The sequence below is a fragment of the Psychrobacter sp. HII-4 genome (assembly GCF_904846595.1).
GTDB classification, from domain to species: domain Bacteria; phylum Pseudomonadota; class Gammaproteobacteria; order Pseudomonadales; family Moraxellaceae; genus Psychrobacter; species Psychrobacter celer.
In genome coordinates this window covers 1-57,671 of record NZ_CAJHBJ010000012.1, presented here as the reverse complement: position 1 = coordinate 57,671, position 57,671 = coordinate 1, and the positions used below count along the sequence as shown (strand labels likewise).

General features: G+C 39.2%; 40 protein-coding genes, 4 pseudogenes and 1 other annotated feature (1 of these 45 running past the window's edge). Of the genes and pseudogenes, 19 read left to right on the top strand and 25 right to left on the bottom strand.

The window, feature by feature from the left end:
- The 7 genes from JMX98_RS07700 to JMX98_RS07670 all read right to left on the bottom strand — a co-directional run.
- A protein-coding gene (locus JMX98_RS07700) for an EH signature domain-containing protein (protein ID WP_201585708.1) crosses the window boundary here: on the bottom strand, positions 1 to 334 show its beginning. Its footprint begins 1,088 nt before the window's first position; the window shows 334 of its 1,422 coding nt (coding positions 1-334); its start codon is at positions 332 to 334; the stop codon falls past the left edge of the window.
- A gap of 5 nt (positions 335 to 339) precedes the next feature.
- The gene (gene zorB1, locus JMX98_RS07695) at positions 340 to 1,071 is read right to left on the bottom strand and encodes a type I Zorya anti-phage system protein ZorB1 (protein ID WP_201585706.1); all 732 of its coding nucleotides are present in this window, start codon (positions 1,069 to 1,071) and stop codon (positions 340 to 342) included.
- An 18-nt stretch (positions 1,072 to 1,089) separates the two neighbouring features.
- Positions 1,090 to 3,159, bottom strand: coding sequence for an anti-phage ZorAB system protein ZorA (gene zorA / locus JMX98_RS07690; protein WP_201585704.1), 2,070 nt, complete (start codon positions 3,157 to 3,159; stop codon positions 1,090 to 1,092).
- A 343-nt stretch (positions 3,160 to 3,502) separates the two neighbouring features.
- Positions 3,503 to 6,694: a type I restriction endonuclease subunit R gene (locus tag JMX98_RS07685; protein ID WP_265089358.1), complete on the bottom strand. Its 3,192-nt coding sequence runs from the start codon at positions 6,692 to 6,694 to the stop codon at positions 3,503 to 3,505.
- Between the two features lie 99 nt (positions 6,695 to 6,793).
- The gene (locus JMX98_RS07680; protein ID WP_201585702.1) at positions 6,794 to 7,735 is read right to left on the bottom strand and encodes a hypothetical protein; all 942 of its coding nucleotides are present in this window, start codon (positions 7,733 to 7,735) and stop codon (positions 6,794 to 6,796) included.
- Positions 7,736 to 7,772: 37 nt separating this feature from the next.
- Positions 7,773 to 9,065, bottom strand: a complete 1,293-nt coding sequence (locus JMX98_RS07675; RefSeq protein WP_201585700.1) for a restriction endonuclease subunit S — start codon at positions 9,063 to 9,065, stop codon at positions 7,773 to 7,775.
- Positions 9,055 to 10,638, bottom strand: coding sequence for a type I restriction-modification system subunit M (locus tag JMX98_RS07670; RefSeq protein ID WP_201585698.1), 1,584 nt, complete (start codon positions 10,636 to 10,638; stop codon positions 9,055 to 9,057). Before JMX98_RS07670 ends, JMX98_RS07675 begins: the two co-directional genes overlap by 11 nt.
- A 709-nt stretch (positions 10,639 to 11,347) precedes the next feature.
- On the opposite strand from JMX98_RS07670, the gene JMX98_RS07665 reads away from it, so the two are divergent.
- The 3 genes from JMX98_RS07665 (at position 11,348) to JMX98_RS07655 (ending at position 19,560) form a co-directional block, all read left to right on the top strand.
- On the top strand, positions 11,348 to 13,216 hold the full coding sequence (locus tag JMX98_RS07665; RefSeq protein ID WP_201585696.1) for a DUF262 domain-containing protein: 1,869 nt from the start codon (positions 11,348 to 11,350) through the stop codon (positions 13,214 to 13,216).
- Positions 13,217 to 13,260: 44 nt separating this feature from the next.
- Positions 13,261 to 13,608, top strand: a complete 348-nt coding sequence (locus tag JMX98_RS07660; protein WP_201585694.1) for a hypothetical protein — start codon at positions 13,261 to 13,263, stop codon at positions 13,606 to 13,608.
- Positions 13,609 to 13,854: 246 nt separating this feature from the next.
- Entirely contained in the window at positions 13,855 to 19,560 is a 5,706-nt protein-coding gene (locus JMX98_RS07655; protein ID WP_201585692.1) for a UvrD-helicase domain-containing protein, read from the top strand.
- On the opposite strand, the pseudogene JMX98_RS07650 reads toward JMX98_RS07655, so the two are convergent.
- Positions 19,453 to 19,848, bottom strand: a pseudogene (locus tag JMX98_RS07650) (IS1 family transposase); the annotation flags it as partial. The gene JMX98_RS07655 and the pseudogene JMX98_RS07650 overlap by 108 nt on opposite strands.
- 84 nt (positions 19,849 to 19,932) lie before the next feature.
- On the opposite strand from JMX98_RS07650, the gene JMX98_RS07645 reads away from it, so the two are divergent.
- The 4 genes and pseudogenes from JMX98_RS07645 to JMX98_RS07630 all read left to right on the top strand — a co-directional run bounded on the left by JMX98_RS07645 (position 19,933) and on the right by JMX98_RS07630 (position 22,230).
- A complete protein-coding gene (locus JMX98_RS07645; RefSeq protein WP_201585690.1) occupies positions 19,933 to 20,085 on the top strand; it encodes a transposase in 153 nt (50 codons plus the stop codon).
- A 28-nt stretch (positions 20,086 to 20,113) separates the two neighbouring features.
- Positions 20,114 to 20,204: pseudogene (locus tag JMX98_RS14300) on the top strand (transposase); the annotation flags it as partial.
- Positions 20,205 to 20,340: 136 nt separating this feature from the next.
- Positions 20,341 to 20,811, top strand: coding sequence for an IS3 family transposase (locus JMX98_RS07640; RefSeq protein WP_201585688.1), 471 nt, complete (start codon positions 20,341 to 20,343; stop codon positions 20,809 to 20,811).
- A gap of 132 nt (positions 20,812 to 20,943) precedes the next feature.
- Positions 20,944 to 22,230: pseudogene (locus JMX98_RS07630) on the top strand (IS3 family transposase).
- Positions 22,231 to 22,339: 109 nt separating this feature from the next.
- On the opposite strand, the gene JMX98_RS07625 reads toward JMX98_RS07630, so the two are convergent.
- The 4 genes from JMX98_RS07625 to JMX98_RS07610 all read right to left on the bottom strand — a co-directional run bounded on the left by JMX98_RS07625 (position 22,340) and on the right by JMX98_RS07610 (position 28,444).
- Positions 22,340 to 23,542: a hypothetical protein gene (locus JMX98_RS07625; protein ID WP_201585684.1), complete on the bottom strand. Its 1,203-nt coding sequence runs from the start codon at positions 23,540 to 23,542 to the stop codon at positions 22,340 to 22,342.
- Between the two features lie 23 nt (positions 23,543 to 23,565).
- On the bottom strand, positions 23,566 to 24,723 hold the full coding sequence (locus tag JMX98_RS07620; RefSeq protein ID WP_201585682.1) for an L-tyrosine/L-tryptophan isonitrile synthase family protein: 1,158 nt from the start codon (positions 24,721 to 24,723) through the stop codon (positions 23,566 to 23,568).
- Between the two features lie 298 nt (positions 24,724 to 25,021).
- The gene (locus tag JMX98_RS07615) at positions 25,022 to 27,211 is read right to left on the bottom strand and encodes a malate synthase G (RefSeq protein WP_201585681.1); all 2,190 of its coding nucleotides are present in this window, start codon (positions 27,209 to 27,211) and stop codon (positions 25,022 to 25,024) included.
- Positions 27,212 to 27,280: 69 nt separating this feature from the next.
- On the bottom strand, positions 27,281 to 28,444 hold the full coding sequence (locus JMX98_RS07610; RefSeq protein WP_201585680.1) for an MFS transporter: 1,164 nt from the start codon (positions 28,442 to 28,444) through the stop codon (positions 27,281 to 27,283).
- 439 nt (positions 28,445 to 28,883) lie between these two features.
- Between JMX98_RS07610 and JMX98_RS07605 the strand changes: the two genes are divergently transcribed.
- Positions 28,884 to 29,480 (top strand): CGNR zinc finger domain-containing protein, encoded by a 597-nt coding sequence (locus JMX98_RS07605; protein WP_201585679.1) that lies wholly within the window; start codon positions 28,884 to 28,886, stop codon positions 29,478 to 29,480.
- Between the two features lie 298 nt (positions 29,481 to 29,778).
- Here the strand turns inward: JMX98_RS07605 and JMX98_RS07600 are convergent, their stop codons facing one another.
- Together JMX98_RS07600 and JMX98_RS07595 are read right to left on the bottom strand one after the other, a co-directional pair.
- Entirely contained in the window at positions 29,779 to 30,204 is a 426-nt protein-coding gene (locus JMX98_RS07600) for a hypothetical protein (RefSeq protein ID WP_201585678.1), read from the bottom strand.
- 11 nt (positions 30,205 to 30,215) lie between these two features.
- Positions 30,216 to 30,602 carry a helix-turn-helix domain-containing protein gene (locus JMX98_RS07595; RefSeq protein WP_201585677.1) on the bottom strand — a complete coding sequence of 129 codons (387 nt, stop codon included), beginning with the start codon at positions 30,600 to 30,602 and terminating at the stop codon, positions 30,216 to 30,218.
- 535 nt (positions 30,603 to 31,137) lie between these two features.
- Between JMX98_RS07595 and istA the strand changes: the two genes are divergently transcribed.
- From istA to JMX98_RS07575, 4 genes are all read left to right on the top strand, one after another.
- Positions 31,138 to 32,721 (top strand): IS21 family transposase, encoded by a 1,584-nt coding sequence (istA, locus tag JMX98_RS07590; protein ID WP_201585676.1) that lies wholly within the window; start codon positions 31,138 to 31,140, stop codon positions 32,719 to 32,721.
- Entirely contained in the window at positions 32,714 to 33,457 is a 744-nt protein-coding gene (gene istB / locus JMX98_RS07585; protein WP_201585674.1) for an IS21-like element helper ATPase IstB, read from the top strand. Before istA ends, istB begins: the two co-directional genes overlap by 8 nt.
- A 105-nt stretch (positions 33,458 to 33,562) precedes the next feature.
- The gene (locus JMX98_RS07580) at positions 33,563 to 33,910 is read left to right on the top strand and encodes an integrase core domain-containing protein (protein ID WP_201585672.1); all 348 of its coding nucleotides are present in this window, start codon (positions 33,563 to 33,565) and stop codon (positions 33,908 to 33,910) included.
- A 277-nt stretch (positions 33,911 to 34,187) separates the two neighbouring features.
- Complete coding sequence (locus tag JMX98_RS07575; RefSeq protein ID WP_201585670.1) at positions 34,188 to 35,096, top strand: viperin family antiviral radical SAM protein; 909 nt, start codon at positions 34,188 to 34,190, stop codon at positions 35,094 to 35,096.
- Positions 35,097 to 35,121: 25 nt separating this feature from the next.
- On the opposite strand, the gene JMX98_RS07570 is transcribed toward JMX98_RS07575, so the two are convergent.
- From JMX98_RS07570 to JMX98_RS07545, 7 genes and pseudogenes are all read right to left on the bottom strand, one after another.
- Positions 35,122 to 36,327: a hypothetical protein gene (locus JMX98_RS07570; RefSeq protein ID WP_201585668.1), complete on the bottom strand. Its 1,206-nt coding sequence runs from the start codon at positions 36,325 to 36,327 to the stop codon at positions 35,122 to 35,124.
- Positions 36,328 to 36,484: 157 nt separating this feature from the next.
- Complete coding sequence (locus JMX98_RS07565; RefSeq protein ID WP_227680083.1) at positions 36,485 to 37,354, bottom strand: DEAD/DEAH box helicase; 870 nt, start codon at positions 37,352 to 37,354, stop codon at positions 36,485 to 36,487.
- Between the two features lie 9 nt (positions 37,355 to 37,363).
- The gene (locus JMX98_RS14085; protein WP_227680084.1) at positions 37,364 to 37,510 is read right to left on the bottom strand and encodes a hypothetical protein; all 147 of its coding nucleotides are present in this window, start codon (positions 37,508 to 37,510) and stop codon (positions 37,364 to 37,366) included.
- Positions 37,488 to 38,770, bottom strand: a pseudogene (locus JMX98_RS07560) (IS3 family transposase). The gene JMX98_RS14085 and the pseudogene JMX98_RS07560 overlap by 23 nt, the downstream one beginning before the upstream one ends.
- Positions 38,379 to 38,495: a sequence feature (AL1L pseudoknot), on the bottom strand. Its footprint overlaps the pseudogene before it by 117 nt.
- Before the next feature lie 238 nt (positions 38,771 to 39,008).
- Positions 39,009 to 39,695 carry a hypothetical protein gene (locus JMX98_RS07555; RefSeq protein ID WP_201585666.1) on the bottom strand — a complete coding sequence of 229 codons (687 nt, stop codon included), beginning with the start codon at positions 39,693 to 39,695 and terminating at the stop codon, positions 39,009 to 39,011.
- On the bottom strand, positions 39,607 to 46,038 hold the full coding sequence (locus tag JMX98_RS07550; RefSeq protein WP_201585664.1) for a hypothetical protein: 6,432 nt from the start codon (positions 46,036 to 46,038) through the stop codon (positions 39,607 to 39,609). The genes JMX98_RS07555 and JMX98_RS07550 overlap by 89 nt, the downstream gene beginning before the upstream one ends.
- Before the next feature lie 145 nt (positions 46,039 to 46,183).
- Positions 46,184 to 46,591 carry an ISAs1 family transposase gene (locus JMX98_RS07545; protein WP_201585662.1) on the bottom strand — a complete coding sequence of 136 codons (408 nt, stop codon included), beginning with the start codon at positions 46,589 to 46,591 and terminating at the stop codon, positions 46,184 to 46,186.
- A 494-nt stretch (positions 46,592 to 47,085) separates the two neighbouring features.
- On the opposite strand from JMX98_RS07545, the gene JMX98_RS07540 reads away from it, so the two are divergent.
- From JMX98_RS07540 to JMX98_RS14295, 3 genes are read left to right on the top strand one after another with little or no spacing between them, the layout of a single operon-like run.
- A complete protein-coding gene (locus JMX98_RS07540) occupies positions 47,086 to 47,334 on the top strand; it encodes a transposase (RefSeq protein ID WP_265089356.1) in 249 nt (82 codons plus the stop codon).
- On the top strand, positions 47,306 to 47,746 hold the full coding sequence (locus tag JMX98_RS14230) for a transposase (RefSeq protein ID WP_201585658.1): 441 nt from the start codon (positions 47,306 to 47,308) through the stop codon (positions 47,744 to 47,746). Before JMX98_RS07540 ends, JMX98_RS14230 begins: the two co-directional genes overlap by 29 nt.
- The gene (locus JMX98_RS14295; RefSeq protein ID WP_413786534.1) at positions 47,682 to 47,936 is read left to right on the top strand and encodes a transposase; all 255 of its coding nucleotides are present in this window, start codon (positions 47,682 to 47,684) and stop codon (positions 47,934 to 47,936) included. Before JMX98_RS14230 ends, JMX98_RS14295 begins: the two co-directional genes overlap by 65 nt.
- 125 nt (positions 47,937 to 48,061) lie before the next feature.
- Here the strand turns inward: JMX98_RS14295 and JMX98_RS07525 are convergent, their stop codons facing one another.
- The 4 genes from JMX98_RS07525 to JMX98_RS07510 all read right to left on the bottom strand — a co-directional run bounded on the left by JMX98_RS07525 (position 48,062) and on the right by JMX98_RS07510 (position 55,288).
- Positions 48,062 to 51,295 carry a tyrosine-type recombinase/integrase gene (locus JMX98_RS07525; RefSeq protein WP_201585654.1) on the bottom strand — a complete coding sequence of 1,078 codons (3,234 nt, stop codon included), beginning with the start codon at positions 51,293 to 51,295 and terminating at the stop codon, positions 48,062 to 48,064.
- Positions 51,296 to 53,650 (bottom strand): hypothetical protein, encoded by a 2,355-nt coding sequence (locus JMX98_RS07520; protein ID WP_201585652.1) that lies wholly within the window; start codon positions 53,648 to 53,650, stop codon positions 51,296 to 51,298. It abuts the gene before it with no gap.
- 18 nt (positions 53,651 to 53,668) lie between these two features.
- Positions 53,669 to 54,223 (bottom strand): hypothetical protein, encoded by a 555-nt coding sequence (locus tag JMX98_RS07515; RefSeq protein WP_201585650.1) that lies wholly within the window; start codon positions 54,221 to 54,223, stop codon positions 53,669 to 53,671.
- A gap of 846 nt (positions 54,224 to 55,069) precedes the next feature.
- The gene (locus JMX98_RS07510) at positions 55,070 to 55,288 is read right to left on the bottom strand and encodes a helix-turn-helix domain-containing protein (protein ID WP_201585648.1); all 219 of its coding nucleotides are present in this window, start codon (positions 55,286 to 55,288) and stop codon (positions 55,070 to 55,072) included.
- Between the two features lie 122 nt (positions 55,289 to 55,410).
- Here JMX98_RS07510 and JMX98_RS07505 point away from each other — a divergent pair, with 122 nt between their 5' ends.
- The 4 genes from JMX98_RS07505 to JMX98_RS07490 are packed head-to-tail and all read left to right on the top strand — an operon-like array spanning position 55,411 to position 57,524.
- Complete coding sequence (locus JMX98_RS07505) at positions 55,411 to 55,626, top strand: hypothetical protein (RefSeq protein ID WP_025646831.1); 216 nt, start codon at positions 55,411 to 55,413, stop codon at positions 55,624 to 55,626.
- A 32-nt stretch (positions 55,627 to 55,658) separates the two neighbouring features.
- Positions 55,659 to 56,909 (top strand): Arm DNA-binding domain-containing protein, encoded by a 1,251-nt coding sequence (locus JMX98_RS07500; protein ID WP_201585646.1) that lies wholly within the window; start codon positions 55,659 to 55,661, stop codon positions 56,907 to 56,909.
- Positions 56,906 to 57,196, top strand: coding sequence for a hypothetical protein (locus tag JMX98_RS07495; RefSeq protein WP_201585644.1), 291 nt, complete (start codon positions 56,906 to 56,908; stop codon positions 57,194 to 57,196). Before JMX98_RS07500 ends, JMX98_RS07495 begins: the two co-directional genes overlap by 4 nt.
- A gap of 10 nt (positions 57,197 to 57,206) precedes the next feature.
- The gene (locus JMX98_RS07490) at positions 57,207 to 57,524 is read left to right on the top strand and encodes a hypothetical protein (RefSeq protein WP_201585642.1); all 318 of its coding nucleotides are present in this window, start codon (positions 57,207 to 57,209) and stop codon (positions 57,522 to 57,524) included.
- Positions 57,525 to 57,671 lie beyond the last annotated feature (147 nt).

The window sequence follows — 57,671 nt, the reverse complement described above, 5'->3', positions numbered from 1 at the left end:
GCATGTTCTTAAACTGATTAATTAGTTTACTACCCACAAAAGTAAATAAAATTTTATCCTCATAATGCGGCAATTTTTTGCTCAGTGACCATGCAAGATTCTTCCAGTCACGTTTGGTCAGATAGTCTATGCCAGACTTTTCTAACTTTTTAATAGAATTGATAATCTTTTCTTCAATAGGCTGAGCATTTTCCATATCATCAAACCTACGCTCAATGATATCTAAGGTTTTTATCAACTTATGCGGTCTAGCAAATTTGTTTTGTGCTTGAGCAGGCTCAGAAAACATCTCGACGCTCACGTTTAGTCTTTGCTTTAAATAAGCGATACTCATCACATCTACCTTGACAACTGACAGCTTTCAACAGAAACGGTATCAAAGGTGGGTTGATCCTCGATATCCCCTTGTTCTTTTAAACCGTAAAACTGCATCCGTAGCTCAACGCGGCGCGAGGCTTCTTTACTGTCTTTTGCGGCATTAAATGACACACCGCCTGCTAGAAACAGCTGTTTAATTTGGTTTTTTTGCTCATCAGTCAGATTAAGCTCTGGGTTGAATTTAGGGTCAAGCAAACTGCACATAACCCATTCTGAGCGACGCAAGCTTAAGTTTAGGTTGTATAAATACGAGCCATCCGTATCGGTAAAGCCTTCAATCACAATTTGCTTGAACCACTTTTTGCCATTTTCACTATTGGCAGCATCTAAGACTACAGGTACTAACGCACTTAATGCTTTTACGCCCTCTGAATTTAACCTATAGTCGTTATGATCAAAACGGCCCGCTTCACCAAAATTAATACGGTTCTCTTTACAGTCTACGGTGATCAACTGATTCTTTAAAGTAGGATCATCTTTGATACTAGTACAAATATCTAAAATCTCTGAGCTGCGCTCTTTCTCTGCTTGTGTGGCTTCATTAATCTTTTTGGTTACTACCATTAAAGACACCGCCATCACCACCAAAAACAAAGTCATAAGCGCGGTCATCAAGTCAGCAAATGATATCCAAAAGGGCTTTTCACCCTCATCTTTTGAACGATGCTTCTTAGCGTACCTATTACTAATCATTAGCGATACACTCCCGAATTAGCGTCTGGTTTTTTGCGTAAGATCTTCAAGATCTTCTACCACATTCCCTAAACCTTCGACGCCCGTTGCCAGACGTTTGACAGCTTGGTCAAGTGTGTTATCGAAGGATACCAGTGATTGGTTTAGGCTACTTTCAACAGAGCTGCCAAAACTATCAAAGCTTTTCACCAACACATCGCTGACCTCTGTTAAGTACTCCTGCATCTCTGCCTTCACTTGATTAAGCGCAGTTGTCATGTCTTGCATATCGTTTAGCAGTTGACTGCTCATACCGGCCTCAGATTTTGATTGCTGAATGAGGCCCTCGAGCGTTTCGATGGCAAGATTGACGCTATTTTGAGAGTTCTTATAGTCTCTGACCAACTCAATCAAGTTGCTGCTGGCGTTTGTCATATTGGTTGAGGTGGTATTAACCTGTGCGATAAGTTCTGAGGATTTTTCAGTAACCGTACTCAGCGAGCTACCTGCTGTCGTAAACTGCTCGGACGCTCGGCGCATTTTTTCTGCGCCCTCGTTCATACCAGTGATACTATCGGTGGTGACTTGAGACAGTTTTTGAATATTCTCTTTATGCGTCTGAACGGCATCTTGGCTGTGCGCTATCAGCTCTTTAATCTCGCTACCTAAGTTATCAATGAGTATTGATGACTGCTCATGAAGTTTTTGCTGATTGTCTGATATCATACGATCTTGCTCAACTCGCTGCTCGGCAACATTTTTTAGCAGACCTGACATGGAGGCGCCCAAATCTGAGACGAGCTCTGACATCTTAGTATTTAGCTGTTCTGCAGCTTGTAGTCCTTGCTCACTCATCTTGGCAGAGCCTGCAGATAGGTTTTCTACCATATCGTTCATTTGAGCTGCCATCTCGTTTTGCTTTTGCTGGATATCCTCCATCATGTTTGTCATTTGTGTCTCTAGCGTCTTCGTTGATGTTTCACTATTGACTTGCATGTCTGTGATGAGCTGAGAAAATCCTGATTGCATCTCACGCATAGCGGTGACAGACTGCGTCATCATCTCACTCATACCCGTCATTTGGCTGCCAAATGTCGTTTCAAGCTTACTCATAAAGGCGGTTAACACATCAGTCATCAGCTCTTGCACGGCAGAGCCTTGATCGCCACTCACTTGCTGCACGCTGGAGGCAATCTTGTCTAACGGGCCTTGTAAGTTGTCAGTAATAGAATCGCCTATTTGAGTTGCCATCGACTGACTGGTTTGTGCATAAGACTCACTCAAATGAGTGGCAAAAGCTGTCTGATTCTTTTTATTCTCTTCAACCAGATTGGTCATCATGGCTTTTAAATCATTAACGAGACTGTCTTTGAGCTGGCGGGCATTGGCTTCGTTTGCTTGCGAGGATTTTAATAGTTTGGCTAAATACTCCTCACCGCTGTCATCAGGAATAAAGGCATTATCAATAGCAGTATTTAGCCTTTGTAATTGCGCATAGCACTGTCTGAGCCATGACTTTTCACGCCATGTGATAACCATAGCGACCAAAATCGCTAACCCAGACGCCATGAAGGCTTCAGCAACGCCAGTCAGTAGTAGATTTAGACTGTCTTGAACTGTGTCAGGACTGCCAGCAGGATCAAAGGCTAATAGACCGATGAGCAGACCTGCAAAGGTAACAATAATACCGACGCCCGTAATCATGCCGGGTAAATGCTTATAAAATTCTACTTTTAATGGTACATCTACGACGATGGACTCTGTAAAAAATGCTTCACTTGGTACGGTTGCATGCGAATGAATAACCCTATCTTCCCCATCTACCGTCTCGTGAATATCATGGAAGGTTTTTTTGTAATTCGACCACGCCTGCCTTAATGACGTATTACTACTAAACTTTTCATCTAATAAGTCTTTATTGACACCAGATGTATCATCAACCGCTTCTAGCTCCTTAGTTAACTGCAACAGCTTGTTATTTAACGCTTTAGCCGGTTTGGTATAATTTAAGATGAAGATTATGCTGACGATTACGACAAAAACCAAAATCAATGCTGGGAATACAAAATACTCCTGCGAGACTTGCGCCACTTTTAACCAAAAATCCATCGACACCATCCACCCTATCAATAATTACAGACTGTAACCAATAAAAATACAATGGTAACATAAACAAATGATTAGAAAATGACTGACAAATTATATTTAGGGATTAATAGGTATTTTCGAGAGGTTATGATTATGGTGGATGGAGTAACTAATACCATATTCAATAATATCTACGACATCTAGATGCCTTTATGAAGGTTTTGATATAAAGCTGTCGTAAGAGTCAATCGAGAAAACTGCAGATGCTCCTTTTTTTGTAAAACCAAATAAAAATATCACAACTTCTTCGTTCATATGCCGATTCAGGTGGTATATTCAATATTGCAGCTGACTCCATCATGTACTAACCACAAGCCCTACCCTTCTTAAACTGCTCAGCCTGATCGAATATCTCTGTATATACCTCATCACGATCAATAGGCGGATAACCCCACTCATCAAGCAGCACAATAAGATCAAACTCTAGCTCAGCTTTGATGTCATTACGCTTATTCCAGTCTGTATACTGCGTTTTATCATCAACTAGGTCTTTCACCGCTTTAGACAGTTTAATAAGATTATCTTCTGGGTAGCTAAAGTCGTATTTATTTGCCAGTGCGAGCAAGATGTCGTAAAAGGCTTTTTGCTCAAAGTCGATACCCATATCCTGATATGAGTTCACCTCATCACGCATCTGGTAAATGATATCGATGATTTGGTCAGTGAAGTCTTTCATCACTGTAGAGTGCATGGTATTGCTTTCATCACGCTCATTGTACTTTTGCACGATAGCGTTCATCTTCTTGCTAAAGTCGATACTTTTAACCTTGTTGGTCTTTTTAAACTCACCAATGGCTTTTTTGAGCAGTTGCTGTAACAGCTCCATCTTTGTATTGGGCTGTTTAATCTTATTAATCTTATCTAGATAGTCATCGTCAAAGATACTGATCTCGTGCCCATGCTCAGTGCCCATCTTAAAGATTTCTTCCACGCCATCACTTTGCAGCGCATCTTTCACCAGCTCACGTACCTTCTCATTCATTTGCTCAACATCAGGTGCATTGCCTGAGGTGATTTTAAATATGATGGTGCGTACCGCTAAGTAGTAATGAATCTTATCCTTGTGCGCTTGAGTCAAGTCACTACTACCGACACAGATGTCATAGGCAGACTTGAGACGCTTAACCACATCCATAAAGAAGCGCTTCGATTTTTCAGTCGTCAATACAAAGTTTGCCGACTCATTTAGACAGTCTAGCTGCTCAATAGGCTTACCAGAAAAATAACCTGAGTTATCAAAGTTATGGAACATCGCATCAAGCAGGCTGAGCTGGTCTTTAACGATAACCACAGACTGAGCAATCTCTTCTAGGTTTTGCTCTTTGCCTGCTGTGTACTGAGCCAGCGCTAGATTCATGTGCTTTTTAATGCCGATATAGTCCACGACTAGCCCGCGCTCTTTGCCCTCAAACTTACGGTTGACCCGTGAGATGGTTTGAATCAGGTTGTGCTTTTGCAGGGGCTTATCAATATAAATGGTATCTAAGAACGGTACGTCAAAGCCTGTGAGCCACATATCAACCACGATGGCTATCTTAAAGTTGGATTTGCCATTTTTAAATTGACGGTCCAGCTCTTTACGATACTCCTTAGTGCCCAGTAAGTCCCATAGCTGTTGAGAGTCATCTTTGTTACGCGTCATAATCATCTTGACGCGCTCCATGGGCTTGATGGTCTTTTTCTCGTTTTCAGTAAGCGTACTACCCTCTTCACAGGCCATCACTTCCGCCCACTGAGGTCGCAAGTCGATAATGTCTTTGTATAGCTTAAAGGCGTTCTCACGAGAGCTACAGACAAACATGGCTTTGCCTTTTTGGGTCGTGCCCTCAGCCACTCGTGTCTCGTAATGTTCAACGAAGTCTTCAGCAATGGCACGAATACGATCAGGGTCGCCCAGTACCGTGGACATAGTCGCCATGGTTTGCTTGCTTTTTTCTATCTGATACTCATTAGCGCCTGCGTCCTCAACCTGCTTATAGTACTTCTCTACCTCTTCTAGCTGGCGAGAGTCTAGTAATACCTTAGCCGCCCGCCCTTCATAGACGATGGGTACGGTGATCTCATCATGTACAGACTCGGTCATGGTGTAACTATCGACAATGGTCCCAAACACATCGAGCGTGGCATCGACTGGTGTCCCTGTAAAGCCAACGTAGGTCGCATTAGGTAGTGAATCATGCAGGTATTTAGCAAAGCCGTAAGTCTTCTTCACGCCATCTTCGGTCACGGTAATCTTCTGCTCAAGGTTGAGCTGGCTGCGGTGTGCCTCATCAGACAACACAATGACGTTGGTACGCTCGGTAAGTAGCTCTGTGTCCTCAGTAAATTTATGAATGGTGGTCAGATACACGCCACCACTTTTTATACCTGACAGGCGCTCTCTGAGCTCTGCCCGGCTCTCAACACTAATGATATTCTCATCGCCAATATAAGTCTTGGCGTTGGTAAATTGCCCGGATAACTGATCATCTAAATCTGTGCGGTCAGTAATCAGAATGATCGTTGGACTGCCCAAATCAACATCACGCATTAGAAGACGGGTCAAAAACAGCATGGTAAAGCTCTTACCACAGCCTGTCGCCCCAAAGTACGTACCGCCTTTACCGTCACCCGATATCAGCTCGCCAGCCGAGTCAAACTGCTTGATATGTTGTTTGATATTATGAAATAGCTTGGTGGCCGCATAGTACTGCGGATAGCGGCAAATGATTTTCTCTTTTTTAGTTGAGGTGTCAGGAATGTAGATGAAGTTACGCAGGACATCAAACAGGCGCTGTTGATTAAACAGTCCGCTTATCATGGTCTTAAGCGCACTGATGCCGTCTGTTTCTAACGCCTCCTCACCAGTGACTTTACGCCAAGAGTAGAAGAATTCATAGGGTGCAAACTGTGAGCCCATTTTGGTATTTGCACCATCGCTAATCACGCAGATGGCATTGTATTTGAGTAGCTCAGGAATATCGCGGGTATAGCGGGTCGTGAGCTGTACGTAGGCATCATATAGCGGTGCTTCTTCACGTATGGCGCTCTTAAACTCAAATACCACCAGTGGCAAGCCATTGATATATAAGATGGCATCTGGAATACGCAGCTCATAGCCTTGAATATTTAGCTGAGTGACAACTCGCAATGTGTTGTTGCTTAGGTCATCATAATCAATCAACTGGATAAAGAGGTCTTTTTGGGTATGGTCTTCACGCTTAAGCAAAAAGCCATTAGAGACATCTTTCATAATGGCTTTGTTGCTGTCGTATAGGTCGGAGGCTGGCAGGGTCTTAATGCGGTGAATGATTAAGCCAATCTCATAATCGGTAATGTGTTGATCTTGATATCGGCTGGCAAGAAATTCACGTAAGTCAGACTCGATTAATACCTCTTCTACGTCACGCCCAAGCTGAGTATCGACCACTTCGCCTGACGTGTATGGATATCCCTCGCTGGCAAGTAACTCAATAATGGCTTGTTCAAGTTTGGCTTCGGTGAATTTCACTAGCATGCTCTCTTATATTATTCGTAGCACCTTACGATATTGATCATACGGAAGGCGCTATTTATATTTTTTTCTTACAAGGTTAAGTCGCAGAAAAACCAATCACTATTCTAAAGAGCTATCAAGTTCCTTTGGGCTATTGCTCTTGTATTCTTTCTCTTCTGGATCGAACTGCCAAACAAAATCTCTACCAATAAAATCAGCTTCACTATCAGCAGGTCGCTCCCCCTCATATCTTTTAATAATCGGATAGTACTTAGAGCCGTCTGGTATGACAGTCACAGTAGCATCATAGTTGTAATATAGTGGTGAATCTTCAGGTATTACATCCTCATCAGACGTTCCACCAAATAACCCCTCATTATCTGCGCCACCATCACCTAACAAGTAAGCACCAATAAAGCCATCTTCGGGTAAATGCAATACTGATAACCAACTATCTGTAGAGCCTTGATGCATCTGAGTGGTTTCATAGATAACACCTATCAGATTATTGCCTAGTAGTTGCAAGCCTTTTGGGATATTAGCATCCTGAAGATTGACTCGATATGGTCTACCAGAGTAATGAATACTTTCTAAACTTTTACTAACGAGCTGAAACGGACCATCACTCAACTTTTTAAAACTATATAGATCTGCCTTTGTAGCGGCTGAGCTTACCTTTGAATCAGCCATCCAACTAGGGCCAGAAGGATCTCTGTCCCTAAAAACCATAAACTTTTCAATTACTACTAAATACCGTTGTTCATTCCTTGCATTCTTGTATTGGATAACAGGATGCATTACCGCTAAATCCGTATCCTCTTTATCTTCTGACCGATAAACTTCAATAGCCCCTTCTTTTGGTATTGAATCAATGTATTCATCTGATATATAACTTTGTTTTAGATGTCTTCCATAAAATTGACGCATCACCTGCTTAAAATTTAAATCAGGTAATTTAACCTGAGCAACTTTTTGAGCTGAGAATGCAGGTGTCACCGCCATAGCAGAAGTAGCAGTCAGAGAGCCCAAGCCAATCGCTACACTTAATAGTAATCTCTTCATAAAAAGTCCCTTTTAATACGTTTGAAACTAAATCCCTTTAAATATCAGCCACCAGTTTCTCAGCATCAGGAATACGCAGCTCGCCTGACATAAGTTTGGGAAGTAGCGTGTCACGCAGTTTGGATAGGCAAGAATTTTGTTTTATTAATGCATTTGTATGATTAAAAAAGTCAGTAGCTAATCTGTCAAACTCATAAAGTGCATGATTTGAAGGTATTACAATATTTAAGTCATTCAATACTCTCGTTGTCATACTTGGCACTGCGGAACCAACATTCATTGAAGCTAGATCAAACAAACTTAAGCATTGAAATAAATATTTGACAGTTTTTTCTTGTTTTGGAATTGAATAAAACATAGTGTCAACAGTCCAAAACTCTTCATTAACATACATCAAATTACTTAAAGTACCCTTGCGAGGAATTAATATAGACTCACCGTTATAAAGAGATTTATCAACTAAACGCATCAGACCGCCAGAACCATAGACAGGAATATTTCCTTCTTCTAACTTCTTATGATCTTTACCATACTTAATATCTAATAAATCCCCGAGCTTTTTTGAAGCCCACCCTTTAGGAATCCAGCCCAATTCTTCAGTAAACTCAAACTCACTGGGGAATAAGTCATTAACCTCTGAGTTAGTCTTGGCTTTGCCACTGTCTAACTGAGCTTGACGCATTTCTGCGCGCTCTTTTAATGGTTCAGGAATGGCCTTACCTGCCAGCAACGCATTATCAATCACGGGATCAAAGTCAACGAACCAGCCTTTAAACAAAGCCTGTGCCATGGCTTCAAGGGTTTGGTTCATTTGACGGTTAAGTTCGATTTTATCGTCTAGTGTTCCTAGAATATGGACTATGGCTTTTTGTTCTGGGAGTGGTGGGAGTAAAACTTCAATGAAGTTAAATGTATCTCGTGTGATAGTGTCAAATACAGCACCATGAGTAACTCGCTGGATATTAGAAATAGAGTTCTTTAGAAGATAGTATACAAAATCATTTATTGCATACTCAGGCTTTGCATCAATTCCATAACAAGATTGGTTAAAAGCCATTGGTTTTGTGACTTGAGCAAGCTCACCCACAGTTCCACGAGCTGAAATGATTATTTGACCTTCAGATAGCAATTTTGTACTACTTTTTTGCAAACCTAACTCTGTAATTGTTTCCTCAGATTGAGAAGCCATTCTGTAGTCATTATTAAAATCTTTAACTGACAGCCAAGGGATATTACCTCCCCAATACTCTTCCACACTTCTCTTAGGTGTACCGCCACCAATAATATTAACAACCTCAGCTAACTTCAGATATTGCCAGTTATTCGCCATAACCCAACACCTCCAAGTTCTGACGAATGGTCGCATCTAGCTTTTCAGACGCTTGCATCTGCGCATACAGCGTTTGGCTTAGCTCCAGCATCTTAGTCTCAAACGGGATACCGTCATCCTTGATCGCTGCCGCACCCACATAACGTCCAGGCGTCAGCACATAATCATTGGCTTCGATATCCTCAAAGGTTGCCGATTTACAGTAGCCTGCCTCATCCTCGTACGCTTCATAACCGCCTGCTGCCGCCTCACCACGCCATGCATGATAAGTCTTAGCAATCGCCTCAATATCATCAGTAGAAAACTCTTTATGCGTACGGTCAATCATCGCACCGATATTACGGGCATCAATGAATAGCGTCTCACCGCTACGATTGCGCAACCCACGTGCTTGACTATCAGCTGACTTGGCGGCTTTGTCTTTACTAATGAACCATAAGCACACCGGAATGGTCGTGGTATAAAACAGCTGACCGGGCAGAGCGACCATACAATCCACCAAATCATTCTCTAAGATTTGTTGACGGATTTCACCCTCACCACTGGTCGTGGTAGACATCGAGCCATTGGCCAATACGAAGCCCGCTGTCCCATGTTCAGACAGCTTAGATATCATGTGCAATATCCAAGCATAGTTGGCATTGCCCGTTGGCGGTGTGGGATACCCTGCCCAGCGTGGGTCATTGACCAGCTCATCATCAGCGCGCCACTGCGACTGGTTAAATGGCGGGTTGGCCATGATAAAGTCTGCTTTGAGCTGTGGGTGTTGGTCTTTGAAGAAAGTATCGGCCGCCACTTCGCCCAAGTTACTTGAGATACCACGAATGGCTAAGTTCATCTTCGCCAGCTTATACGTAGTCGTTGTGTACTCTTGACCATAAATAGACACATCCTTGGTGTCGCCTTGATGGTTCTCAATAAACTTAATCGACTGCACAAACATACCGCCCGACCCGCAGCAAGGGTCATATATCTTGCCCTTATACGGCTCAATCATCTCAGTAATCAGGTTCACCACCGACTTAGGCGTGTAGAACTCACCACCGCCCTTACCTTCACTGTCGGCAAACTTACCTAAGAAGTACTCATAGACACGACCGACCACGTCTTTGTGCTCATTGTCGATGGTGTCGATGTTATTAATCACATCAATTAGAGCCGCTAGTTTGCTCGGTGTTAAGCCAAGACGTGAGAAGTAGTTGTCAGGCAGTGCGCCTTTTAATGATTTGTTGGTCTTCTCAATGGTGCTAAGCGCCGTATCAATCTTCAGCGCAATGTCTTCTTGCTTGGCGTTTTGCTGAATGAAATTCCAACGTGAGTCTTCTGGCAAATAAAACACATTCTCTTTGGTATACGCCTGCACCAAGTCAACGTACTTCTCTTGGCCGGCGTCTATCAGCGCTTGCTTACGCTGCTCAAAGGTATCACTGATAAACTTTAAGAAGATAAGGCTGAGCACGATGTGCTTATACTCTGAAGACTCAACGCTACCGCGCAGTTTATTGGCCGCATCCCATAGCGCCTCTTCAAAGCGCACTTCTTTTTTATCACTCTTTTTGGTTGTTTTTGCCATGCTTTAGGGTCTCTATATTTTGATACGTAATTATGCAACGAATAAATAATTAGCCGTACAAGAGATGAATTTACTTAGTGGTAACAATTCTAGCGGTATTATGCGTTTAAGCAAGCTTATCTACCAACTAATTTTCGGGGTACTGCGTTGTTTGGGATGGGTTCCAAATAGAGAATATCAATTAAAGCTGACTTTACAGGGGAATATAGGCAATCTGAGAGATGCTCATGCAAAAACATCCATATTGGATAAACTTCTTACGAATATTTTAAGCAAATAAAAATTCATCATATTGTTCTAAATATCAACTAATGTTAGTATTAGTTGCTAATTATTGCTGTTTTGTAAATAAGATAGAAATTCCGGTAATAAAAGCGGGGTTCATGCTTATACATGCGTAGCCATCAGTAACTTTAAGCATAGTATCGTCCAGTATCATTTTACGGGATCCGCTACTCAGGTAAAGATACCAAAGTTTTCGAGGATGCGTCCTTATCGACCTCACTGTGACAGAAAGTCGATTATTTAATACACCCTACTACTAGAAACTGATAATAAACATCGTCTTATGTTGCCTAACAAGCGTTTTATCGTTCAAAGAAATATTCACTTGGCTAAGGCAGCTTTAGGATTTGATAGAAAAACGGAGCATGGTAGCTCTCCTGAAGCCAATACTTAATTACATTTTTTTTATTGAGAGACGTTATTAATGAAGATGCCATCAAGCTCAGCGAAAGATAGGCCAATTTCTGTCTGGTTTCAAAAGATACAAAGTGGCGAGATCAAACTGCCCCGCTTTCAAAGACACCAGGCTTGGGACAAAAACAGAATTTGTAGCCTACTAGATACTGTCACTAAGAACTTACCGTTGGGTGTTACTTTACTGCTAGATGTCGACAAAGAGCAGTTTGTTTCTCGGTACTTGGTAACGGCACCACAAACGGGCGGACGTGTCACAGAGCACCTATTAGACGGTCAACAGCGTCTGACCTCACTCTGGCGAACATTGCATGATAACTACGAAGACATGAATTACTTCTTATACCTTAATGCCTATGATGAGAGTGTGCCTGATCATGAAAAAACAGATGACTCAGAAGTTTGGTACAAAAGTCGTTGGACTAATAAAGACGGTAAAACCATGCCTTTATGGGTAGACGATCCCAAATCGTGTCTAAAACGCGGGGTTATACCCATGAATCTATTTAGACCTGGTGACATTGCAATCGAAATCGACACTTGGATTGATGATGCTTTGGGAGCATTGAAACCTACCGCAACTGACACTGATTATGAAACGCGATTAATGGAGTGGATGAATAAAAAAGCCAAATTGAAAGATCAGATAAGAGATTTTCGAGAAACTATCACTCACTTCAATCTGCCCTATTTAGCCTTACCGTCACAGACCAGTAAAGAAACCGCCTTACAAGTATTTATAAACATGAATACCAATAGTAAGCCTTTATCTCAGTACGATATCATCCGTGCAGAAATTGAGGGGGTTAGAGGCGTATCTTTAGATGATTATCAACGTGAGCTGGACGAAAATCATCCAGCTATCAAACATTATTTTGAATTACCTTTTTTAATACTGGCCACCTCTGCTCTCATGCAAGGAAAACTGCCTAATCAACGCGGCATGTGGAATATGAGTAAAGAGGACATGGTCGATAACTGGGGTAAAATGACTAAAGGCTTATCTAAAATGGCTACGTTTATGGAAAGCCAAGCTATTTATGATCGCACTCGATTACCGACTAATGCGGTGCTCGCAGTTATAGCCGCCTTATATATTGATATTCCTGACAATTTAGATTCAAGAGGAAATTTTGAGATACTACTAAAAAAATACCTTTGGTCTAGCTTTTTTACTGACCGCTATGAAAACTCAGCGGCTACTCATGCTTTCAGTGATTTTATTATGCTAAAAAATATTATCACCTCAGCCACTAAAGCAGATGGGTCTCACTATACTGAAAATGATGTACCTGTTTTAAATCGTGAGTTATATTCGCTTGCAGCTGATGATGAACTAAAACGTGTGGGTTGGCCTAGACGCGAAAATATTCGCGCTCGTGGCATTATGGCTGTATTTAGTAAATTAGGTGCTTATGATTTTGCTGATGGATCACCGCTCACCCGACAACAACTTATCGATGGGCGCAGACACTATCACCATGTTTTCCCTGACGCTCTGCTAAAAGAAATTGAAGCTGATAGTTATTTTTCATTGAACTGTGCTTTGATCACAGACAAAACCAATTTAAATATCAGTAATAAAGATCCGCTGAAATACCTAAAAGATCGCTACAACTCGACCAGTGAAGACATTGTCAACTCTCGCCTTCAATCTCATCTCATTCCACTAGATGAGTTAAAGTCTGGCGACTACACTGGATTATCGGGCGACGAAAAGACATACAAAGTCAAAAGTGACTTTGCACGATTCATCGCTAAACGAGCCGCTTATGTGGCGAAGGCTGTAGACATCTTAGCTGATGGACGAGATATTAATGCCTCTGAAATTATTAAAGACGTTGAGGAACATGCCAGCTTGATACAGGATGTAGTGTAATGGCCAACCAAGAAATTGACTAGACAACCATCAGATTATCTTTGATGCGACAGCGAATAAGCGTTTACTGCGCTTATGGCTTTATAGCCACGGTGCAGACCATCTTACAAAAGCAGCTAAGTTACCTGTTTGTGCTTATTGAGATGGCGTTAGGTCATACCACTATAAGCCCAAATAGCAACGCTTACGGACGGTTTGAGTACATCGATGATCGTAGTGAGATGATGCAAAAGTGGGCGGATTACTTAGATGCACTACGAGAAGGCAGAGATACGGCAGAGTTTAGAGCGAATGCGAAAGCCAAGACTAATCCTACAGCTCAGCTGCAAAAATTGATTGATGAAATTAGTGAGAATAAAGTATTTGAATTAATTAAAAAAGGCATAGATTAATCTATGCCCTTTACTCAATTAAGATTAACTAATCAATATTGGGAGTTTCCTAAATAACTTAGCTAACTCTTCTATTCGCTAAGTTTTGCGTACAAAAATAGTATTGTCATATGAGAATCAGAAACACATTAAGATTATAGATTAATTTAATAGCTTAGATTACTTTCTAATGCTAATACCCCTGTAAATAAAAGCCAGCTATATACTATCGTCTAGTTTTTTATTCATTATTCAGAAGCTATCAGCATGTCAGACCTACTAGATTTTATTCAGCCTACCACTCCTTTGTCCTCACCATCTAAACCTAGCAGCTTGCCTGAATACTTGCGTCTCAATGCAAAAAAGAACATTGGGCAGTTGCAAGCCGTTGATCACCCTGCACTTTTACTAACAAAATTAGATCAGGTTCAAACTCTTTGGCTAGATCTCGAGATCAATCCTAAAAGCAATGCACTCATTGATGGTGCTTTTTTAGTTGACAACCTCTACTGGCACTTTAACGCTCAAGAATTCCAGCAGTATGCTGATTTTATTTATAATCTATTACAAAAAGCTAAATTTTTAGGGGGTCATCATCTTATTGAATTTGATGTACCGCATTTGTCTGCACTATTAATGGATGCTTTAGCGACTATTGATAATAAGTATGAGCGCTCAACTAATTCGTTCACTACTCCTGTTACTGACTCTGATATTACTCGTCAAACACTACAAAACTGGCAAGCCAAAGCTTGGGATACCTTGATACTAAGTTGCCTGTTTATTCCGCATCAGCCCAGCCATGCTTTAGCCAAAATTTATAAAGCCAATACCGATTATAACAACCCTGTTCTTGACTGCTTAGAGAGTCGCTGTGTATTTGAGCTTTGCGCGCAGGCGTGGCAGATTTTACCTGCTAATATGCAAATACTCTTTCATAAGCTATTACCGCAGCTTCAGCATTTAAACCAGCTTAGCAGTCAAAATCACGATCAAAATGCTAACCAAGGCTACTTTGCTATCGATAAAGACAATATCTTTGATGTAGATACTATCTTTAACGAGCCGTCTGCTAACTTGCCCGCTGGTAATCAGAAACAGCTTATTACCTTGTTAGAGGACTGTATTGCCAATGCTCATTCAGCTCATGAGGGCTATGAGACTCATGATAGTAAGGAGCACTTAATACTATGGCAACATCTGGGTATCGCTACTTTTATAAATTGGCTACGCTATTTTGATAAGCCGCAAGCACGCCGCCCCGTATGGCTGACCAAGCATTCGGTTCATGGCCGTAGTTTTCATCAAGCTGAGCAGGCTTTTTGGCATTTGCAGGCGCCAAGTACCGACTGGATTAACGAGCAATGCCAGCATTTTTTCGGCTTTGAGCGTTTGCGAGAAGGACAGCTATCCATCGTCAAAGCGGTGCTGATGAATAAAGATATCCCCCTTGGCATATTGCCCACAGGCGGCGGTAAAAGCTTAACCTTTCAGTTACCTGCTCTGATACTCAGCAAATATAAGCGTCAGTTAACGGTAGTCATCTCACCGCTAAAGGCGTTAATCGAAGATCAGGTGGTTAATCTACATACCGATTTGCCAGATTACGCCAGCCGTATTGCTTATTTGACCTCAGGTCAATCAATAGATACCCAAAAAAAGATTTTAGATGGTATTTGGCAAGGCGATATCGATATCATTTATATGAGTCCCGAGCGCCTACGTACTCACAGTATTCGGCAACTTTTGAGGAACCGCCCGCCAGCATTTTGGGTATTAGATGAGGCGCATACGCTTAGCCAATGGGGTACTGATTTTCGCCCCGACTTTTTGCGCATCGCCGATCATATGATGGCCTGTTATAGCGATGAGCTACAAAAACGCTTTACACAGCAGCTTGAGCAGCAAAGTACCAATAAAGACAAACCCCAGCTGGATATGTTAAGTGATTTGTCTAATCAGCATAATCCTGATTCATCTAAAACCCCTAGTAGCAACTTGTCAGAATTTGTGCCGCCAACTATTAGCTTGGTAACTGCCACCGCCTCCGCGCGCGTCAAAGATGATTTAGAAAGTGAGCTGGTAGATAAGCTTACCACTTTGACCGCTAACAAAGACTTGGTGCAGTATGGCACGGCTATTGAAAACCTAAAGATTTGGCGTGATGATATCAGCGCTCATTTTATAGAAGTAAGCAAAGATGAGCGCGAAGCGCATAGTTATAAAATAGTTAATGAGCGCAAAGCTTGGTATGAGGGCCGATATCCTGAGCATCCCGAAAAAGGCGTGACTATTGTCTATTTGCGTAACCGTAAAGCCTGCGACCAATACGCTGATGATTTTGCCCAGCAAGGCTTAGCGGCAGCGGCTTATCATTCAAAATTAAGTGATGTTCAGAAAAAAAGTGTACTTGAGAAGTTCAAAAATGATGAGCTGGACGTGGTGGTATGTACCAACGCTTTTGGTATGGGTATCGATAAAGAAGGCATTCATACCGTCATTCATAGTGGCCCACCAAATAATTTAGAATCGTATATTCAAGAGATTGGCCGGGCGGCGCGTAAGTCTTATGAGGTCGGTAGCGCCTATATGCTTTGGGATCAAAAGGACATTGAAGCCCTGTTCTTTCAGGAGCGACAGTCGCGCATACCCAATACCAATACCTTGCGAGACTGCTGGACCGCTATACGTCCAGCGCTCACTAAACCCATGCAAGACCAATGGTTCCCAAGCAGTGTGCTTGCGCCGATACTTGCGCCAGACGGTGAGGACGAGCAGCTGAACACTCAAGTTAGGGTAGCGCTACTTGCCCTTGAGCGTTATGGCTTACTGACTGAAAAAGACCAGCAACCAGCTTGGATTAGCATTAAACTCTCAAGCCAAGCTCCTGCTAGCGAGCACACCAGTATGGCTAAGCTCTATGGGCAGTTACAGCAGCTTACCGATGACTCTTTAAATACAGCAGCACAGTCAAATAGTAATCAAAACACAAACAGCAAAGCTGAAAGCTCTAATAGTAAAAGTGACGGTAATAACGATACTGGCCTGACCCGCTATCACTTACCGGAATTAGCACTAGCGCTTGGTTATTCAGTCAAGTCGCTGTTAAAAGGGCTACGCGAATTGGTCAATCAAGGTCACGCTCAGTGGCAGGTGATAGCGCGCGTGCGACTAAAATATACTCATCGCTATCTAAAAGGCGAATTTAATCGGTTAGGCCGAATTATTGCTGCTATGGAGGAGTGTCTTAATAGCAGTTACGGGGCACTTGGTGGCACTGAAACGATAGAAGCGTTAGAGGCGCAAGGCATGACCCAACTCAATACCAAAGCGCTTGATAATTGGCTAGCTCAGCAGCGCCACAATCTATCGACTAAACGTCATATCCTGCCAATGTTTCGGGCATTAGGGATCCTAAAAACGCGCAACCATGGTACAACGCAAGTGTTTGTGTCCTCCACCAATAACACTAAATTATGGCAAATCGATGCAGAGCTAACCGATGACTGGCTGAGCTGGACTCGTTATGCCAAAGTGCTGATAGCCGAGTTAACACCTTTGTTTGAAGAGCAATTGCTACCCGCCCTACCGGATAAAAAAGACGGCGATGGTAAAGACTTTAACTTAGACATTCTTGCCAAAGTGCTACAGCGCGATCCTGACACTATCTTGACCCAGCTTGAGCAATTACAGCGCTTGGAGCTGATTGAGCTTAGCCGTTTGGACGACAGTCAAGATGCTATTTTCTTTATCGGGAAACATCGAAAGCCCACTACTAAGTATCATGAAAACGCCTATCAGTATTTGCAAACCCACTATCAGGACCGCTGCGCCCGTATTCATATGCTCAGCTTTTGGTTACAAGCAGAAGCAAGCGTTCAGCAAGCGCTTATTGAGGACTACTTTACTAAGCCACTTGCTCAAGTGATTAAAACCTATATCGATAACGGCATTGATGTGCACAAACCTTATATTAAGGATTATGCAAAAGAAATCCTACCTGATTATTTTAGCGCTACTCAAAAACAAATTATCAAAGAAACCAGCCGCGCCGCTATGGTCCTCGCCGGCCCTGGCTCTGGTAAAACCACGGTTGTGGTACACAGAGTGGCGTACTTACTCATGCTAGAGGAGATCAAGCCTGAAAAGATTTTGATCTTGGCATATAACCGTTTGGCAGTAGCTGAGCTTAGATCGCGCCTGCTCGCTTTGATCGGTTACCATGCGATCAATGTCACCATCGAGACCTTTCATGGGCTGGCGCGCCAAATTACTGGACTTAGTGAAAAAGACGCTCCCGACGCGGCTCTTGATGAGATTGCCGCGCGTATTGAGCATTTAGGTCAAGAGAAAAATCAACAAAAACGCCGTGATAATGCACGCTATCAGTGGATGATTGAGCAAGCTATCAGTCAGTTGCAGGAGCGGCCACAGCATTTTCAGTACATCATGGTCGATGAGTTCCAAGATATTGATGAGTATCAGTATGAAATGATCGGGCTACTAGCGGATCTGCAATCACAAGACGACAATAGTAATAACGCAGATGATAGCTATATTGCTATAGACGCTGATGATGATACTGATAATGACAACTTTGAGCAACGCGGTTATCTCATGGTGGTCGGTGATGATGACCAAAACTTATACGCCTTTCGCGGTGCCAGTATTCAATATATTCAACAGTTTGCCGATAACTACCACGTTAATACTGAGCAAAAATTTTATTTATTAGACAACTATCGCAGCGCCAATAACATCGTCGATCTTGCCAATGCGTTTATCGCGTCTAGCTTACCAAGCAATGAGCGTCTGAAACAAGCTGAGCATAGCATCAAGGCCACACAGCCTCATTCAGACAGGCCCATTCGCTATGGCTATTATAAGCAAACCCAAGGTATCGATATGGCAGCGTGGCTTGCCCTCGATATTGAGCAGCGCCTAGCTATTATTGAACAAGACAGCACTCAGACTCAACCACAAACCATAGCCGTGCTAGCCCCTAAGTGGTCACATTTTGATGCCATACAGCATTATCTTGAAGCATTGAGTATTAGTAGTCAGCGCTACAATGAAAACGAACAAGTAACCCCTATCAATAGCTTTATAGGACAAGCGTTGTTTACTCATTTGAGTGCTAAACGGTTAGATGTGATAGAAGGTAATGTAGCGACATTTTTAGAGCGCTGGCGCAGCGAACAAAAGCTAAATCCATTAGATAAAGCGTGGGATGCGATTATCAATCGTACTCAAGAGATGGCAGATGTGACTTATGAGCAGGTGCTACAAGAACTCGAAGCGACTTTATATGATGATAAAACCCAAGTTATATTGATCACTTATCATAGCGCCAAAGGCATGGAGTTTGATCACGTCTATGTGATTGATGAGCAATCGTCTACTGCAACCGATCATAGCTATGATAGGCCCCTCTATGTAGCACTAACGCGAGCTAAGCAAACCCTGAGCCTGCTTTTACAGTATAAAGCACATCATCCTACCCTTGCCAAAACCCTATCTATCCGTGGTGAACGAATTGACTTACCTAAGGTCAATCCGCCTACCATGTTAACCTTTCATCGCTTTATGCGTTTGGATGAACTCATGCTAACGCCACGCGCCTTGGTGAATAACGCGGGACGAGAGTTTATAGAACAGACATTTTGCAGTAATAGCTGGACAAAAACACGGAATGATATAACAGGGTTATTTTGCGTCGCTTGCTATAAAGAAGATAAAAAAAGCGATGGTTTTTACTCAGCAAGAGGGCAACAAATTGCCCAGTTTTCTACCACTTTCGCTAAAGAGTATTCATCTCAAGGCCAAGGTAACAATCATCTAACTATGACAGGGTTTACGACGACCCTATTTCATCAGCAAGATATCTCTTGGTACAAAAAAGCCGGGTATCAAGGCAGTGAGAATAGCCATTATCTGATTGTGCCGTATGTTCGCTTCAATATTGACATATAAGAAGACTAAATCAAACACTTGAAAGTGATTATCAAGCTTTTCTGATAAACAAAAAGTCTTTCTAACGGCTCGTCTTAATCGATGTCTGAGACGGCAGTTATTTCTTTCTATACCTACGGTGTGTTGTTTGCCAATACGCTTGTGATCAAGCTTAAAGTCGGTTATAAAGCTGTCCCAGTTATCCATATTAATAGAGTCATAGCTTACTTTGAGTTGCTTGAGATGAGCTCTTAGCTTCTTAGCCGTTTTTAAGTCACGTTTGTCCCAAACGTAAGCAATAATCTCATTAGTCGCACGGTCATGTAACTATCCCCTAAACTAACACAGCTCAAACGTAGAATTTCTTATAAAATACCCATAAGGAGTTTTAATATGAGCAAACGAATGACTGAGACGCAAATAGTATCGATATTAAAAGAAGCAGAAGCTGGGATACCTGCTAAAGAGCTGTGTCGTAAATACGGGGTAGCTAGCTCGACTTTTATAATGAGGAACGTTAAGAAACAGTCTGGGAGACTGTTTTAGTGACGCAAGACGAAGCGATAGCGAAGTTAGATACAAATATGAAGGTATGGAAGCGTCTGACGTCAAACGCTTAAAAGAGCTTGAAGAAGAAAACCGTAGGCTTAAAAAGATGTATGCTGATTTAAGCCTCAAAGCGCAGATGCAGGAAGATATCATAAAAAAGCTATAGCGCCTGCCCTTGAGCGCAAAGTCTGGGCGCAAGAATTGCAGGCGCAGTATGATGTCAGCATTGCAGTGAGTTGTCAGGTTGTCTGTATGAGTCGAACCGCTTACTACTATAAGCCTAAGCTATCTGATGATAGTGAGATTATTGATGTCTTAAACAAGCTTACTGACAAGCACAATCGTTGGGGTTTCCCAAAGTGTTTTAAGCGTATACGCAAGCTTGGCTATTCATGGAATCACAAGCGCTTACACCGTGTTTATACCGCGTTAAACTTAAACCTACGCCGTAAGTCTAAAAGACGGCTACCAGCACGTAACCCCCAGCCGCTAAGTGTGCCAAACGCATTGGGTCATACTTGGTCTATGGACTTTATGAGCGATAAGCTGCACAACAATATTCGCTTTCGAACCTTTAATGTGATTGATGATTACAACCGTGAAGTATTAGGCATTGATATTGGTACCAGCATTCCATCACTCCGAGTGATTCGCTACCTTGCATATTCTTATCAACATAACCATTCATTATTATATGTTGTGACCAATCATTCTTATGAATAACCCATTAATATCAACGAATAGATTTTAATGAGAATTCTTTGTTTAATATAACCAAATAATAATCTTTGAGCTATTCTGAAAAAACCGTAGACAAAAACTTGGTAAACTAAAGAAGATAAATAGGAGTTTACCATGACAAAGAAAGCTAAAAGATACAGTGAAGAATTTAAAGCAGAAGCGGTCAAAACAATAGAGAATAATGGTGGCAATGTCAGTGCTACAGCAAGGCAATTAGGGCAGACCCTAGCTAATTGGCAACGAAAAGCTATTAAAGGCAAATTCAAAGGTACTAAGCAATAAGATCCAGAGCTTGTTTCAGCCCTTGAAGGAATTAAGCGTTTAAAACGTGAACTAAAAATAGTACAAGAAGAACGAGAGATACTAAATGAGGAGGGATAAAGCGAAGCACTGCTTCGCTTCGCCCCGACGCAAGACGAGAGCTATGCTCGAGTGGGGCCACGGCATACTTTGCGAATGAGGAGTGTTAAAAAACAGTCTGGGAGACTGTTTTAGCGACGCAAGGCGAAGGGCTATGCTCGAAGTAACAGTCAGTAAAGTACGCTTTTATTGACCATCACAAGACTAAATTCAATATCACAACCATGTGCAAAATCTTTGATATCAAACCATCAAGCTACTATGACTGGTCCAAGCGTGATATAAGTGCTCAGCAAATACATCGTAATCAGTGTGAGCTGCTTGTAAGGGCTGCACACAGTGAAACCAAAGAGCGATATGGTTATGAGCGTCTGCATGCTCATTTAAGCCAACAAGGGCATGAGATTAGCAGATATATGGTACGGTACGTAGTATTAAAGAGGAACATGATATCAAATGTAGACGTCATAAGCGCTTTAAAGTGACAACGGACTCAGACCATAACAAACGAGTCTATCCTAATTTGCTTAAACAACAGTTTGGAGTCAATCGTCCTAATTGTATCTGGGTCAGTGATATCACCTATGTCTGGTCAGATGAGGGTTGGCTGTATGCAGCAGGTGTTAAAGACTTATATACCAAAGAGCTGGTGGGCTACGCCATGGGTATACGCATGACCGCTGATTTAGTCTGTAAGGCCTTAAATAAAGCAATCAAAGATAAAAGACCGAGCCAAGAACTTATTGTTCATTCAGATAGAGGCGGTCAGTATTGTAGCAATAAGTATCGCAAAAACATTAGCAGACACGGTTTTAAAGGATCTATGAGTGCTAAAGGCAACTGTTTCGACAACGCACCAATAGAGAGCTTCTGGGGCGTGTTAAAGAATGAGCTGGTGTATCACCATAATTATAAGACTCGATTTGAAGCAATCAACAGTATCATGAAATATATTGAGTTAGATTACAACCAAACGAGAATTCAAAAGGGTTTAGGTCGCCAAGACAAGTGTGGCTTGATTATTACCGTCAGGCTGCGTAACCAAAATCTCCCAAGTTTAAATGTACGGATTTGACGACAGGGGGAACAAGCTATTAGTGATTGTCCATGGGTTATGCTCTGATAGGGAAGTTTGGGATCTGTTTTTTCTTCATTTTATATAAGTATTGAGATTGTTACTTTCTTTTAAGATCATCAGTAAAGGAATCACTAAAAAAATACACGCCAAAAAAATTACAAAATTAAAATTTATATAACTCAAGCTTAATCCAGATATTAGAGAACCCATTATCAACCCTAATGGTGGAAATACTTCGACAATACCTCGAAATTTTGGATATATTATTCCATAAGGATTGACCGCAATTATGTTTGATGAAACTGAATAACCAAATGCCCAAACAATACCTGCAATAAGCATATAAGCCAATAAACTATTGTAGCTAACATTGTGATTGTAGCTTATATAAGCTGATATTAAAAAGGCTATAATGCTAATAAATAAGCTAAATTTTAAGATGGATGCTATAAGAAACCTACTCATTAGTATTGGCACTATTACTATGGGTAAATACATAGCTACCATGTGCCACTGAATTAAAGAAGATATATTTGAAGCTGTCAAACTTCTTGCTGTTGCTTCTAATGGAACGGAAGTCATTACTAGAGTCATAGTTACATAACTACAAAACCCTATCAGACCACCCAGATATAATAATGATTTGTATACCCCAATGTTTTTTTTCATTTCATTTGTTTCAAAATTGATGTTCACTTTGCTAAGAGAATACTTCTTAGGTAGAGTAAAACATAAAATTAATGCTAAAAGCCCGAAAAGAGCAACAGCTAAATAAGCTTTATAGAAAAGTTCAGGGAGAGGAGATATTTGTTTAGCAATCCACGGCCCTATAATTGCTCCAACAATTCCACTAACTAAGACTAAATTAGTATTCCAGGGTGATTTAATTCTTGCGATATCTTGTACTAAAAGGCGATGGTAATTAGATAGCCCTATAAAAATACCAACTAAAATTAGGCTAAAACAAAATATATTGAATATATTATTGCGTACCGAAAAAGAGGATAAGAGCCCTGATGCTATACAAAGAAATGCTGATAAAGTATAAGTCCTTCTTAGTCCAAAATATTCAATTAATGACATACCGCAACGAGAACCAATGATCATTCCTATACCTATCATGGCATAAGAAGCAGTTCCTCCAAAGTCACTATGGGTAAGCATTTGTCCCGACCTAACTGTAATACTAAGATCCAAACTAGCAACAGAAAAAGATATAGCATAAAGAATTGCAAATCTTAGAGTATTTGTGTTTAGTGACTTGATAATATTCATAGTAGTTCCATCTTCCCACTTTGTTAAGCGATATAAAAATCAGAAAAATTATAATTATTGATATAACGCTCAACTTCGTTCTTTGATGCAATATTAATTTCAGGATGGATTAACATACTATACCTATCATTTATTTTTTCTAACACTGCTATGCCGTGGTATGGTAGTAATTTAGAAGCTTTTTTATACTCTGGATAAATTCTTAACCCTAATACATCTTGTTTTTTCTGGTGTATTGTTGCCCTAATGGAGTTAGGAAAATATCTTTCTTCCCACGCAAGTTGCGACATTGCATATTTCAAAGCTCGATAATCAATAAATGCTTTTTCGGTTCTTCTTAGCACCTCTCTACCGAATGTACTTGAGAAGTCACTATCTCTGAAAGTTTTTACTATAACCTCATAAGGTGCAATTATATCTCTAGTGGTAATTGTTCCTGCCATAGCAGAAATCCAAGCTTTGTGTTCACTATTATCTAGTCCATAACTTGAGTCTACAGATAATTTCTCGTACATACGCATATAGCTATCTTCAAATTTCTTAATATCATGTTTAGCCATATCACACATATCATGTATGTATAGGTTTTCCAACTCATTTTCTTTAGAATATTTTTTTAAGTCATCTAAATATTTAGATGAAATGACAGGATCAGAACCCAAGGGGCGTACATAAAAGTTTGAATCAGCGATAATTTGAAAACGTAACTCAACACTAGTCATATCTAAAAATAGTTTGGAAATATTTTGTAATGATTGCAAAGAGCAAGCTTCAGCGAAAGTAACTGTTGTTGGTTCTATTCGTTTTGCTAAATTACCAATCACACAAAATATTGGAATGACAATATCAAGGGGTGTTGATTTTTTTAAAACTTTTTTAACAGTAGTTTGAATTTTTAAAGACTCTCTGAAACGTCGTCTTGAATTAAATTGGAAAGCGTGATGGTTTAAAAATTCAATAATAAATTGTTCTTTTGAATGGTTTTTATAGGAGTTGTAAAACTTTGTCGGATCAAAATCTCTATAAACAGAACATTCTTTGAGTAAAAACTTTCTATCTTCTTCAGATTTATTTTTTGGTAATTGTTGGGACAGGTGGGGGAGGCTATCAGGCCACTCATAGTTAGACGGAGGCATTGCATCAGCCAATAGACTTTCTACTGTTAAAGTATTATTAGACATCCGTGTCACCTTTTTATGTTTTATTTAATATACTTTTCAATGGTTGTATTTGGTGAGATTAGGTAAATTATTTTGTGTTTGAAAATTTCACTTATAAACTCTTTGTAATTCAAACAATATTTGAGTTGAAATCATGATCGATACATCCCTATCAACTTTTAGTGGATTAACAAAAGGGCACTTCACCGCCTAGTGGATTCCTGACTAAGAAGGTCAAAGAGTGATGAAATGCCCACAGAGAAACTCGTCATCAATATATGTAACATTCAAGAATATATCTTAAAGTTTACATTTACCCCTAAGCATTCTTGTTTTTGAACTCTTGACGATACTTATGCAACAGGGGCTCAGTATAACCAGAAGGTTGCTCACCACCTTTTAAGATAAGCTCTTTTGCACATTGAAATGCCATAGACTTATCAAAATCTGGTGCCATATTGCGATAAGCATTATCTCCAGCATTTTGCTTATCAACTTTAAGTGCCATACGTTGTAGGGAGTCTATAACCTGTTGCTCGCTTATCACCTCATGCTGTAACCAATTCGCCAATAGTTGCGAGGAAATGCGCAGTGTCGCTCTATCCTCCATTAAGTCAATATCGTGAATATCAGGCACCTTAGAACAGCCTATACCTTGCTCAACCCAGCGAACGACATACCCTAAAATAGACTGGCAATTATCTTCAAGCTCTTGCTGAATTTCATCCTTACTCCACAAAAATTTATTAGCCAGTGGAATGGTCATTAAGTCTTTAAAGGTGTTGCGACGACCATTTTCAAGAAGTTTGTTTTGTACCTCAAACGCATTGATTTCATGATAGTGAGTAGCATGCAAGGTAGCAGCGGTAGGTGATGGCACCCAAGCTGTTGAAGCGCCTTCTTTGAGCTGGTCAATTTTCTTATCTAACATTTGCGCCATTTGCTCTGTTTTAGTCCACATACCTTTACCAATCTGCGCTCTGCCTTGGAATCCATGCGCTAGACCTGTATCTACATTATTATTCTCATAAGCAAGCTTCCACGGTGCTGTTTGTAAGTTTGCTTTGGGTAACATAGCCCCTGCATACATGGAGGTATGAATTTCATCACCAGTGCGATCCAAAAATCCAGTATTGATAAACGCAATTCTATTCTTACCAGTAGCAATACAGGCATCAAGATTTAATGAAGTACGGCGCTCTTCATCCATACAGCCTATTTTCAACGTCAGTTGTGGTAATCCTAGTAGATCTTCAATAGCACTGAACAGATCACAAGTAAACTGAACTTCATCAGGTCCATGTAATTTAGGTTTTACGATGTATATAGATCCAGTACGGGAATTACGCAGTTGATTTTTTAAATCTAGGCCAGGAATAGCAGCGGCAGCAGTAATGACACCATCCATTATTCCCTCAAATACTTCATCACCATTTTGATCTAGGATAGCTGGATTTTGCATCAGAGGTCCAACGTTGCGAACAAACATCAGCGAACGTCCATGCAATCTAATCTCATTACCGTTTACATCGGTATAGTAGCGATCTTCATTCGGCTGTCGAGTAAACTTTTTGCCATTCTTAACTATATCAACCGCCAGTTTCCCTGTATTTAAGCCTAACCAATTTGCATACCCTAAAGTCTTATCTTCAGCATCTACCGCAGCCGTTGAGTCTTCAAAATCAATGATGGTAGTCAAGGCTGACTCCATTAGAATATCTTTTATCCCTGCTTTATCTTGCTTACCTATTTGAGAGTTAGGATCAATTTGAATCTCAAAATAAAGCCCATTATTTAAAATTAAAATGGCGTCAGGTTGATTTTTGTCACCTCTAAAGCCTGCATATACTTCAGGTGAACACAATGCAACAGGCTCACCATTAATATGTGCTGTAAGCTCTCCAGATTCAATAGAATATTGGGTGACATCTTTGTGTGAGCCAGTAGCCAACGGGATAACTCTATCCAAAAACTCTCGCCCCCATTCAATTACCTTTTGACCCCGTTGTTTATCGTAACCTGTCGTCTGATTATTTGAGTCTTGTTCAATGGCATTAGTGCCATACAATGCGTCATATAAAGAGCCCCAACGAGCATTTAATGCATTTAAAGCAAAACGGGCATTTAAAGCAGTAATAACAAGTTGTGGCCCTGCCTTTTGTGCAATTTCTTGATCGACATTTTGCGTGGTTATTTGGAAGTCTTTTTTAGAATCAGCTGTGCTTTCAACTAAATAGCCAATCTCTCGAAGGAACTCTTCATAGTCATTAAAGTCGAATCTGTCCTGATTCTGAATATGCCATTGATCGATTTTGTTCTGAAACTCATCACGCTTATCAAGAAGCTGACGATTGCGTGGCGTAAATTCTGCAATTATGTCCGAAAAACCGTCCCAAAATTTTTGCTGATCTTCTTCAGCTACTTTACCAATACTGGGCAATAGCGTTTCACTTATAAACTGATATAAAGAAGAATCTATTTTAAGGTTGCTTTTAGTGATACGGTTCATAGTAAAACCCCTTATTCATGATTGGATTGTTAAGTTTTTTTATTCAATAACTACATAGCAGGTTCTATTTCACTCTGCATTAATAAATTTTGTATTTGCGATAAATAATCCTGGAATTGACATTGTTATTACTCCTATAGCCATTGCGATTGTTGCCATTTTCATACCTTGATAATCCGCTAAATAACCGCCTAAAATTGGAATGATACTCGCTGATACATAGACGCCAAGGCACAATAATGAAATAGCAGTTTTAACTGATTTTGCTGCATAAGTATGAACCACCTTGAAACTCGCATAGTTACTTATGCCTTGACCTGCTCCGATAGCGACAACTGACATCACTAGTACTAATAGTGAAGATACTACTGACCCTAAAATCAACAAAGCCATGGCGCTAATAATTATTATTAGTGATACTAAAAGTAGCTTAAAGGGTTCAATGTTTCTAAATACAAATTGCGATATAGGGCTTACTAAGTACATTCCGCCAGCTAACAAACCACCTGCCAATACGCTATTCAATCCAATATCTTTTACAATAGTCGGCATTAGTGCCAGCACGATGGCAGCAGCGGTCATTCCTGGAGCAAATGCGCCTAACCCTGCCAGTGTTGCCCGATTTTCTTGCTGACCCATAGACTGAAAGGGCAACCACCCTATATTTTTTACCTTAAGAGAATCTGACTGACTAAGGACTATTGGAATACAAAATATTAATAAACTAGCTTCAACAACAAAGACTGTTACAGTAGGATAAGGCAAAAAATTTGCCACAACGGCAGCTAAAATAGGGCCACCAGCCAAGCCTAATCCCATCCCTACCGTTCCTATTAATGTTGCCTTGTGACTTTCATTTTGTTTTGCTGTAGCCAATATCGCATCAGTCCCTAAAACTAATATGAGACCAGTACATAACCCCGTTAAAACTCTTGCTGCAATAAGTGTTGTGACATTTGAAGCTCCTGCATAACCAATGCAAGACAATAAGCCAAATACACAGGCCGTTAGAATGATTTTTTTTCGTCCAAAGCGGTTGGATAATGCCGTAGCGAGCAAAAATGCTGGAGCAAGACCTCCAAGATACATGACAAATATGAGGCTCAACATTCCTGTCGAAAAGCCAATTTGGTGTCGCCAAATTTCAAGTAACGGAGTTACTAAATTAGGTAACATAAACGCAGAAATTATCGGTAAAGCGTGTATAGGTAAAGGAAATGAGTACTCTCTCATAAGCATGTTCTTTAGTGTTAATAGCTACTTATTATTTAATAAACCATCATAACCCCCTAAGGGGGTTATTTCACTATTTAAATTAACCCCCTTAGGGGGTTATGTCAAGACAAATTTGTATTTTAAATTTACCTAGTAACTCTCGACATCAATTTATGATGCTATATACTCTTTACATATTTCTCTCAAATCCGCTAATTTTTTAGCTATATAGTAAATTTCAAATAACTTGAGTACGAGCGACCTACTACAGATAGAACATCTATGTGAAGGTAAAACAATAAATCATTTATTTGAGGCAGACTATAAGCTACAACTTTAGCTCACCAATTATTTAAGATTAGTTTTAATTGATGGGCTAAAAAAGTTCTCCTACTAGGGAGTTCTATATATTTGAGAGTATGTTTCTATATTGTTTGTTTCGTAAGGGGTAAATTATATGAATTATCCAAAACTTGGTTTTGTGTTCTATGGAGGCTGTGCAAGCTTGGATTTGTATAACACATTAAGGCGTCGTAAAGACCCAAAATCCACTACTCAAGATTTGTTAGAACAAGATGACGGACTTAAGAAATGGTTCCTTGAAGCACAAAAAAAAGCCACTTGGACAAGCTCAATACCATCTTTGAGTGAGAGTGCTATAAGTCAGCAAGTATCTGATAAAGTTCAAAGTCAAGCGATACAGATTAGAGGGATTATAGAAAAGCTAATTAATAAAAATGCATCTTCTCATGAGATAACAAAATTAAATGTTCTTGCTCAATTAAGACCACATTGGGAACTATCCCTAAATGATGGTTTATTGATAGCAAAGAATACGTTGGATTTAGAGGCGTTGCTAGGATATGTGGCGGAAGACTGTATCCAGCTATTTACATCAAACATATCCACTAATATAAAAGAATGTGCTCAAGATCGTTGCGGGATTGTGTTTTTAGATCGCTCGAATGGCGCTAAAAGGAATTGGTGTTCTATGAAGACGTGTGGTAATCGAGCTAAAGCATTGAGGTCTATAGAGAGAAAATCTGATAGCTAACACTAACTTGTACTAAAGTTTGTGTGCTTTAGATCTGGTTTATAACGTTTTAAAAGTGAATACCTTAGTGCTTAGAAAAGACTTAATCATATATTTAGACATAGCCTTTAGTATTATAGGCATACTTAACTGATTTCATTAAGACATATAATTAAAAAGGATTCATAAACCGTAATATCAATGGTTTTAATAAGATACCATAGCGAGCTTTTCGGATATTTTAAAGAATAAATTTATGAAACAGACTACATTTATAATTTGAAACTTCTTCTTAAAGCTTGATTTATCAATAGTCCAGCTACTCATGATAAGAAAAATATTTGTTGTTATACCTATCAGCTAATTCTTTGAAAATAATAGTTGATAACCATAAAATAACTACTGTGATCATTGCTGTGGAAAGTAGAGGTGCAGCCAGAGGTGCTAGAAAATTGTCTTCAAACATTGGCAGTAAAAACCTTGGTAAACCACCCGTGACAATCCAGTGAAGCGCCATCACTAATGCACTTATCACCAAGCCCACAAAAACGCTATAAAAGTGAAAACGTTGCTCATTACGATACCTTGAGACACCAATACATTTATTACAATACGGCATCCTTTGATAATCCTCGAAAGACAGCATACCATCACCGTTCTTGCAAGGAAGCATTGAATTAATAGTTAAATCACCCCCGCAAACATTCCCAAGATTATCATTTCCCACCGTTACATGGTTATGCATTATCTAACCTCCTACTTAGGCTTAATATCTCTTCCAGCTATATTACCTGTATTACCATCCCCTACACTTACTGTATTACCAGTACCTGTTGCCTGTGCTTGCTCACCATACATCAAGCCAGTTATAACATGCTTTTGCACAGACTCTGATGCCTGCCTAAATAGTTCGACAAGTAGCTTTTCTTGCGTTGTTAACAAAAGACTGTCTCGTCTACCAGTAATGACATAATTAATATCAAACCCTAATTCAGCAATCTTGATTAAATACTGAGCATCAGGATACCGTTTACCCTGCTCATAGTTAGATTGAGTAGGAATAGCTATACCTGCATAATCAGCAACATCTTTTGCCTTTAAGCCAAGCCGTGAACGCTCTTCCGCCAAAAATAAATTACCCAAAAGATTAAATCCTATTGACATTAATTAATCGTATGATTAATATACATTATGTTAGTGCGATAAACAAAGTGTTACAAGGAGATTATGCCATGAGCGTTAGAGTTAAGACAACCCAACGGGCAAAGCCATTCTTAGTGCGTTTGCCCTCATCTCATATCAGGCAAGCATATGAACAATACTGCTTAGATAATATGCGAAGTTTAGACGCCCAATCAGCAATGCTTATCACAAAAGAGTTGCAAGCATCAGGTTATCTATCCAGCGAATTTCAAAGGATAAATCATAAGGATTAGCACGATAAAACACAGCGCAAACAGGAGGGGGTTATGGACTAAAAAAATCTATCAACAATTGAATAAACAGGCTGCGTAGATAAAGATGCACAGTATCCGTGTCTGATACACACAGATACTGCACAGGTGTCGTTTTCAAGCTTCGACATTACTATTGTTACGTTTCTAGTTGATGATGTCAATCAGAAACCGAGCATCTATGTTTGCGCATTGATATATTTAATCTATTTTAGGAAATATTTATGCGTTTAGATGTTAAAACTCAACGTCAAATCATTCAATATCATTTAATTAATCCAAGCTATAGTCAACGTAAAATCGCTAGTATGCTTAGCATTTCACATAACACTGTTGGCAGGGTATTAAAACTCTATAAGCGGTGCACCATACATGGTGATGATTTGTTGAATCTACCTAATAATGAGTTTGAAGCCCAGTTAGGCTCACAGCCTAAAGTTTATCAACAGTCTCACAAAGTCGAACCTGATTGGGATTACATAAACGATGAACTAAAGAAGCGTGATATGACGCTAATGCTACTATGGCAAGAATACCGAATTGATTGCCCTGAAGGTCTGTCATACTCACAGTTTGCCCGTAAATATAGACAATGGCGTAAAACCAATCGGCTATCCATGCGTCAACACTATAAAGTGGGTGAGCAAGTGTTGGTCGATTTCTGTGGTCGTACTATGCCAGTAAAGAACTCTGATACAGGTGAAGTGCGTTACGTACAGGTATTTGTTGGGGTGTTGGGAGCATCGGGATATATATTTGCCTATGCTGTTGAATCACAGAAAATTAAAGACTGGTTACGCTGTCATATTGAAATGTTTCGTTATTTTGAAGGTGTACCAGAGCAAGTCGTTACTGATAATCTAAAATCTGCTGTCATCACCAACACTAAAACTCGGCTACAGATCAATCAAAGTTATGCTGAACTTGCTGAGCACTATAACTTTGCAATTAATCCAACTCGACCACGTAAACCCAAAGATAAGGGGTTAGCGGAGGTATGTGTACAAATCGTACAGCGAGGTATTTTAGCAAAACTACGTTATCGTACTTTTTTCTCATTAGATGAGTTAAATGAAGCTATTTTAACAGGATTGATTGAGCTAAATGCTAAAACCACTAAACGTTTTCCTACGTCAAGATATGAGCAATTCTTGAAGCTTGATAAACCATATTTAACGCCATTACCTCACTCTAGCTTTGAAATTAGGGATTGGCTGTATGCCCAAAGAGTCGATGAATTTTATCAAGTGGTAGTGGATGGAGTGCGCTATAGCGTACCGTATCAATATGCACATAAACAAATTGACATAGCAATCTCGGACAAATTGATTGAAATGTACTATCAGCGTAATCGTATTGCTTCTCATGCTATCGCAAGTGATGGTCAGCTTGATGTGATTGATATTAACCATATGCCTAAAGACCATCAGTATCAAGCTGGATCAAATATTGACTACTTAAAACAATGGTCTGGGCAATGGGGAGAGAATTGTGAGCTATGGACGCATGAGTATTTGGCAAATAAAAGGGAGTTTAAGTCAAACTCATTGAAATTTAGAGAGTTTAAAGACTGGGTTGTAAATAATAACTTTGAGGAACGTCTTGATGGTGCATGCCAATGTGCGATTAATATGCAGTCATTTAATATATCAACACTAAAAAAGTTGGTATCCAGTAAAAGCTATTTAAAGTTGAATAATAAGGCTGGCAAAACTCATACAGATATTTGTCATGAAAATATTCGAGGTGCTGGCTATTACCAGCACATTATTCAACAAAATACCAGCTTGGAGAATAGTCATGCTTAATACAACACTACGTAAACAATTAAATGAGCTAAAATTAACTAGCTTTGTCGAATTATTAGATACCAATTATGAACTATACTTAAAACAAGGGTTATCGTTTAGCGAAATACTTAGTCTATTAAGCGATGCTGAAATACAAAATCGACATCAAAGGCGAATTGAAAGGCTGATAAAAGCTGCAAAGTTTCGTTATCCTTCTGCTAGACTTGAAGAAGTTACATATGCGCCCAGTCGCAAGTTAGATAAAGCGATTATACAGCACTTAGCATCAGGTAGTTGGTTAAAGAAAAAACAGAACCTATTGATATTTGGTGCAACAGGTACTGGTAAAACATGGCTTTCTTGCGCTATAGGTATTCAAGCTTGTCGACAAGGTTATGAAACATTGTTCATAACTGCACAGCAGTTATTTGAAGAGCTAAGTGATGCACTACTTAATGGGAGTTTAATTAGATTAAGACGAAAATTGATAAAGAGTCGCTTATTGATCATCGATGATTTCGCTTTAGGTCATATAGATATACAAATTGCACCATTATTACTAGAAATTATTGATTTACAGTCCATGAACGGAAGCCTAATGATTACTAGTCAGTTTTCAATAGAGCATTGGCATGATAAGTTCAGTGATTCAACGATCGCTGATGCTTTGTTAGATCGGGTTATCAATCAAGCGCACATCATAGAATTAAAAGGTAAATCTATGAGAAAAGTGGCAGATGCTTTTGATGGATAATATTGAATAGTTTTCTATTCTGAAATTAATGTGGTCACGAATGGTAATAATGACTGGTCACGTCATTTACCATTTGGTGGTCACATTTGATAAGAATAGGTGGGTATGGGAGAGGTTATTTTGCACTACCTCGACCAGTTAGCCGAGTGGCATGGTTATCCTAAGCAAATTCGTGTGGATAACGGCAGTGAGTTTACATCCAGCATATTCACTGATTGGGCATCAGCTCATGGTATCTATGTTGACTATATCGAGCCTGGCTGCCCTTATCAGAATGCTTATATTGAACGGTTTAATCGCAGTTATCGCAATGAGGTTTTAGATTGCTACCTTTTCAACAATTTAAACGAGGTTACTCAACTGACTGAAGACTGGATCAAGGTTTATAACAACGAAAGACCCCATGATTCACTTAATGATATGACACCTGCCGATTATAGGCAGGTGGCTTAATTATTCTACGATGATGTTGTGTTAAGAATGGGGTATTTACAGTTGGTTATGCGCAATATGTGAGCATGCTTTATGGCGGACAGATAAAGAAAATAAACAAATGTTAACCATCAAAAAAGCCAGACAGCTTAAATTGTCTGGCTTTTTTGATGGTTAAACATATATCAATATAAATAATTATCAAAATTCGTCTTTTCGGGGGAGATTCGGCTTCTATAAAACTTTAGAGTAAGTACTGTCATTATCTTAATTCTAATCACTTCAAGTGGAAATATCCATGAATAATAAAAACCAACCTAAAAGAGAGCTGGTCGTAAACTGGCACATTACCGAGGCTTGCAATTATAAATGTAGTTACTGCTTTGCCAAATGGAATAGGCAAAAGAACGAAGTTATGAATGACGAAGCAGCTACTATTCGTTTATTAGATGAAATTAGTAAATTACCAACAATATTAAACAATAGCTATCCAACAAACTTCAATAGTATACGTTTAAATTTAGTAGGCGGTGAAACCTTTCTAAGCTTTAGGAAGGTTTCTAGGATTATTCATCATGCTAAGCAAAGAAACCTTAACCTATCTGCAATCACAAACGGCAGCCGACTAAACGATGAGTTGATAGATTTGATTGCAATGAACTTCTGCAGCATTGGATTCAGTCTTGACTCCTTGGACAACCAAACAAACTTAACAATTGGAAGATCGGAAAAAAACAATCCTATGGATGTCAGGAAACTGTCAGAAGACATCAAAACTATAAAAAAACTAAATCCCAATATCGACATCAAGATCAATACTGTTGTGAGTAATTTAAATAAAAATGAAGATTTATCTTCTTTCATTAATAAGATAGAACCTGTTAAATGGAAGATATTTAAAGTTCTACCAATAATCACTAAAGAAAATAATATATCCCAAAGCGATTTTTCTCAGTTTTTAGATCGTCACAGTGAGTTTGACAGTATTATCTCTTCTGAAGATAATGACGAGATGACTGACTCCTACCTCATGATTGACCCTGTAGGAAAATTTTTCCAAAACTCAAATACTACGAAGGGGTATGTTTATAGTAGTCCAATTATAGAAATCGGTATTCATCAGGCATTTAGTGAAATAGAGTTTGATCCTGAAAAATTTCATGGACGCTATAAAAACAATCATATTGATGTGCTTGAGTTAGGTTAAATGACTATATATTGAGAGTTTTCTGCTAACTGGTAGCTATCGGTGTGGCTTGCTTTTTTAAATAATCAGGCCACTCAGTACGTTCATTTTTATCTAGCTCATCGTTGTGTTGTTCATAAAAACTAGTGAATGACCTCCATAAATCATAATATTCGTCGTAGATAAAAGAATTTTGCTCTTTAGTAGCTCTGTTCAATTTGTTCGTTCGCTCGTAGATGTTCTGAAAAAAAGCATAGATAAACCATATAATTCCTTCAACACTGGGAGGTGAGCCTGCAAGCTCATTAACGTTATCTGTTTTAATATAATTAATGAATGACTTTTGAGAATTAACCAATATTTTATTAGAGTCGTCTTTCACAGAGTTCTCCATACCAACTAACCAATACACTTCTTCAAGACTGATCCAGTTTCTCTTGCTATCTCGTTCGCTTTTCTTATAAATAAACTCATCTAATATCCCTTCTTTATCTTCTACTTGCCAGTCAATTTCTTTTCGAATACCATACAAACTTGTAGGCATTTTCTTGTGCTTCTGAAAATAAAATACTGTTAGTAATAAATGAATAAAAGAGCGCGAGGTACAAGTAAACGGACTACCATTCTTCTTGATTAAATTATACTTTTTATTGGTTGAGTCATAGTACCACTTATCTGGATTTAACTTGTGCATGAACAGCCAGCCTAAGCTGATAGGTGCAATAGCCTTTGAATAAGCCGCATGGTGGATACAGGCATCAAGATGGGCGATAAAACTCAACACTAAATATAGATAGAACTCGTCTGCTGGCATGTCAGCATGAAGAGCGTCATCCTTATAATTGAATGTATCAGACAAATAGTCCTTGAAGTCAATAATAAACTGAGTATTGAGCTTTTCGCTTAAACATGTATCCATGATTTTAGTATGCTTTAATAATTCTTTAGCGGTCTCAGCACCAAACATCCGCAATATAGTCTCATAAGGATTATCGATTAGCTTACCTTTTTCAAGGTTTATATCTTCCTTGTTAATACTGCCTTTTTTCTGAGTAGTGGTTAAGTTATCAAAAATACCCGCAACTTGAACTTGCCGTTTTTTAGGTATTTTAGATAGCCCTTTTGTCAGCTGCTTTACTAAGCTTTTACATTCAGGGATTCCTTTTATCAGTAGCTGTGTTGGTAGCATACTATATTCATAGCGCTGCTTCTCAGCTTCGTTACTAAAGAGGTTAATATTTTCATCCAACATATTTAGCATCTCTTGTTCTAAACTGATCTGTAGCCTAGATATAAATCTTTAAATCATTATGGTCTTTTTTCTATTTACTAGTCACAGTCTGTCTATCCTAATTGTAAATATACTTACTGAAGTACAGTGTTTATGCGCTTTGCGTCAAAAACCCTACTCAATAAATCGATTGAATCAGTTCTTGAGTGAGCTCTACGTTTGGTTTCGATGTATCATCAGCAAGACTACGCTTACTTGATAGTAGCTTATCCAGTTTAATTTCAAACGTCTCAAAATCAGTTGCTGCAATAGATGGATAGTACACGTAAACCTCTTTATCTTGCCCAATTCGGTAGGCTCTATTAGTTGCTTGATCTTCCTTAGCTGGGTTCCAACTACGTGTGTAGTGGATCACATGATTCGCTTTTTGGATATTCACACCAAAGCCAACTGCCACCGTGGATAAGATAATCACATTGAAGCCATTCACTTTTTGGAACTTGTCAATAATACCCTGCCGCGTTAAGCCTACTCTACTGTTAGTGTTTGAATCCCCATTCACTGTAGTAACGTTTAATCCAAATCGCTCAAGGAGAAAGCGTTTTAAAAATACTTGAATAGGTCTGAACTCAGTAAAGATAATAACCTTTTCATCTTTTTGCTTTATGGTCTCTAACATCTTTATTAACCACTCAGCTTTAGGTGAATCTTTGATAGTTGCTTGCTCTTGCAACTTTAGAGGGTGAGCGCAAATCATTCGCATACTATGTAATGCAGTTAACATAACACCCTTATGTCCTTGTTCAGACAAACTTCTACAATCATTTGATACTTGTTTATAGAGTGTGCGTTGCAGCGTTGACATTTCAATGTTTTTACAATCATTAACTTCGTGTTTTGCTGGTAGCTCAGCGACATCATGCTTCATACGTCTTAATACTTGCGGCTCAATCAATTGACGAAGCTCATCTATTATCGCGCTATCTCCATCGTCTTTCTTTTCAATAGGACGACGATACTCTTTGTTAAACTCACTAAGCGAACCCAGTAGATTTTCTTATATAAAATCAAATAAACACCATAGGTCAACCAGTGAGTTTTCTACAGGCGTACCTGTACAAGCAATCTCAAAATCCACCTTTGAACCGCCCCCGACTATATCGGAGAGTGGATTGCTTGAGTCAGGCAGCTTTGTCTGACTCATTAAGGCTATCATAGTATCGTCTCTCAAACTCAAAAGGCGACACATAACCAATCGTACTATGAATGCGAGTTTTGTTAAACCTGAGAAGCGTTAAAAATCGATTAAGTATCGATTTAGCTTTGCAAGGCGAGAGCTATGCTCGAGTGACGACCCATTCAAGGGTTGCTAATTCAACATCCTACGCATCCCGCCACTGCTGTTTTAAATATTCAATCACCTCTGTTTTATAAAGCCCGTTAACCGTTTCAGCCAATGCATTATCGTATGAATCACCGGTTGTACCAACAGATGCAATAACGCCAGAATCAGCCATCTTATCAGTATAGCGAATGGATAAGTATTGAACGCCGCGATCACTATGATGAATCACATCTTTTGGGTTATTTCTGTCTGCAATGGCTTGATTTAACGCTGCCATCACCATATCCGTGTTCATACGATCTGATACTTTCCAACCAACGATAGCGCGAGCAAACACATCAATGATAAAAGCAGTATATACCCAACCACTCAATGTCTTTATATAGGTAAAATCAGCTACCCATAGTTGGTTAGGGCGATGGGCGTTAAAGTTACGATTAACTAAATCATCAGCACGCTTTTGATCATCACGAGACTTAGTCGTTATCTTACCCATACCTCGCCAAACACATTGCATACCATGCTGACGCATTAACCGCTCTATAGTGCAGCGTGCAGGATGTATACCCTTTGCTTTCAACTGTTGCCAAACTTTACGAGCACCGTATCGGCATTTGCTGTTCTTACAGATACGTTTAATCTCATTAAGGTAGAAATCGTCATGCTGACTACGCTGTGAACGCTTTTCAGGATTCTCTTCTAGTTCTTTAGCACGATAGTATGTGGATGGAGCAATCGGTAATACTCTACAGGTTGGCTCGACTCCATATTGTTGTTTATGATCTTCAATAAAATCAACCATTACTTGGGTTTGCGGCCCTTCTCCGCCTGGGCTTCAAGTCCAGCAGCTTTCTTTATAATCTCATTGGCTTGCTTGAGCTCTCTGTTCTCACGTTCAAGCTCTTTGATACGCTCCGCTTGGCTTTGAGCTTGAATGTTTGCAGGAATGGTTTTATCAATGTGCTTTTTATGCCATGATCGTAGGGTCTCAGGCGTGCAACCTATCTTTGGCGCTATGGCTTTGATGGCTGACCAGGTGGATGGGTAATCGTCTTTAGCTGCAATCAGCATACGGACGGCGCTCTCTTTCATTTCAGGGATATAATTTCGTGTTTTCATTGTCGTATTCTCTTGGAGCGTTGAGTCTCCGACAATCTCGGGGCGGTTCACTTACGTCCATTCTTCTTGGTGTGTTTATCACGACAAAAATGGCAGTTTTTTGATTCATGGCTTTGATTCCTTGAAAATATAGATAGTATATAGCGTTAGACCCTACGCCAGCATGAAAAATGTCCATTACACCGGTATTTACAATCCCAAAAAAAATACCAGTCAGACTTAACTGACTGGCATTACTCTACAGATAGCTTTTTTCAATATCTTCACGGACTTTCTGACACAAGATCTCAAGACTCTTTATCTGTTGAAGTTTGTTTGTTAAATCTTCTGTATATTTCTCTTCATCCGTTTTTTCATCGGAATAAAAATTTATCAAATCTAATATTTCATCATCATACGGAATGTCTTGTAATGTTTGTAACCATTCTTTTGTTTTTTCATCGGTCGTTTCTTTAATTGCTTGCTCAAGACAATGGTTGATCAACTGTTTTGCAGAATCATCCACAGATTTTACTGATGCTAACCATTGATTTTCTGGACTATCATTACTTACTTTACCACTGCACTCATCTAGGATTTTTGATATTTTGTATCTAGGGCTATTTTCTACTTTTATCGACTCTAAAACATCTATAAGACTTTCAAAACTCTCGAACGGTCTGTAACCTTGAGGCATTACAGCTCGTTTTTCCCATAATTTCAATATCGTATCATAACATTCTTTTTTAGCCTCATCACAGCCATTTTCTGCTAACAGCATTTGCTCTGCAAGATAGTTTGCCATCCACGCTATAATGACGTCATCATCGTTTTTGCTAAAGTTAGCGAGTAGTTTTTTACCCAAGTCGATAACTTTTTCTTGTGTCTCTAAGTCTTCCGTCAGCAGATAAGATGAAGGTTTTGCTGTAAGGTAAGTGTCTGTCATTATTTATTTTCCTTCTATACGAGCCTGTGTAGCCTCGTCTAATATTAACTTGAATGGCTATTTCCATATTCATTTTTTTGCAGATTTCTTGCAAGAAATCTAGTTTAGCCAGACCATAATGAGCTGATGAGGTTTCTTTTTCTCTGTCATAAATTTTATTGGCACTCCAATAAAATTTTTTAAAGCACACCTCACCATCAAAACGCCACTCTTTGTAGTTTTGTGAGTAATCAATGGTTATTTGTTTTTCTAAAGATTTACAGAGTTTAGATGGATGAGCTCTAATGTCACTTACAAAAGAGTCTTTTCGTTCTAAATCATATTCGTACTCGATATCCTCTAACCATTGATATGCAATAATATCATTCGAGTTTTCTGCAATATTATTTTCAATATCGCGATTATATCTATCAGAACAAAAACGACCTAAGTAGCAGTAATAATCATATTCATCATGGTAGTTCTCGGTTGTAAGTAGCAAAGATTGACTATATTTTTGGGGTACTAATACTGATAAAAAGCTAATGTTCTCTATACGGTCATATTCACATTCAGCAATGCTACCATCAACATTTAGCCATATTCCCGAATCGTCATGGTGAATGAGTACATCAATAAAATCATTAGCAGTAAGACTCCACAACCATTCATCAGAGTCGGATTCATGTACCCACTCTCTGCGAATAACTGGCATATAGTCTCTGTTTTCGGCGAGTAATTGCGAGTTATCTTTTAATAATAAATGTCTGTCAAGCCACTCTAAAAATGAACACTTCTCATGATAGGATTCTTGTACGACTGGCATACAGGATAAAAGTTTTTGAGCAACTACCATCATTAGCTGATAAGCAATATATAAGTTATAGGTATCGACATCGGGGTAGCTACCATGTCTGCCTTGCATTTCATAGTCTCTATAATAACTATTGCGATTTAGTTCACTCCAAATATCTTTTCTCGCATCATCTAGCCATTTGCCAGGATGTTGAATATTCCATTCATTAAATAAAATATCTTTTGCAATATCCTGCACTTGCTGAGATGAGATACCAAAAACTCTAGCTAATGGTTGATACCAATACTGTTGAAAATCAAAAGGAAAACGAAAGTCAGGCAAGTTGTCCATCTTTCCATCAGCGTGCCAAGGAGAATCAGTTGTATAAGAATATGGTTTTTCGTTTATTGATTGAAATTGTGAGGTACATAGCTGAGTTAGTTTATTAATTTCATCAGGATTAAAGCTATTGGGCTGTTGTTTCTCTATTTCTAAGCATATTTGTTTAGAATAATAAGTTATGATAATGCTTTGATTTAATTTTTCAGCAAGTGTAGCAAACCTCTCTTTAAACTGGACTAATGGCTGAGCATCAAAGTAAGCACACCTTGTTAAGGCTACTAATAAATGCTGTTGGGCGTGTAAGGTATAGAACTCAAAATTAGGTGGTAAATATATAGGTAAAATAGTTGTATCCAAGCAATCGATTAATTGCTCAATTTCTTTATAACAACCTAACCTGTATAAACGAATTACTGCGTGTATTGCACGCCATCGCTCTTCAGCAAATGGTGAACCTAAATTTGTATAGATAAAATATATTAATCCTTGAGTATGGTGTTGAGGCAGTTGGTAGGTGTCTTGCCATTGACCATCTGCATAATCATCTTCTATAAATTGCTCAAAACAGGATAGGGTAAAATTTAACAGTTCTTTTGCTTCTTCAACAGTTAATTCCCTGGAAATATAATCAACAAATTGAAATAACAACTCTGCACTTTCAAAGTTATTTGATGATTCTAATCTTTGCCTTACACCTTTTCTGATTGCCTCATTAGTTTTATTATTGTGATTGTTTAATTCAAAACAAGCTAAAAAGCTTTCTGTTGAGCTATATTGGAAGTCTTTAGTTAAATTAACAGGGAATCTAGACGCTAAATGAGTAATTAACTGTGGCCAAATTTCTTGTACTGCTAGTCTATCTTTCCATTTTTGTGGAATTTCTTCAAAAGCGTGTCGAATAGTATAGAATGATAGTTTTTCAGAATACACAATGAGCTTTAAAAAAGTAACAGCTTGTCTAGCAGAAATATTCTTAAAACACCCTTGCCAAAAATAGCCATAATGCGCTTGTCTGTTATAATCAAATATTTCGTAGGCTTTATTAAATCCATCATCGGTCAAAACATCAAAACTACTGTAAGTTTTTAGCCATTGTTGGTATTTTTCATCATCTGTAGGTAAGTTTTTAATAGTGGTGGAGCTACTGACTGAATTCATTGCCATATTATTACTGTGGTTTTCAGATTTGGCTAATTTAGTCAGTAGATTAATGTTCTGCAATTCTGAATTTGTTAGGTTATACTGCTGAGCAATATCCGTAACATCTTGCCACCATTCACCAGTATCGCCATTAATACGTCTGTCTCGGACGTACATATCTATAATATGTTGCTTGTTAGTACGATCAGTTTCTTGATGTATTATTTTTTTAAAGAATCCGTGATAGTCATAGTCCCATGAGAAGGCTGATAATGACCAGAGTATCGCAGGTGGAATGTGTTTGGCATCTAAAGCACAATTGGCAACTGTAGCAGTTTGGTTGTAATGCCGAGTTACATTACGTTCTTTCCAGCGATTAACTGTTGCAAAAGCTGAAAGTGGCGATATTTTATAGCAGGTTGCTATTGCTTCATTTCTATCCCAATGCTTTTCTCTGACAACTGAGTCGCCCATCATTTCTGCACAACCTATGTATCTATAAGCAAGCTGTGGATTATCAACACCATCATCAGCACTACGCTGAGCAATTGCAGTAACGGCATTCCAGCGATAAAATGAATCTTGTCCTATATTCGCAAAGTTTGCCAGTGCTTTATCAAAGTAAGCTCTGCTGTCTTCTTGGCTAACCGTTAAAACTGCTCGTGCTAGATTGATATAATTTTCGGCATAAGTTTCATGTTCTTCTTCTAAATCAGGTTTTGAGAGTTTTTTTACGAGTTCGTTTTCAATAGATTCTGATAAATTTTCTAACGCTTGAGTGCGACAACTTGCACGCAGAAAGTAAAAATAATCTTGGAATCTAGTTTTTAATTGAGGAAAAGTTTGATAAAAAACATCTATAATTTCGTGATTTGAACTAAATAATACACTATCAAATTTAAGCTTTGTTAGCGTGAATGAGATGGTATTGTAGTCGTGATATGAGCCATGATGACTCGATGTCATGGTATCTTTACTGTTATTAATATCAGTATTAAATTCATCTAAGTCGAGCGCTAACGCTTTCATTCTAAGTAGGGCAACGGGTAATAAGGTTTCGGTGTTTTTAACAGCCTCACTGTATTTACGTTGTTCTTCATAGTCATCTTTATCAGAATTTAGCGAATGCGGAATAAAGGCTTCTATGGTGATATTATCAATGTCATTATTTAAATATGCTTGTATCGCAACATATCTCATGAAATTATACTGTTCTTCTGCGTATTGAGAACGACTATCGGCGAGGGCGTATAATCTTGGTGGCTGAAAATAATGGTTAATAACCTTCCTAATACTCTGAGGTGCGAGCTTATGTGTGATACAAACCTCACAAAAGCTAAGATAAGTATGATTTGTATAGGACTCTTTTTTAAAATCTAAATCTTCGGGCTTATCTAATAATAACTTGGGATTAAGAATATACCTTGAGCACTGTACAAGACATTCTCTTGGCGGTGTTCTACCAACGCTCATTAATGCTTCTGTCACTGCAATAACCAAGCTTGGGTTATTTTTTCCTAACAGTACCATCTGCTTTACTGTATCAAACTCACCTTTATCGATTAACCTGTTTGATAGCATCAAAATGGTTTTATAAATACAGCTGGGCGGACGCCATCTAAGTATATAATTTACCGCATCTTGTACACCGAAAAGCTTTAGATGGGTATACATAAGCTCTAATATCTCAATATTTACTAGTTTCTCATCAGTATGTACATCATCACTCTCCTCTTCATCTCGCTTTTTAAAATACTGATTTAAGTGATGTTCTGCACTGCGAAGTTGATTTTTTGCTTTGCCTTTATATGTTGTTAATTCAGAAAATAATGCAGAAGAATAGACCAACCGTGAACCATGCCATGATCCGGTAAAAATTCTGCGATGAGCGAACTCACTAATACGTTCTTCAGATAAAAACTGCCCCATTAAATCAATGTTATTAGCTAATAATCTTTTTTGAGTCTCGTTCCTAGAAATTTCTTGACCTGCAAGAAACGCTAATTTACAAGCTTCAGGTAATTTATTACGTTTCAAAGAAGCTTTAAAAGCGTATTGTAAGCGAGCCACCTTAATGAGAGTATCATCATATTCTGTAAGGTTAGGCAAGTAATCGTTTGATAATGCCAACTCAACCAACTCTTCAAACCTCTCTGCTTTTAATAGTAGTAAAGGTAATGATTCTGCTAAATAGGGTGTCACTTCCAGCTTTTTAATAATATCCACGTACTCAGAAACTTTTTGTGTGCTTGCTGAATAGTTGTTGTGAAACCATGTTTCGGTTGGTTCATCTTTAAACTGTACGTAGTCTTCTATTAATAACAACGGTCGCCCTAAATCAACTACAAAGCTTTTAACAAATGCTTCGTCGACTTTTGCAATTTTGGCAATGGTTTCCAAGGGGATATAAGGTGGTAGGGTTGCTAGACCAATACAGATACTATCAATTTCTTCTTGATTATTTTTTGGAAACTTATCTTTTAATCTGTTGATAGTATCATTGAGTTGCTGTTCAATTAAGTCGTCAACGGTTACTGGTTCTGCATTAAAAGATAATAGTAATTCATCAATTGATGTATGGTGTAGTGCCAATGCGTTAGACTGCAATCGAGGGTTAGCATTCGTTAGGCTATTAAACTCGTTTGCATTACTAGCAGATACTGTTTCAAAGTGCTGTTGCAAATATTCTAGACATTCAGTGTCTGAAAACCCCTGTAATTCAATTGGTTGTATTGGGCTCGGTGCATCAAGTAAATTAATACGCTCCGGACGACAAGTAAAAACAAGACGGCAGTTTGATGGTATATCTTCTTTTAATAGCTGTTTTGCAAAGCAACTCCCACCTAGTTCTTCAGAGGCCATAACAGCATTATCAACGGCATCAAATGCAATAACTAATAGAGCCTGATCATCCCTTTTTGCTAACTGTGTACAAACGACATTAATTTTTCTAAGAAAATGTTTAATCCATTGGCTATCTGGTTGATTATTAATAGGAGCAACTTTTTCACAATGCCCGTACTGAGCAAGCTCATTAATTACTTGTGTTGTGACGGTTGCAATGCCATGTCTTGTTTCACTCGTTTTACGATATCCACCATTACCAAAACAGTCATAAGCTACCACAATATGGTTGTTATTCAACTCTGCAAAAATTTCTTTAAAACAATTTATAAATATAGATTTACCTACGCCACCTGTTGCAGTAATAATGGTATGGCTTGATGTATTATTTATTATATGCTGAATCAATTCATCTTGCTGTTGTCGATGTATGATATTTTTTTCTAGGGTTTCAAACTTTGGTGGTGCTGGAAAAAATTCATCGATGTCTAAAATATCAAAGACATCTAACATATCCTGACGTGATATGGTGTTGGACTGATTTGGTTCAACTTTTTGCCAAATTCTCGCAATCAAGTTATTCTCAGTAGAACTGATATTACTTAAAACCGTAGTGTTTTTTAGTGCTCGATGAATATCATGCTTTTGAGTATTAAAGTTGCCTTCGCTATCATCAAGCGTCAGTAAAGAGCAAAATTTTTGTAATTCTGAATCAGATAAATGTCTATATTTTTTATTTTCTTTTTTCGTATTTTTGGGTGTTGTTTCTATTTTAGTATATTTTTTAACGGTCTTTAAAAATGTAGCATCTACTAATTCTATTTCGTTTTTAGCAATACTTAAAACGTTCTGTTTAAAATTATCACTAATTTTACGGTTAGTGATAATAGTAAACTTAAAATTATCATATTCAGCATCGGTATGCTGATGTTCAATAAAGCGTTGTACAAATCCAGCGATACTGTCTTCCAACTCTGAGATCGTAAATGCTTTATCAGCTCTAACCGTAGAATGTTTCAATTGAAAATATTCTACGGATTTTTCCCCCTTGTCATTTTCTCGGTACTCAGCTAAGTCAACGACATCTTCACCTGAAAAACCAGGGTGATGTGAACCTTCAATCGTTATAGAGATTAAATCAGTATTAAAGTCTAATAGATTGAGACAGCGTTTAGCAGCCCAGCGATAATGAAAAATATCGCCAGCTCGGGAGTAGTGTATTGATGTGTTGTTAGTGTTCACTATTTATTTCTACTTATAAGTTCCCATTGAAATAGCTTTGATATCAATGCTTGGTTATAACCATTTTGACCCCTGCGGTCAATCCCGTAGACCCAGAAGACCTGCAGGGCAATCGAACTACAAACTCTTACCGAATAGAATTTGATCATAGTACTGAGTATTCTGTGATACGGCGACGTTTTATCGATAGCTTGCTATCATCATGATCACGGAGTAGATTTAGAGCAATACGACTAAGCAGAGCCTTATTACTACGAGCATTTTTTTGTAACTTCACTGAATCATCCTCACTAAAGGTCACATCAAGCACCAAGTGCTGTGAATTTCTAATAGCCCAATGAGCACGGATAGGGTCAGCTACCTTTGATAAATCGGTTAACGAGGTCAAATAATAACGGCGTTCAGTACTGGTAGTCTCGCCAATCATACGATTGGACTCCACCATAACCACTGACTTCAGTCCTGTCCACTCAGACCTTTGTTCTAACCAGTCGATATCTGTAGATAAAGCATAGCGTCTGTCCTCAATGCTCACATGGTTTTTATTAATCATTTCATGTGTGGCTAACACCATATAAAACTGGTACGGTGTTAAACTCGCTTGCAGTATTATAGATACACCTTCGTTCCGCTGCCTTGTGTCGATTTTATCTTCAGTCAGCTATATGGCTAGACTGCCTTTGTCATATTCAGTATTAAGCTACAGCGAAACATCCTCATACAGGACGAGGCGAGATGATTATTCTTTAACGCTAAAACTTAAAATGTCAAGTTGTAAAACCTGGGATGCGTTTTCCATGATTAGTTATCCTTGATATTAAGAGTATCATTTAATTTTATTGTTTTTAAATCAGATACCATCTTAAAAAGTAAAGGATTTCGGTAAACACAGAAAAGCATAAAATGTTTTTGATTCTAATAACTTAAATATATAGTCAATCCACTTAAGAATTAGTACCATTAATCCAACCTATCAGTAACCTATTTAAGGTTATGACTTATCCAATGATTCTTCGTAAAAAGGTCTTAGAATCGCTTAAGCAGGGCATGAGTATCCGTAAGGCAGCTAAACTATACGATATCAGCCCAATGACAATAACTAATTGGAAGAAAGATATCAGTATTAAGCCACCTAATAGGTCTCCTCGTAAAATAGCTGATGAGGCGCTTAAACAGGACATTATTGATTATCCTGATGCTTACTATTATGAAAGAGCGGCTCGACTTGGTTGCATTAAATCTGGTATAGAGCGCGCTATGAAACGTCTTGGCTATACCCGTAAAAAAAAGCCTTGAACATCCTAAAGCAAGCTGGCTGAAACAATTAGAGTATCAACTAAAGCTTGAGCATTATAAACGTCAAGGTTACCCCATTATTTATATGGACGAGAGTGGCTTCGAGAAAGAAGTACTACGAGCTTTTGGCTACACCCTTCAAGGCCTACCATGCATTGATAAGTACAACTGGCAACAAAAGCATAAAACCAATGTCATTGGCGCTCTATACCAGAAGACTTTGTTTGCCATTGACTACTTCAAAACAAACGTCAATTGGAAAACAGTTTACCACTGGTTTAAAGATACCTTGATTCCAAAGCTCAATCGAAAATGTGTCATCGTGATAGATGAACGAGGACAAGTAAGTGTCTGGGGGACACTTACCCGAAGTGCAAGACGAGAGCTGTGCTCGAGTGGTCAGCTTTCATAAGCCACGGCGAATTAGAAAATTATTAAATCGTCATGGTCATCGAGTACTATGGTTACCACCTTACAGCCCCGATTTAAATCCTATTGAAAAGAAGTGGGCAGAGGTGAAAAAGTTAAGTCAAGGTTGGTTGGAACATGATCTAAATCGTTTATTCAATAATCTCTGCTGTTACAGTTTTAAAGCGGATTGACTATATATTGAAATATGTAAACTAAAACTTAGTAATATGATATAGCTAAGATAGTAAAATTAATACATTTACAGCTTCAATCGCTTTATTTTACGTTTGCTTGAGTCACATACGTTGTACCAACTTTATTTAGATTTAGCTGTACCATTAGTATCACCCAAGCCCACCAAACAAACCAGCAACCCACCCACAAACTTAAGTACCCCTGACGACCGATAATCAGTTTCTGTTGTTTCAGCTCGCTCGGCTCTCATCACCACTCGTACCTCAAAACCCTTAAAATTGGGTCGTGTGCCTGTCATTATTTGAGAGTTTAAGTTATGTTTGCTCTTCAAGTCTCTAACCGCTTGTCTCTTATCAGATCGTATCTGCCAATGTTGAGCATCAATAATCTGACAAGCAATATTCATAAATTCGGCTAAAAGCTCTTTCTGGTTTTCTTTGATTCCAAAATGTAGATAAGCGTTTGAAGTGATGTGCTTTTGCTGATAAATCTCTACAAATTTTTTTAAGTTATCAGGTTGTTTGATAGACATTTGATAAGCCCGATCCATAGCAAGACTAATTAAATCATTGGTATTTTGACCTTTTGGTTTGATGATCAATTTATCATTGTTATTTAACCGCTTCGCATTGGAAAAAATTTGCCTCGCCTCATCGCTGTAAATGCCGTGTTTAACGCCAATTTTCTCGACTTGTTTTTCTCTATTTTCAGTGCTGATTTCATCTAAATTAAATAAAAAACTAATGGCATCATTGTATTTAGCATGGATAAAAATTGATTTCTTAACTGGATCATCATTTCTCTGAGATTGAGCACGGACGGAGGGGCTATTTAACTTTTTATTATTATCTGCAAACAGTAGGTGATGATGAGCATGCAGTTTCCGAGCAAGATATATGCTAAGACTGTTTAAATCGACTGTTTTGGTATTCTTATCATAGGCAGTCTTATCAAAGTAATTCACCCGTTGATAATCCAGCCCGGTGATGTTTTGCCACGTGGTTAATGGCATGCGGAGCTTGGCTTGACTAAGTTGTTCTCCAGCAAGTAAATGAGCGGTGTGAATATAATGCTCAAATGTCGTATTACAGGTCAAATGCCCCACAAAGCTTGCCAACCCAAACCATACCCCTTGAATTTGATGACGTCCTAATAAAGCCTGACAGATTGCTTCAACGTCATCTGCTGTGTAATCAGTCATCGTATAAGTTAACGGCGATTTATTGACAACCAATGCCAGCTGACTGATGGCAGTATGCCGAAAACTATGAAACGTATAATCGTGATTATTTTCACCAAGTGTCAGATCAAGAAGTATTCGTAATAGATTGACAAAGATATGACTCGGTAGTGGATAATTCCCGACACCTTGTGAAAATAAATACGTTCGTCCTGCTCGTCGTTGGCGAGCGATCAACTGTTTAAACTTATCAAGCTCTACTGGTTTGAACAATGGAGTAATAAGAATCCTACGTCGGGCACTGCTACTTTTGAGACGTCGATAGCGATTGGGAGTAAGTACAATGTTAATCGTTTCACTGTGTGTACTGTCTTCAATATCTTTGACTTGTATGCCTGCCAGTTCATTTAGCCTTATGCCCGTGCGATATGCTAGAGTGATGCTGCTTAGGCACAGTTGTTTCTGTTCTTCACTTAGCGGTGCGTTATTTAATTGAGATTGCATTGCCCAATACACCTTTGGCGATATCATATTGGCTTTAACAATTTGTAAGCTGTCCTTACGCCCAAAACTTAAATCTGGGGCATCGTAGTCCTCTTTATAGCGTCTCTTTTGAAATTCATGGAACGCATACAGACGTCCTTTAATAAAAGTCTTATTTTTTGGCAGAATAACTTTGACATCACTAACGTCATCGTTTTCGCTTTCTTTATAAGTTACGTCAAACCCCTCCTCTAGTGACACATCATCATTCTTATTATCCAACTCTGCCAAAGCTTCAATGTCTTCGTCATTAAGCTCTGGATCTATGTCATCATTATCTTCTTGGTACAGAACACTTGGTTTACGACCATCATTGCATTTTTGTTGTAAAATCTGCTCATAAACCTCTGCATAATCATGCGACTCCCACAGACTTAAATCTTCGTCCATAGTTAACATGAGCCAATCTCGACCAATTGAACCGATGTATTTACTGATAGACTGCTGATTACTTTTGCCATCTTCGAGCAATGATAATGTCCATTCAATCAAACGAGATGCATTGGGCTGAGGAAATATTGTTAGTAACTGTTGGATATCTTCAATTGCCTTTGGCTTTGATTGCTTTAGGGCATCTTGAATACTTTTAATAACATTTTTACTAAAAGCTGGATAGTGCTTAAGTTTATGGGGTTGCTTTATATGGGGGGTTTGGTATGTAAATAATAAGTCCCAGCGGAATGCTGTATAAGAAGACTTGTTATTAACTATTTCTTTGTTATAGTTGATCAGTTTGTTGAAAGGCAGTGCCGTTGTTTTTACGTCACCCTGCATCACCAAACTGCCTGATTCATCGATGGCTGACTCAGGCAAATTACGCCAATGAAAATTGGCATACTTAACGAGATGCGAAAGGTGTGGTTTGTCGCGGTCACGCTGGGTTAGGTTAAGCTGATTGCTAAGTTGATTAATAAGCGTTTCAAACGGACTGATTTTTCGTTTATTGATATCAATATCTTTTAAGGCATATAAAAACATCAGGCTGACGGGGTCTGGCACGTAATTGACATATCTTATCAAGTGGCTTTCATCTTGATGCGTACAGCCATAGCGTTCATCATTGACCTCAAGAGGTATAACGACAAATGGTCTTTGTCGTTCATCCAACTCGCTGAGGTTGATTTGATACAGCTTCCGCTCCCCAAAAAGCCAGTCATATAAGGCTTTTAACGCCTCAATATCACAGAGACCACCAATCATGATAGAGCTGTATAATAGGTATTTCACCTTATCGTTTGCAGGAAACTTACGTTTGTTCTGCCAAATACCGAGCATTACGTCATAACTGTCGCTGACTTTTGATCCCTCCACAAACCAATCATAACTAATGGTCAGCTTATCCCGCCCTTCAACAATGGGTACCACAGGCTCGTCTAGTTGCAACTCACTTGATTTATTAAAGTCTCGTACTGCTTGCAGAAAGCCTTGGCGGGCGATGCGGTATTGATTAAAGGTTGGAAAATGGTGGTTTAATTCATCATCAATCGTTTGATACAGCTCAGTCGTATCTGAGGATTCATTCAGTTGATGAGCTTGTAAAATTTTTTGAGTAATGCTAAACGCACGTTCTTGAATTTGTCGTTTTAGATCCTTTTGTTTATCAGCACGGGCAAGGTGAGCATGATCGGACATTTAAGTTACCTCCACCTGTTTAAGCGTCAGCTCTTTAGCGATGTCGTCAAGGTGAGTTTTAATAATTTTAAGGTCGGACATGCTGGCTGAAGAAAAAGGATGCATCAGCTCCTTTTCGGGATGTTCATGCCCAAATATCGCACAAATTAGGGTTTCATCTGCTCGATTGGTTAGCAAAGAGCGTAATTGGTGCCGCAGCCAATTATCCTGATGGCGTAAAAAACCACCCAGTAAACTCTGAACTCGGCTAGGTTTATAAGCAATAAATCCTAGTGGATTGAAGTTAAAGAAAGTTAAAAACGGCTTTTTAGATTGAAAAATATCATCAATATCTAGCGGATACTTAGCGTGTTGCACGTTGTGTTTGCTAGCAAATCTTTGTAAATATGCCACGTAGTTTTGTACCGCCGTTATCACGAAATCAGCTAAGGGAATGAGCCGACCTTCACGACTATTACCCTTATTTGCTTTATCCGAAACCCACAACAGCTGTTGTTTAAAGTTAAACTGGTTGAGAAAGCCAGGAGCATCATTGACAGGGCGTATGCCTGTAAGCAGTTGCAACACATGCCACAGCCACAGTCCATAGGCATTAAATTGCTTGATACTAAAATCCTCATGGATGCTTAGTGACTGGTTTGAGACATCATTATATTTTTCGACATGCGTGACTAGCTCCTGAAAAAACTTCTGACAAACTGTTTTATTCAACGCCATATCACTGCCAATAACAGGCTTATTCATGGCATGGGCATCCCCGAACAACCCAGACTTAAACACTAATTGTTGTTCCTGTGGTAAATAAGCAATTAGTAGCGACAACGCTTGGTCATATGTTGTTATTAAAGATTCTGACGTCATACTGGTATAATAAAGTGGAGCAGAATGCTTAACGTCAACCCCCGTAATCAAATCACCATGGAGTGGCTTGCCGACATCGTGAATGATGATCACTGACAACGCCGATTCGATATGTTGGCGAAAAAGCAGTGGCAAGTTTAAGTCTTCTTTTATTGTAGCAATAGTGTCATCGACATCCTGCTTATCAACCTCAAAATTATAATCACATATTGTTTGTAAGGTGCTGGGTAGCGGTAAATAAAATGTATTGCCAAAACTTTGCCGATGTTTTTTGAGTGCACTGCGATTGTTGGCAGTTACGTTAATTTCTGTTTTTATACTTGTGATGGGTAACTCATCTGAACGCTTGGCCTGGTACGACAATATGACCCGCTGCGACCTAGTCTGCTGAAGGTCATAGATTAAATCTCCGATTTTTCTTCCCGATAATAATGATAATAAAATAACGGTTATCACGCGCTTTTGCGGTAATGCCACGTCGTCCAAACGTAGCCATAGTGAAGCAAATATACGTTGATAGCTTGCCAAGCCAAGAACCCGAAGGTTACTGGGAAAAGCGAACTGATTACGCCTGCTATGTCGTGCTTGGTTTCTGATTTCCCATCGCTGAAGCTCTGCGGATTTGGCGGTTTTTTTACTGGGTCTAAAGGCATTATCCAGTAGCTTGGGAGCGTCCTCATCGCTTTGAGTTTCCGCTTGAGCAACATTACTGTTATCTTCAACTAAAGGCTGATAAGTACGGACAGGAGTGTCATCTTTATCTAAAAAATTATCTAAGTTGGGCAGCAGGTCAGTTTGAATCTGTGATTGATGTTTTTTGGTACTTTTTCGCTGTCCACCGCCTGTTTTACTGATAAAATCCAAATCTTTAATGATGACTTCATAAGCTAAGCGAATCTGCCCAATCTTACTGCCAAGTTTGTTGTCCTTGCCTGTTACTTCTTCCTGCTTGGTTTGGGTTTCATAAACTTTGAGCTTATCGAAAATATCTTTAAGCGTTGCTGACGATGTGTGCCGTTTAATTAGCTTCGCCAAAATAGTAGACTGCACATTATCGGGTTTTAAGCCCATTCGGACTCGTATTCCTAGCTGATTGATTTTTTTAAAATGCTCATCATCCCGAGCGGTCAATAAAACCATGGCTTGCAAATAACCACTCATAAAACGCCATGCAGGTCTGTCTAATAATTCATCTCGATAAACTTGCGTGAAAAGTGCCAGCATATACGGCACTGCCCAAGTTTTACTCATTCCCTCCGATCTTGTCTTTCCTATAATATCTTCACACTGTGAAGCAGTCAGCAGGTTACGCTGGCTATCCTGACGCTTGATGTTACATAAATCATCGGTATAGGGTTCGATCAAATCAGATGAATAGTCCCAGTGTTCTTGAATCAATGCAGTGATAAAGCCTTGTACTTGATCTGCACAGGGTGAGTCTGGTGGTACCAGTTTATTAAGTATCCATTCAGCCGTAACGTCCGTGGTCGCCATAAAATTGCTCGTCTTTTTTTATTCGTTTGCCCAACTCATATCAATGGGTAAGCTGAGGGAGTCTTGCTGGGCTACCATCTTTCGCTGTTGATATTCAAAGTGATAAAGATCAATGCCCGCAAAGCTGGCGTAATCTTTTCTTTCTAAAGTGGATGTTTGCATAAGCTCTTGCAAAACAGTTGGGGGACAATCATTTTTTAGAGTATGCCAAAGCAGTACGTGATTGACCTCACGTATGAAAGCTAATTGTAAAACTTCCACCCATGCCATTTTTTTAATATGCCAGTCTTTATGTTCGCTGATAATGAAAGGCTGGCGATCGTTTGCTTCAAACTGCATGATATTTTGCATCCGTTCAAACGCATGGTAGTAATGAAAGCCAGATTTGGTTTCAATCAGACGAATTGGCGGCTTATGATAATCATCCACCCTAGATAAATTGATGTGTTGATGATCTACTCGGCAATTTAGCCAGGCTTGATAAGCTGACTTGGCTACCTTATGCACGCTGATGCTATGCTTACTAGGGATCAAAAAACGATGACGGGATTTTATGTTATTCGTCTTCGGCATGGCATACCTCAACTTGTTTAAACCATTTGCATGAGCAATCCAGTCATACCAAATAAACTGATCAATATCGCCTTAAAATATTGTTATTCCATGACATCTCAACTTTACTCACTGATAATCGTCCGCAAAGCACCATTAAATCGTTCATTTCTGTCTATCATTGCCATCATTTGGGGCAATTTGTCTTTGAGAAAAAGCACCAATTCACTATCCAATTCTTCAGAAATCAAATTAAGTGACAAGAAGCGAGGAATGCCTTCTGAATTATACTGATGATTTGACGCACATCTCGAAACAGAGCAGTCCTGTTTCAGTAGAGGAGGTTAAATAAAGTGTATGACCAAAAATGCTATGTGTCAAATTACGTAAAACTACAGTGACTAAAATATTAAAATAATTTTATTATTCTTAATATTTACAAATTTATTTAGATAATAAAAAAAGCTGTATCCCTTTAAAATAAATGGATACAGCTTAATATGTATTTAAGTATTTTTATCTTATGACATTGCCAAGGTTGGGGTCGAGAGTTCGAATCTCTTATCCCGCTCCAAATATTTAAAAAGCCTCACTTAATAGTGAGGCTTTTTTTTGTCCATTTTTCGGGGTTTGTAGAGTATTTTTTCGAATATTTATTTTCTTATAGTTAAGTTTATCTAATCAGTCAAAAAGCTCGTTTTCAGTGCGGTGCCCATTTGGTGCCCAAACCGTGCCCTGCCCTAAAACTACGAATACTGAATTGACCCCAACCTAAAAATATTTAAATAAAGCAAAACCCCATAAAAGAAACAAGCTTAATGACTTTTCAACACTCTGCTATCAATTATTTTAAACTTCCTCTAAAAATCACTTCTCATCAATCTCATCTTCTTCATAGAGGATGATATCTCCAGGTGTGCAATCTAAAAGCTTACAAAGCTCATTTAGTGAATCGAAATCTATTCTAGTTACTTCATTATTATACATCCGATATAAAGTAGATCTTCCTAGTTTAGACATCCTGTCAGCATCTGCTACACGAATCCCTCTTTCCGCAAATAAAACAGGCAAATTGAGTTTAATCATACATAAAATCCTTAAAGTGATAAAAAAGTGCTTGCAAGTGATAATATTTATAGATAATATGTACTCATTAGTGATAACTAATAACGCACTAATAGTAAATTTATTTCACAAGGAGAACTATTATGTCACAGACTTACCTTACTACTCAAGAACTAGCAGATCGTATCAAATACGATGCGCGCACTATCCGCAATCAACTTAAAGACACGGTTTTGATTGAGAATATCCACTACATCCGCCCGTTTGGCGGTCGTAAGATCCTCTATGTATGGGAGCGTATCGAAGAGGATATGTGCAAGCCCGTTATGAGCGCTATCAATGGAATGTCTTTACAGTAAGTTTTACTTTTACATAAACAAGGAGCGAAATAATGGCCTCGATAAGAGCGAGACGTGGCAAGCTATTCGTAGATTTTCGATATATGAATATGCGTTGCCGTGAGACGACCAATCTCACAGACACTCCAGCTAATCGAAAGAAGCTGGCTAAGATTATCGAAAAGATGGAAGCAGAAATCACCCTAGGTGTTTTTGATTATGCGGCCTACTTCCCAAAGAGTGAACGTGCCAAAGAAATGACGGCATTGACTGATAGAGCGGAAGCTTGTATCAGTCGCAATCCAACCTTTGAGCAGTTCGCTGATATTTGGTATGAGGAGGAGAAGATTGAATGGCGACCGAGTTATCAAGCTAAGGTTCAGACTATCCTTGATAAGTATCTGTTACCTGAGTTTAGTGGCAAAGCGGTCCATGCCATAAAAAAAACAGACTTGCTGGCTTTTCGTAGCGCCCTCGCCAAAGTTCGCTACGGTAAAGATGCCCAGTCAAGTCTGTCTGTAGCACGGATCAACGAGATCATGGTACCACTACGTATGATACTACAAGAGGCAGCTGATCGCTATGAGTTTCAGATGCCTTATAAGAACATCAAGACGCTCAAGCAAGCGCGTCCTGATGTCAATCCGTTTACGCTAACAGAGGTGTGGCTGTTTTTAAAGCATGTTCGCGCTGACTATAAGCCCTATTATACGACTCGGTTCTTCACAGGGATGCGTACCAGTGAGATTGATGGACTGAAATGGGACTGCGTTGATTTTGATCGGCGTGAGATCCGTATTCGCGGTGCATTGGTCAATGGTGAGATGGGTCCGACAAAGACGCTTGGCTCACAGCGTGAGATTGCAATGTCGCAGTTGGTATATAACGCACTGCAAGATCAAAAATCTGTCACCTATGGTAAGTCAGAGTTTGTATTTTGCAATTCACAAGGCAACCCTTTGGAATATCGCAATGTGAATCGTCGGATTTGGAAACCCACGCTCGCCCTACTCGGTCTCAAACATCGGCGCGCGTATCAGACTCGGCATACGGCAGCAACGCTATGGCTTGCTGCAGGTGAAAACCCTGAGTGGATAGCTCGGCAAATGGGTCACAGTAGTACGGAGATGCTCTTTCGGGTATATAGCCGCTATGTCCCTGATATCACCCGACAGGATGGCTCTGCAATAGACACTCTACTACTGGCGAGTAAAGAGCGGTTAATAGGAGAGTCGAGTCACTCTAAAGCTGAGACGGAAGAACTTATCTCAGACGCTAAATCAGACAAGGAGACGTCACAATGAAAATCATCAATTATGAGCAGCTGTTTGCTGAATTCAAACGGGATGGTGCCATCAGTGAGGATGCCAATGAAATTGCTAATACGCTCATTTGTGAGCTTTGTATTCAATCTGGTAAGGGGTTAGCGCGTTTCTTAGGAGTGAAGTCTTGTTTTGATAATCATATGGCACTGCGCGTGTGGGTACAGCAGCACTTGGATAATAATCCTGATTATCTTGTTGATGAAATGTACCAGCAGCTGCAAAGCGAGCTTTATAGGCTTCTACCTCAACCGGCCTGTGGCTTTTAAGGAGAATACTATGAGTGTAAAACTTCAACCGAATATGACGCAGAATGCACGGGACCTCAAAATCTGTAGTGATTACTGGGCGTATGATCATAGAAGTGATTTTATCGAGCATGTGGAAGGAGTTTGTCGAAAGTATGACATCAGTTCTCATATTCTGTTTGATACAGTCGCTCAGTGTTTTGCCTATCTAGATGATGTGCAATGCGTTTATTGTGGCACTGTTTGTGCTTTAGAAGTGCCAGCAGATATCCCCTATTTGCGTGCAAAAGACAGTTGGTGCTGTGAGGTGTGTGAGCATGCCACTTGGCAAGAGCATAATCACAGATAAATTGTTCAAAATATTAAAGCCGAGACCATCCCGAATTCTGTGTAACTGCGATTTAGATTAAATGTCTGCTGATACGGTCATCGAACATAATCATAAAGCGATTGAGCGCCGCCGTCCAGTTTCGAATCGGCATTGACCACCTTGACG

Bases quoted from the DNA above. Each gene is read 5' to 3' on its own strand.
- zorB1 (WP_201585706.1), bottom strand. From the start codon at position 1,071: ATGATTAGTAATAGGTACGCTAAGAAGCATCGTTCAAAAGATGAGGGT.
- zorA (WP_201585704.1), bottom strand. From the start codon at position 3,159: ATGGATTTTTGGTTAAAAGTGGCGCAAGTCTCGCAGGAGTATTTTGTA.
- JMX98_RS07685 (WP_265089358.1), bottom strand. From the start codon at position 6,694: ATGCTAGTGAAATTCACCGAAGCCAAACTTGAACAAGCCATTATTGAG.
- JMX98_RS07680 (WP_201585702.1), bottom strand. From the start codon at position 7,735: ATGAAGAGATTACTATTAAGTGTAGCGATTGGCTTGGGCTCTCTGACT.
- JMX98_RS07675 (WP_201585700.1), bottom strand. From the start codon at position 9,065: ATGGCGAATAACTGGCAATATCTGAAGTTAGCTGAGGTTGTTAATATT.
- JMX98_RS07670 (WP_201585698.1), bottom strand. From the start codon at position 10,638: ATGGCAAAAACAACCAAAAAGAGTGATAAAAAAGAAGTGCGCTTTGAA.
- JMX98_RS07665 (WP_201585696.1), top strand. From the start codon at position 11,348: ATGAAGATGCCATCAAGCTCAGCGAAAGATAGGCCAATTTCTGTCTGG.
- JMX98_RS07660 (WP_201585694.1), top strand. From the start codon at position 13,261: ATGCGACAGCGAATAAGCGTTTACTGCGCTTATGGCTTTATAGCCACG.
- JMX98_RS07655 (WP_201585692.1), top strand. From the start codon at position 13,855: ATGTCAGACCTACTAGATTTTATTCAGCCTACCACTCCTTTGTCCTCA.
- JMX98_RS07645 (WP_201585690.1), top strand. From the start codon at position 19,933: ATGAGCAAACGAATGACTGAGACGCAAATAGTATCGATATTAAAAGAA.
- JMX98_RS07640 (WP_201585688.1), top strand. From the start codon at position 20,341: ATGAGTCGAACCGCTTACTACTATAAGCCTAAGCTATCTGATGATAGT.
- JMX98_RS07625 (WP_201585684.1), bottom strand. From the start codon at position 23,542: ATGAATATTATCAAGTCACTAAACACAAATACTCTAAGATTTGCAATT.
- JMX98_RS07620 (WP_201585682.1), bottom strand. From the start codon at position 24,723: ATGTCTAATAATACTTTAACAGTAGAAAGTCTATTGGCTGATGCAATG.
- JMX98_RS07615 (WP_201585681.1), bottom strand. From the start codon at position 27,211: ATGAACCGTATCACTAAAAGCAACCTTAAAATAGATTCTTCTTTATAT.
- JMX98_RS07610 (WP_201585680.1), bottom strand. From the start codon at position 28,444: ATGAGAGAGTACTCATTTCCTTTACCTATACACGCTTTACCGATAATT.
- JMX98_RS07605 (WP_201585679.1), top strand. From the start codon at position 28,884: ATGAATTATCCAAAACTTGGTTTTGTGTTCTATGGAGGCTGTGCAAGC.
- JMX98_RS07600 (WP_201585678.1), bottom strand. From the start codon at position 30,204: ATGCATAACCATGTAACGGTGGGAAATGATAATCTTGGGAATGTTTGC.
- istA (WP_201585676.1), top strand. From the start codon at position 31,138: ATGCGTTTAGATGTTAAAACTCAACGTCAAATCATTCAATATCATTTA.
- istB (WP_201585674.1), top strand. From the start codon at position 32,714: ATGCTTAATACAACACTACGTAAACAATTAAATGAGCTAAAATTAACT.
- JMX98_RS07580 (WP_201585672.1), top strand. From the start codon at position 33,563: ATGGGAGAGGTTATTTTGCACTACCTCGACCAGTTAGCCGAGTGGCAT.
- JMX98_RS07575 (WP_201585670.1), top strand. From the start codon at position 34,188: ATGAATAATAAAAACCAACCTAAAAGAGAGCTGGTCGTAAACTGGCAC.
- JMX98_RS07570 (WP_201585668.1), bottom strand. From the start codon at position 36,327: ATGTTGGATGAAAATATTAACCTCTTTAGTAACGAAGCTGAGAAGCAG.
- JMX98_RS14085 (WP_227680084.1), bottom strand. From the start codon at position 37,510: ATGAGTCAGACAAAGCTGCCTGACTCAAGCAATCCACTCTCCGATATA.
- JMX98_RS07555 (WP_201585666.1), bottom strand. From the start codon at position 39,695: ATGACAGACACTTACCTTACAGCAAAACCTTCATCTTATCTGCTGACG.
- JMX98_RS07545 (WP_201585662.1), bottom strand. From the start codon at position 46,591: ATGATTAATAAAAACCATGTGAGCATTGAGGACAGACGCTATGCTTTA.
- JMX98_RS07540 (WP_265089356.1), top strand. From the start codon at position 47,086: ATGAGTATCCGTAAGGCAGCTAAACTATACGATATCAGCCCAATGACA.
- JMX98_RS07525 (WP_201585654.1), bottom strand. From the start codon at position 51,295: ATGTCCGATCATGCTCACCTTGCCCGTGCTGATAAACAAAAGGATCTA.
- JMX98_RS07520 (WP_201585652.1), bottom strand. From the start codon at position 53,650: ATGGCGACCACGGACGTTACGGCTGAATGGATACTTAATAAACTGGTA.
- JMX98_RS07515 (WP_201585650.1), bottom strand. From the start codon at position 54,223: ATGCCGAAGACGAATAACATAAAATCCCGTCATCGTTTTTTGATCCCT.
- JMX98_RS07510 (WP_201585648.1), bottom strand. From the start codon at position 55,288: ATGATTAAACTCAATTTGCCTGTTTTATTTGCGGAAAGAGGGATTCGT.
- JMX98_RS07505 (WP_025646831.1), top strand. From the start codon at position 55,411: ATGTCACAGACTTACCTTACTACTCAAGAACTAGCAGATCGTATCAAA.
- JMX98_RS07500 (WP_201585646.1), top strand. From the start codon at position 55,659: ATGGCCTCGATAAGAGCGAGACGTGGCAAGCTATTCGTAGATTTTCGA.
- JMX98_RS07495 (WP_201585644.1), top strand. From the start codon at position 56,906: ATGAAAATCATCAATTATGAGCAGCTGTTTGCTGAATTCAAACGGGAT.
- JMX98_RS07490 (WP_201585642.1), top strand. From the start codon at position 57,207: ATGAGTGTAAAACTTCAACCGAATATGACGCAGAATGCACGGGACCTC.